The 55,423-nt window shown below is 71.8% G+C and carries 54 protein-coding genes and 1 pseudogene (1 of these 55 cut by a window edge); 23 read left to right on the top strand and 32 right to left on the bottom strand.

What is annotated here, in order from left to right:
* Window positions 1-714: the 3' portion of an MFS transporter gene (locus AC0699_RS12975; protein ID WP_478659217.1), read on the top strand. It extends 450 nt beyond the left edge of the window; 714 of the gene's 1,164 nt are visible here — the last part of the coding sequence; its start codon lies beyond the left edge, outside the window; it ends in the stop codon at window positions 712-714.
* A gap of 45 nt (window positions 715-759) precedes the next feature.
* Here AC0699_RS12975 and AC0699_RS12970 read toward each other — a convergent pair whose 3' ends face one another.
* Together AC0699_RS12970 and AC0699_RS12965 are read right to left on the bottom strand one after the other, a co-directional pair.
* Window positions 760-1,452 carry an HAD family hydrolase gene (locus AC0699_RS12970; protein WP_478659215.1) on the bottom strand — a complete coding sequence of 231 codons (693 nt, stop codon included), beginning with the start codon at window positions 1,450-1,452 and terminating at the stop codon, window positions 760-762.
* 36 nt (window positions 1,453-1,488) lie between these two features.
* Complete coding sequence (locus tag AC0699_RS12965; RefSeq protein ID WP_478659213.1) at window positions 1,489-1,971, bottom strand: Lrp/AsnC family transcriptional regulator; 483 nt, start codon at window positions 1,969-1,971, stop codon at window positions 1,489-1,491.
* Between the two features lie 235 nt (window positions 1,972-2,206).
* Between AC0699_RS12965 and AC0699_RS12960 the strand changes: the two genes are divergently transcribed.
* The 3 genes from AC0699_RS12960 to AC0699_RS12950 all read left to right on the top strand — a co-directional run bounded on the left by AC0699_RS12960 (window position 2,207) and on the right by AC0699_RS12950 (window position 6,380).
* Entirely contained in the window at window positions 2,207-3,712 is a 1,506-nt protein-coding gene (locus tag AC0699_RS12960) for an FUSC family protein (protein WP_478659551.1), read from the top strand.
* A gap of 273 nt (window positions 3,713-3,985) precedes the next feature.
* Entirely contained in the window at window positions 3,986-5,269 is a 1,284-nt protein-coding gene (locus AC0699_RS12955; protein WP_478659211.1) for a nitric oxide synthase oxygenase, read from the top strand.
* Between the two features lie 58 nt (window positions 5,270-5,327).
* On the top strand, window positions 5,328-6,380 hold the full coding sequence (locus tag AC0699_RS12950) for a lactonase family protein (RefSeq protein WP_478659209.1): 1,053 nt from the start codon (window positions 5,328-5,330) through the stop codon (window positions 6,378-6,380).
* Window positions 6,381-6,572: 192 nt separating this feature from the next.
* On the opposite strand, the gene AC0699_RS12945 is transcribed toward AC0699_RS12950, so the two are convergent.
* The 14 genes and pseudogenes from AC0699_RS12945 to AC0699_RS12880 all read right to left on the bottom strand — a co-directional run bounded on the left by AC0699_RS12945 (window position 6,573) and on the right by AC0699_RS12880 (window position 18,382).
* Window positions 6,573-7,493: a sirohydrochlorin chelatase gene (locus tag AC0699_RS12945; RefSeq protein ID WP_478659207.1), complete on the bottom strand. Its 921-nt coding sequence runs from the start codon at window positions 7,491-7,493 to the stop codon at window positions 6,573-6,575.
* A gap of 88 nt (window positions 7,494-7,581) precedes the next feature.
* Window positions 7,582-8,703, bottom strand: a complete 1,122-nt coding sequence (locus tag AC0699_RS12940) for an N-acetylglucosamine kinase (RefSeq protein ID WP_478659205.1) — start codon at window positions 8,701-8,703, stop codon at window positions 7,582-7,584.
* Window positions 8,700-9,377, bottom strand: a complete 678-nt coding sequence (locus AC0699_RS12935) for a uracil-DNA glycosylase (RefSeq protein ID WP_478659203.1) — start codon at window positions 9,375-9,377, stop codon at window positions 8,700-8,702. The genes AC0699_RS12940 and AC0699_RS12935 overlap by 4 nt, the downstream gene beginning before the upstream one ends.
* Before the next feature lie 57 nt (window positions 9,378-9,434).
* Window positions 9,435-10,520 carry a WD40/YVTN/BNR-like repeat-containing protein gene (locus AC0699_RS12930; protein WP_478659201.1) on the bottom strand — a complete coding sequence of 362 codons (1,086 nt, stop codon included), beginning with the start codon at window positions 10,518-10,520 and terminating at the stop codon, window positions 9,435-9,437.
* Window positions 10,521-10,758: 238 nt separating this feature from the next.
* A pseudogene (locus AC0699_RS12925) lies at window positions 10,759-10,977 on the bottom strand (NADH:flavin oxidoreductase/NADH oxidase); the annotation flags it as partial.
* Between the two features lie 3 nt (window positions 10,978-10,980).
* Complete coding sequence (locus tag AC0699_RS12920; RefSeq protein ID WP_478659199.1) at window positions 10,981-12,564, bottom strand: AMP-binding protein; 1,584 nt, start codon at window positions 12,562-12,564, stop codon at window positions 10,981-10,983.
* Window positions 12,561-12,986: an acyl-CoA thioesterase gene (locus AC0699_RS12915; RefSeq protein WP_478659197.1), complete on the bottom strand. Its 426-nt coding sequence runs from the start codon at window positions 12,984-12,986 to the stop codon at window positions 12,561-12,563. The genes AC0699_RS12920 and AC0699_RS12915 overlap by 4 nt, the downstream gene beginning before the upstream one ends.
* On the bottom strand, window positions 12,983-13,375 hold the full coding sequence (locus AC0699_RS12910; protein WP_478659195.1) for a holo-ACP synthase: 393 nt from the start codon (window positions 13,373-13,375) through the stop codon (window positions 12,983-12,985). The genes AC0699_RS12915 and AC0699_RS12910 overlap by 4 nt, the downstream gene beginning before the upstream one ends.
* Complete coding sequence (locus AC0699_RS12905) at window positions 13,311-14,285, bottom strand: ferritin family protein (protein ID WP_478659193.1); 975 nt, start codon at window positions 14,283-14,285, stop codon at window positions 13,311-13,313. The genes AC0699_RS12910 and AC0699_RS12905 overlap by 65 nt, the downstream gene beginning before the upstream one ends.
* A gap of 16 nt (window positions 14,286-14,301) precedes the next feature.
* Window positions 14,302-14,562, bottom strand: a complete 261-nt coding sequence (locus tag AC0699_RS12900) for a hypothetical protein (RefSeq protein WP_478659191.1) — start codon at window positions 14,560-14,562, stop codon at window positions 14,302-14,304.
* A gap of 32 nt (window positions 14,563-14,594) precedes the next feature.
* Window positions 14,595-15,197, bottom strand: coding sequence for a TIGR03086 family metal-binding protein (locus AC0699_RS12895; protein WP_478659189.1), 603 nt, complete (start codon window positions 15,195-15,197; stop codon window positions 14,595-14,597).
* Between the two features lie 207 nt (window positions 15,198-15,404).
* The gene (locus AC0699_RS12890) at window positions 15,405-16,739 is read right to left on the bottom strand and encodes an aminotransferase-like domain-containing protein (RefSeq protein ID WP_478659187.1); all 1,335 of its coding nucleotides are present in this window, start codon (window positions 16,737-16,739) and stop codon (window positions 15,405-15,407) included.
* A gap of 2 nt (window positions 16,740-16,741) precedes the next feature.
* Window positions 16,742-17,692: an alpha/beta hydrolase gene (locus AC0699_RS12885; protein WP_478659185.1), complete on the bottom strand. Its 951-nt coding sequence runs from the start codon at window positions 17,690-17,692 to the stop codon at window positions 16,742-16,744.
* A gap of 45 nt (window positions 17,693-17,737) precedes the next feature.
* Window positions 17,738-18,382 carry a TetR/AcrR family transcriptional regulator gene (locus tag AC0699_RS12880; protein WP_478659183.1) on the bottom strand — a complete coding sequence of 215 codons (645 nt, stop codon included), beginning with the start codon at window positions 18,380-18,382 and terminating at the stop codon, window positions 17,738-17,740.
* A 158-nt stretch (window positions 18,383-18,540) separates the two neighbouring features.
* On the opposite strand from AC0699_RS12880, the gene AC0699_RS12875 reads away from it, so the two are divergent.
* Together AC0699_RS12875 and AC0699_RS12870 are read left to right on the top strand one after the other, a co-directional pair.
* Window positions 18,541-19,641 (top strand): alpha-hydroxy acid oxidase, encoded by a 1,101-nt coding sequence (locus AC0699_RS12875; RefSeq protein ID WP_478659181.1) that lies wholly within the window; start codon window positions 18,541-18,543, stop codon window positions 19,639-19,641.
* A 213-nt stretch (window positions 19,642-19,854) separates the two neighbouring features.
* Window positions 19,855-21,342, top strand: a complete 1,488-nt coding sequence (locus tag AC0699_RS12870) for a class I adenylate-forming enzyme family protein (protein WP_478659179.1) — start codon at window positions 19,855-19,857, stop codon at window positions 21,340-21,342.
* On the opposite strand, the gene AC0699_RS12865 is transcribed toward AC0699_RS12870, so the two are convergent.
* Window positions 21,283-21,951, bottom strand: a complete 669-nt coding sequence (locus AC0699_RS12865; protein ID WP_478659177.1) for a 4'-phosphopantetheinyl transferase family protein — start codon at window positions 21,949-21,951, stop codon at window positions 21,283-21,285. The genes AC0699_RS12870 and AC0699_RS12865 overlap by 60 nt on opposite strands.
* Before the next feature lie 18 nt (window positions 21,952-21,969).
* Here AC0699_RS12865 and AC0699_RS12860 point away from each other — a divergent pair, with 18 nt between their 5' ends.
* From AC0699_RS12860 to AC0699_RS12810, 11 genes are all read left to right on the top strand, one after another.
* The gene (locus AC0699_RS12860; protein ID WP_478659175.1) at window positions 21,970-22,236 is read left to right on the top strand and encodes an acyl carrier protein; all 267 of its coding nucleotides are present in this window, start codon (window positions 21,970-21,972) and stop codon (window positions 22,234-22,236) included.
* 130 nt (window positions 22,237-22,366) lie between these two features.
* Entirely contained in the window at window positions 22,367-24,016 is a 1,650-nt protein-coding gene (locus AC0699_RS12855; protein ID WP_478659173.1) for a class I adenylate-forming enzyme family protein, read from the top strand.
* On the top strand, window positions 24,013-25,296 hold the full coding sequence (locus AC0699_RS12850) for a beta-ketoacyl-[acyl-carrier-protein] synthase family protein (RefSeq protein WP_478659171.1): 1,284 nt from the start codon (window positions 24,013-24,015) through the stop codon (window positions 25,294-25,296). The genes AC0699_RS12855 and AC0699_RS12850 overlap by 4 nt, the downstream gene beginning before the upstream one ends.
* Window positions 25,293-26,357 carry a 4-hydroxyphenylpyruvate dioxygenase gene (hppD, locus tag AC0699_RS12845; protein ID WP_478659169.1) on the top strand — a complete coding sequence of 355 codons (1,065 nt, stop codon included), beginning with the start codon at window positions 25,293-25,295 and terminating at the stop codon, window positions 26,355-26,357. The genes AC0699_RS12850 and hppD overlap by 4 nt, the downstream gene beginning before the upstream one ends.
* 75 nt (window positions 26,358-26,432) lie before the next feature.
* Window positions 26,433-27,350 carry a phytanoyl-CoA dioxygenase family protein gene (locus tag AC0699_RS12840; protein WP_478659167.1) on the top strand — a complete coding sequence of 306 codons (918 nt, stop codon included), beginning with the start codon at window positions 26,433-26,435 and terminating at the stop codon, window positions 27,348-27,350.
* On the top strand, window positions 27,335-28,231 hold the full coding sequence (locus AC0699_RS12835) for a prephenate dehydrogenase (protein WP_478659165.1): 897 nt from the start codon (window positions 27,335-27,337) through the stop codon (window positions 28,229-28,231). The genes AC0699_RS12840 and AC0699_RS12835 overlap by 16 nt, the downstream gene beginning before the upstream one ends.
* Window positions 28,232-28,298: 67 nt before the next feature.
* Window positions 28,299-30,254 (top strand): FAD/NAD(P)-binding protein, encoded by a 1,956-nt coding sequence (locus tag AC0699_RS12830; RefSeq protein ID WP_478659163.1) that lies wholly within the window; start codon window positions 28,299-28,301, stop codon window positions 30,252-30,254.
* Complete coding sequence (locus AC0699_RS12825; protein ID WP_478659161.1) at window positions 30,251-31,654, top strand: nitrosuccinate lyase; 1,404 nt, start codon at window positions 30,251-30,253, stop codon at window positions 31,652-31,654. The genes AC0699_RS12830 and AC0699_RS12825 overlap by 4 nt, the downstream gene beginning before the upstream one ends.
* Window positions 31,655-31,763: 109 nt before the next feature.
* Entirely contained in the window at window positions 31,764-32,630 is an 867-nt protein-coding gene (locus AC0699_RS12820; protein ID WP_478659159.1) for an alpha/beta hydrolase, read from the top strand.
* A gap of 89 nt (window positions 32,631-32,719) precedes the next feature.
* Window positions 32,720-34,174 (top strand): DHA2 family efflux MFS transporter permease subunit, encoded by a 1,455-nt coding sequence (locus AC0699_RS12815; protein WP_478659157.1) that lies wholly within the window; start codon window positions 32,720-32,722, stop codon window positions 34,172-34,174.
* Window positions 34,175-34,265: 91 nt separating this feature from the next.
* Window positions 34,266-35,204, top strand: coding sequence for an acyl-ACP desaturase (locus AC0699_RS12810; protein ID WP_478659155.1), 939 nt, complete (start codon window positions 34,266-34,268; stop codon window positions 35,202-35,204).
* Window positions 35,205-35,521: 317 nt separating this feature from the next.
* Here AC0699_RS12810 and AC0699_RS12805 read toward each other — a convergent pair whose 3' ends face one another.
* From AC0699_RS12805 to AC0699_RS12765, 9 genes are read right to left on the bottom strand one after another with little or no spacing between them, the layout of a single operon-like run.
* Complete coding sequence (locus AC0699_RS12805; RefSeq protein WP_478659153.1) at window positions 35,522-37,828, bottom strand: acyl-CoA dehydrogenase family protein; 2,307 nt, start codon at window positions 37,826-37,828, stop codon at window positions 35,522-35,524.
* Window positions 37,825-38,322 carry an acyl carrier protein gene (locus AC0699_RS12800; RefSeq protein ID WP_478659151.1) on the bottom strand — a complete coding sequence of 166 codons (498 nt, stop codon included), beginning with the start codon at window positions 38,320-38,322 and terminating at the stop codon, window positions 37,825-37,827. Before AC0699_RS12800 ends, AC0699_RS12805 begins: the two co-directional genes overlap by 4 nt.
* Window positions 38,273-40,000 carry an acyl-CoA dehydrogenase family protein gene (locus AC0699_RS12795; RefSeq protein ID WP_478659149.1) on the bottom strand — a complete coding sequence of 576 codons (1,728 nt, stop codon included), beginning with the start codon at window positions 39,998-40,000 and terminating at the stop codon, window positions 38,273-38,275. The genes AC0699_RS12800 and AC0699_RS12795 overlap by 50 nt, the downstream gene beginning before the upstream one ends.
* Window positions 39,997-40,839: an acyl-CoA thioesterase family protein gene (locus tag AC0699_RS12790; protein ID WP_478659147.1), complete on the bottom strand. Its 843-nt coding sequence runs from the start codon at window positions 40,837-40,839 to the stop codon at window positions 39,997-39,999. Before AC0699_RS12790 ends, AC0699_RS12795 begins: the two co-directional genes overlap by 4 nt.
* A gap of 6 nt (window positions 40,840-40,845) precedes the next feature.
* The gene (locus AC0699_RS12785) at window positions 40,846-41,112 is read right to left on the bottom strand and encodes a MoaD/ThiS family protein (RefSeq protein ID WP_478659145.1); all 267 of its coding nucleotides are present in this window, start codon (window positions 41,110-41,112) and stop codon (window positions 40,846-40,848) included.
* Complete coding sequence (locus AC0699_RS12780; RefSeq protein ID WP_478659143.1) at window positions 41,109-42,911, bottom strand: fatty acyl-AMP ligase; 1,803 nt, start codon at window positions 42,909-42,911, stop codon at window positions 41,109-41,111. The genes AC0699_RS12785 and AC0699_RS12780 overlap by 4 nt, the downstream gene beginning before the upstream one ends.
* The gene (locus tag AC0699_RS12775) at window positions 42,895-43,245 is read right to left on the bottom strand and encodes a 4Fe-4S binding protein (protein WP_478659141.1); all 351 of its coding nucleotides are present in this window, start codon (window positions 43,243-43,245) and stop codon (window positions 42,895-42,897) included. Before AC0699_RS12775 ends, AC0699_RS12780 begins: the two co-directional genes overlap by 17 nt.
* Window positions 43,242-44,210 (bottom strand): patatin-like phospholipase family protein, encoded by a 969-nt coding sequence (locus AC0699_RS12770; RefSeq protein WP_478659139.1) that lies wholly within the window; start codon window positions 44,208-44,210, stop codon window positions 43,242-43,244. Before AC0699_RS12770 ends, AC0699_RS12775 begins: the two co-directional genes overlap by 4 nt.
* On the bottom strand, window positions 44,207-44,380 hold the full coding sequence (locus AC0699_RS12765) for a hypothetical protein (RefSeq protein ID WP_478659137.1): 174 nt from the start codon (window positions 44,378-44,380) through the stop codon (window positions 44,207-44,209). Before AC0699_RS12765 ends, AC0699_RS12770 begins: the two co-directional genes overlap by 4 nt.
* A gap of 149 nt (window positions 44,381-44,529) precedes the next feature.
* On the opposite strand from AC0699_RS12765, the gene AC0699_RS12760 reads away from it, so the two are divergent.
* Together AC0699_RS12760 and fabI are read left to right on the top strand one after the other, a co-directional pair.
* Complete coding sequence (locus tag AC0699_RS12760) at window positions 44,530-45,393, top strand: alpha/beta hydrolase family protein (RefSeq protein ID WP_478659135.1); 864 nt, start codon at window positions 44,530-44,532, stop codon at window positions 45,391-45,393.
* Window positions 45,390-46,169, top strand: coding sequence for an enoyl-ACP reductase FabI (gene fabI / locus AC0699_RS12755; RefSeq protein WP_478659133.1), 780 nt, complete (start codon window positions 45,390-45,392; stop codon window positions 46,167-46,169). Before AC0699_RS12760 ends, fabI begins: the two co-directional genes overlap by 4 nt.
* Before the next feature lie 81 nt (window positions 46,170-46,250).
* Here fabI and AC0699_RS12750 read toward each other — a convergent pair whose 3' ends face one another.
* Window positions 46,251-46,895: a TetR/AcrR family transcriptional regulator gene (locus AC0699_RS12750; RefSeq protein WP_478659132.1), complete on the bottom strand. Its 645-nt coding sequence runs from the start codon at window positions 46,893-46,895 to the stop codon at window positions 46,251-46,253.
* A gap of 108 nt (window positions 46,896-47,003) precedes the next feature.
* Complete coding sequence (locus AC0699_RS12745) at window positions 47,004-47,900, bottom strand: alpha/beta fold hydrolase (RefSeq protein ID WP_478659131.1); 897 nt, start codon at window positions 47,898-47,900, stop codon at window positions 47,004-47,006.
* A gap of 89 nt (window positions 47,901-47,989) precedes the next feature.
* On the opposite strand from AC0699_RS12745, the gene AC0699_RS12740 reads away from it, so the two are divergent.
* Window positions 47,990-48,460 (top strand): hypothetical protein, encoded by a 471-nt coding sequence (locus AC0699_RS12740; RefSeq protein ID WP_478659129.1) that lies wholly within the window; start codon window positions 47,990-47,992, stop codon window positions 48,458-48,460.
* Window positions 48,461-48,633: 173 nt separating this feature from the next.
* Here AC0699_RS12740 and AC0699_RS12735 read toward each other — a convergent pair whose 3' ends face one another.
* Window positions 48,634-49,713, bottom strand: coding sequence for an NADH:flavin oxidoreductase/NADH oxidase (locus tag AC0699_RS12735; protein WP_478659127.1), 1,080 nt, complete (start codon window positions 49,711-49,713; stop codon window positions 48,634-48,636).
* A 124-nt stretch (window positions 49,714-49,837) separates the two neighbouring features.
* Entirely contained in the window at window positions 49,838-50,338 is a 501-nt protein-coding gene (locus AC0699_RS12730) for a MarR family winged helix-turn-helix transcriptional regulator (protein ID WP_478659125.1), read from the bottom strand.
* A 100-nt stretch (window positions 50,339-50,438) separates the two neighbouring features.
* Here AC0699_RS12730 and AC0699_RS12725 point away from each other — a divergent pair, with 100 nt between their 5' ends.
* Both AC0699_RS12725 and AC0699_RS12720 read left to right on the top strand, forming a co-directional pair.
* The gene (locus tag AC0699_RS12725) at window positions 50,439-50,852 is read left to right on the top strand and encodes an organic hydroperoxide resistance protein (protein ID WP_453667787.1); all 414 of its coding nucleotides are present in this window, start codon (window positions 50,439-50,441) and stop codon (window positions 50,850-50,852) included.
* A 191-nt stretch (window positions 50,853-51,043) separates the two neighbouring features.
* The gene (locus AC0699_RS12720) at window positions 51,044-51,394 is read left to right on the top strand and encodes an ArsR/SmtB family transcription factor (RefSeq protein ID WP_478659122.1); all 351 of its coding nucleotides are present in this window, start codon (window positions 51,044-51,046) and stop codon (window positions 51,392-51,394) included.
* 234 nt (window positions 51,395-51,628) lie between these two features.
* Here the strand turns inward: AC0699_RS12720 and AC0699_RS12715 are convergent, their stop codons facing one another.
* Window positions 51,629-53,005 (bottom strand): FAD-dependent oxidoreductase, encoded by a 1,377-nt coding sequence (locus AC0699_RS12715; protein WP_478659120.1) that lies wholly within the window; start codon window positions 53,003-53,005, stop codon window positions 51,629-51,631.
* Between the two features lie 61 nt (window positions 53,006-53,066).
* The gene (locus AC0699_RS12710) at window positions 53,067-53,732 is read right to left on the bottom strand and encodes a DUF305 domain-containing protein (RefSeq protein WP_478659118.1); all 666 of its coding nucleotides are present in this window, start codon (window positions 53,730-53,732) and stop codon (window positions 53,067-53,069) included.
* A gap of 65 nt (window positions 53,733-53,797) precedes the next feature.
* On the opposite strand from AC0699_RS12710, the gene AC0699_RS12705 reads away from it, so the two are divergent.
* Entirely contained in the window at window positions 53,798-55,297 is a 1,500-nt protein-coding gene (locus AC0699_RS12705) for an LVIVD repeat-containing protein (RefSeq protein ID WP_478659116.1), read from the top strand.
* The last annotated feature ends 126 nt before the right edge of the window (window positions 55,298-55,423 follow it).

Below are 55,423 nucleotides of genomic sequence, written 5' to 3'. Positions count from 1 at the left end.
GCGGCGCTGCTCGCCTCCGGTGTGACCGCGGTGGCGTCCTCCGTCGCGGCACATTTCGGCGTGGCTGCCGTGGTCCTCGTCCTGCTGGTCGCTCTGGCGCGCCCCGGTCTCCTCGAAGGCGAGGCTCCCGCGGAGGAGAGGCAGAGCAAGAGCCGCACCGGATGGAGCCTTCCGTCCCGGATGACGCTCTGGATGTGCTGTGCCATGGTGTTCGGCACGGTGACCGAGGGCGCCATGAACGACTGGTCCGCCCTCTACATGAGGGAAGTCGCCAATGCCTCCGCGGAGTTGGCGCCCATGGGCATCGCCGTGGTGTCCGGCATGATGGTGGTGGCCCGGCTCTTCGCCGACGGCTGGCGCAGCCGCTGGGGCGACGGGCGCGTCGTCCTGCTGGGCAGTGCACTGGCCGCCGCCGGGTTGGCCTTCGCCCTGGTGAGCGGGGGAGCGGCGGCGGCCCTCATCGGGTTCGCCTGCGTCGGACTGGGCTGCGCGGCCGTGACCCCTTGCGTCTATGTGGCCGCGGCGAAACAGGGCTCGCAGGCGCTGGCACTGGTCGCCGCGATGGGCACGACGGGTCTGCTGGCCGGGCCACCCCTCATCGGTTTCGTGGCGAGTTCGAGCAGCCTGGTGTGGGGCCTGGCAGTGGTCGCGGCAGCGGCGGTCGTGGTCTCCCTGTGCAGTACACAGATCCGCTGGACGCCGGTGAGCGGCTGAGCCATGCCTTGCCGCGCAGCGGGTCGAGGTCCGGCGAGCGCGGACTCAGAAGGACGGAGCCGACCGCTCGATCCAGTCGTACGCGGCCTGCGCCGTGAACTCCGGCTGCCCGCCGGGGAAGATCAGCCCTGCCGTGCGGAACGCCTCGTCGGTCGCGCTCTCGGGCACATAGGGGATGGCGATGCAGCGCATCCCGGCGGCGTGCGCTGCCGCCGCCCCGGGCGGTGCGTCCTCCATCACGACACAGTCGGCGGGGTCCGCGAGGAGCCGGCGCGCCGCCTCCAGGAAGACATCGGGCCTCGGTTTGCCGTGGGCGACCTCCTCGGCGGAGACGAGGGTGTCGATGAACGCATCGAGACCGGTACCCGCCAGCACCGCCTCGATGGCCGCGCGCGAGGAGCCGGAGGCCACCGCCATCGGTACGCCCACGGCGTGCAACAGTTCCACGAACGAACGCATCTGCGGGTACACCTCGGTCTTGGCGCGGGCCAGCTCCAGATAGTTCCGGTTCTTGCCGGCCAGCAGATCCTCGATCGGCGCGTCGAGCCCGTACTCCTCGCGCAGGCGCTCCAGCGTCTCGCGAGTGCCGATCCCGATGAAACGCGTGTGGTGCTCCCAGCTGAAGTCGGTGACGCCGTACCCGGCCAGGACCCGGCGCCCCGCCTCGTAGTAGTTGGGCTCGCTGTCGACGAGCGTCCCGTCGAGATCGAAGATGACGGCAGTCCGCGCAGTGCTCATGCACCCCAGCATGCCAACCGGCCGCGGGGAAGGCCGTCAGCGCGCCGTGCGTGTGGCTCTGCCGACCGACTCCACGAGCGGCAGCAGCCGGTGCGGCACACGCTCGCGCAGCGCCATCTCCGTGCGCGTACGGACCACACCCGGCAGGTTGATCAGGCGCTGGATCACGTCCTCCAGATGACCGTTGTCACGGGCCACCACCCGGGTCAGCAGATCCCCGCCGCCGGTGATCGAGAACGCCTCGATGATCTCCGGCACCGCCGCCAGGGCGTCGCCCACCTCGTCCAGACGACCCTGCGTGACCTCGATGTGGACGAACGCCAGCACCGGGTGGCCGAGGGCGGCCGGGGAGAGCACCGGTCCGGTACCGGTGATCACGCCGTCCCGCTCCAGCCGGTCGATCCTGGCCTGCAGCGTGCCGCGCGCGATCCCGAGGATGCGCGCGTACTCCCGCACGCTCGTGCGCGGCTGCTCGATCAGCAGCCGCAGGATTCGGGTGTCGAGCTCGTCCACGGCCATGGTCCGTTGGCCTCCTCCCGGCCCATGAAACGCACTCTCCACGATACCAATGGCCCACTCACCGGCCGGCCGGTTGAGCCACTGTCCGCCCGGATGCTTTCCTGTGCTCAGAGAGGGCGCTGCGCAGCGCCGGACGGCAACGGAGCCGGACCGGACCCGCGGCGCCTTTGCCATGTCTGCAGAGGTGTGTGAGCGAGGGGGCGGGACGACCGTCGTGAAGAAGTGCGTGATGAGGATGTTCGTGGCTCCCGACCCCGGGCGGGTGCGGCTGCGGATCTCCGCGCGGGCCGTGCTCGGCGTCGCTGCGGCGGTCGCCGCGGCCGAGCTGGCCGGACTCTCCCTCACCGCCTCCATCACGGGAGGCCTCGCCGCACTCCTGGCGCTCTTCACCGTCGCCGACCCGACCGTCCGGCGGCAGACCGTCACCACGGCCCTGCTGCCGGCCGTCGGCTTCCCCACCCTCGCGCTCGCGACGACCCTGCACGGCGTACCGCTGCTGCGGGACGCGTCCTGGCTCGCCGTGGTCTTCCTCGGGGTGTACGCGCGGCGCTGGGGCCCGCGCGGACACGCGCTGGGGATCTTCGCGTTCATGATGTTCTTCACCACCCAGTTCCTGCACGCGGTCCCCGCGCAGTTGCCGGAGCTGTACGGCGCGGTGGCGCTCGCCCTCGCCACGTGCTCGGGAGTCCGCTTCGGGGCGTGGTGCATCGAGCGCCGTACGCCGCCGCCCGCCGCGCCCACCCCACTGCCCGGCAGGGGGCTGGCCCGCCTCACCACACGACAGGCCTTCCAGACCACCCTGGCCTGCGGTGTCGCGCTCGCCGTTGGCCAGCTGCTGTCCCAGGAACGCTGGTACTGGGCCGTCGGCACCGCCTGGTGGATCTTTGTGAACACCGCCTCGCGCGGCGAGACCCTCGTCCGCGGCTTCCGGCGGGTGGTCGGCACCGTCACGGGCATCGCGGCAGGACTGCTCGTCGCGATCCCGCTCGGCGGCGCGCCCGGGCCCACCGCAGCGCTCGTCGCCGTCTGCGTCTTCGGCATCTTCTACACCGCCGCACTCTCCTACAGCTGGATGATGTTCTTCGTCACCGTCATGGCAGGACTGCTGTACGGACTGCTCGGCGTGCTCCACCCCGGGTTGCTGCTGCTCCGCTTCGAGGAGACGGCGGTGGGGGCCCTGGGCGCCGTGCTCGGCGTCGCCCTCGTCCTCCCCGTCACCACGCACACCGCGACCAATGCCTGGATCCGCCGCGCCGTGCGCTGCGTGCACGAGTGCACCACGGTCGCGATGCGACGGCTGGCCGGGGACGCCGGCGCCGACCCGGCGCCGCACGCCGCCGAGCTGGAACTGCTCCTTGCCCGGGTACGGATGTCGCTCGCGCCGCTCGTCCACCCGCTGAGCCCGCTGCGCGCCCGCAAGGCACGTGCCCGGCAGGTGCTCGCGCTGCTCGACGACTGCGCCCGAGAGGTGCGCGGACTGGCCGCTGTCGCCGCCGACCCGTACGCCTCCCACGACGCGCGCCTGGCCGCCGCCTGCTGGCGCGTCGAGGCCGCCGTGCACGCGCTGGAGTCGCCGGACGCCGAGCCGGCCCAGGCGCATTCGGACACCGCCGTGCCGGATCCGAAGCACCATCCGGGCGCCGAGGCCGCGCTCACTCATCTGCACGGGCTCGAGAGGGCGCTCTCGGGCCTCGCCACACCGCTGCGGACGTCCCCGCGCGCCCCGCTGGTCTCCGCCTGAGCACGCTTGCGGCACGTACGAGCGCGCTTGTACGGCAATCGGGGCCGGCTTGTACGGCAATCCGGGTCGGCTCGTACAGCAACCCGTGTCCGCCCGTACAGCAACCCGGCGAGGCCCCTGCATGCGGCTTACCGCAGCGTGACGGATATGGCACGGTGGGTCGTATCACGGTCAACCAGGCACGTGCACTTGGCACTTACCGGGTGGACCAGTCCCCGTTCGGGGTAGTCCGCTCGGCATCCACCGTCCCCTTCACCACCCGGGGTGCGCATCATGCGGAAGTACCGTCGAAGAGCCGCCGCACACAAGAACCGTCCGTCACGTGCCGAGCCTTCCGGCGATCAGAAGGCCCGGGCGGAGCAGCCTGATCCGCCCGCGCAATGCCCGGTGGGCCACCACGGGCCGCCGGGTCACCCCCCGCTCCGCCCCGCGCCGGGCGACACGGCCCGACTGCGGCTGGAGGCCGAGGAGTTCCTGCGGCTGTACCACCAGGAGGGGGCCGGGGCGGGCGATCCGGGCCCCCGGATAGCCGCGGTGCACGCCGAGATCGACGCGACGGGTACGTACCGGCACACCGCCGCCGAACTCGCCCACGGGGCACGCGTCGCCTGGCGCAACAGCAACCGCTGCATCGGCAGGCTCTACTGGCGTTCGCTGCGCGTGCGGGACCGCCGTGACATCCGCGATGCCGACACCATCGCCGTCGAGGCCGCCGCCCATCTGCGCGAAGCGACCAACGGCGGCCGGATCAGACCCGTCATCACGGTCTTCGCACCCGACGCACCGGACCACCCCGGCCCCCGCATCTGGAACGAACAGCTGGTGCGGTACGCGGGTTACGCCGACGGGCGCGGCGGATGCACCGGCGATCCGCGCAACACCGGACTCACGTCGTACGCCGCGCGCCTGGGCTGGCCCGGGGGCCCGGGCACGCACTTCGACCTGTTGCCGCTGGTGATCCAGGGCAGCGACGACAAACCTCGCTGGTTCACGCTGCCCGACGACGCCGTGCTGGAAGTCGCCGTGCGCCACCCCGACGACGACTGGCACGCCGCCCTCGGCCTGCGCTGGCACGCCGTACCCGCCATCGCCAACATGTGCCTGGAGATAGGCGGGATCTGCTATCCGGCGGCCCCCTTCAACGGCTGGTACATGGGCACCGAGATCGGCGCCCGCAATCTCGCCGACACCGACCGCTACGACCTGCTGCCGGTCGTCGCCGACCGGCTCGGTCTGGACACCTCCACCGACCGCACCCTCTGGAAGGACCGGGCACTGGTCGAACTCAACCGGGCCGTCCTGCACTCCTTCGACCGCGCCGGAGTGACCGTCACCGACCACCACACCGAGTCGTGCCGCTTCCTCGCCCATCTCGACCAGGAGGAGAGCAAGGGACGCCGGGTGGGCGCCGACTGGTCCTGGATCGTTCCGCCGATCTCCGGCTCCGCCACACCGGTCTTCCACCGTACGTACGACACCGCGGAGTTGAAGCCGGCCTTCGTGCACCATCCGGAGGCGCTGGCGCGGGCCCGTGGCGAGGACACGGGGTTGGTCTAGACCGCGCCTGCTACCGTCGGCCGGGCAGCGAACAGGCCGACGGCAGAGGAGGAGCGCAGTGGGCGGTACGAGCGCCGGACGGGCATTCATCGGATCGTTCACGTCGGCGGGCGGGCGCGGGATCATCACGACCGCCGTGGACGGTGACACCGGGGCCCTGACGGGGACCGCCGTGACGGACGCCGTCGCCGATCCGTCGTACCTGGCGCTCGGCGTCGCGGAGAGCGGTCCGGTCCTCTACGCGGTCTCCGAGACCGCGGAGGGAGCCGTCGCGGCATTCGACATCGCGGGTGAGGGGCCGCCCCGGCTCATCGGCGCGCCCGTGCCGGTGTGCGGGGCGGGCCCCACCCATCTCGCCCTCGCCGCAGGCCATCTGCTCACCGCCAACTACACCTCGGGCAGCGTCAGCGCGCTCCCCGTCGGCCCCGGCGGAGAGCCGGGGGCCGCCACCCGTGTCCTGCGGCACGAGGGCCGGGGCCCGCACCCGGAGCGGCAGCGCGGCCCCCACGCCCACCAGGTGCTCCCCGATCCCACCGGGCGCTGGATCCTCAGCGTCGACCTCGGCACCGACTCGGTGCGCGTCTGTGAACTCGACGCCGGCACAAGGGAGCTGACCCTGCGTGGTGAGACCGCGCTGCGGCCCGGCACGGGACCGCGCCAGCTCGCCTTCCACCCCGCCGGAGGCCATGCGTACGTCCTCGGAGAACTGGAGCCGACGCTGACCGTCTGCCGCTGGGACCCGGACACGGGCACGCTCGAGCCGCTCGGCGAGACCGCGGTGCTGCCCGGCGGGTTCGAGGACCCGAGCTTCGCCTCGGCGGTGGCCGTGGCCCACGACGGCCGGTTCCTGTGGGTCGCCAACCGAGGTCATGACTCCCTCGCGGTGCTCGCGCTCGAGGCGAGCGGTGCGAGCGCCGGGCTGGTCACCACCGTGCCCTGCGGCGGCCACTGGCCACGCGACCTCGCCCTCGATCCCACGGGAACGCGTCTGTACGCCGCGAACGAGCGCTCCGGGGACGTCACCTGGTTCGACATCGACGAGAAGACCGGGGTGCCGCGCAGGGCGGGCTCGATCGAGGCCCCGGCGGCATCCTGCGTGGTCTTCGCCTGATGGTGTGCGCCTCGTCGCGCACGAGCTCAGAACGCACGAGCTCAGCACGCACGAGCTCAGCACGAACAAGCGCAGCACGAACAAGCTCAGCAGGTACGCGCTCAGCGCGCGTACGAGCTCAGCACGCACGAAAGGGCCCGCGCCTCTCGGCGCAGGCCCTTTCCGTCTGTGCGGACGCGGAGGCGGAGCCGGTCAGTGGGACTGAGCTCCCTGCGGCTGCGGCGTGATGCCGAGCGCGGTCGTGTACTTGGCGAGCACCAGCTTCCCGATCGCCGGGTACGCGCCCAGCGGCTCGGCCGCGGCGCAGCCCGCCTCCGCCGCGGCGGCCTCCAGCAGGCCCTCCGGCAGCTCGGGGCCGACCAGGTACGGAGCCAGCGCGAGCTGTCCGGAACCGGATGCGCGCAGCTCCTCGGCGGTCGCGGCGATCGCACCCTCCTGGTCCAGCGCGGCGGCCATCACCGGCACGGCGAGCCGCGCGGCCAGCAGCATCCCGGTGATCCCCGCGGCCTGGACGGCCTCGTCGCCACCGACCGTGGCCAGCACGATGCCGTCGGCGGCCGTGGCGACGGTGAACAGCCGGGCGCGGTCGGCGCGCGCCAGACCGGCCTCCGACAGCCGTACGTGCAGGGCCTCGGCGAGCAGGGGGTGCGGGCCGAGGACATCGGTCAGCTCAGCGGTCGTGCGGCTGTCCATGACGGCCTGACGGATCCGCCGGGTCAGGGCGGCGTCCGGGCCGGCCAGCAGCGGAACCACGACGGAGGCGGGGCCCACGGGCTCCGCGACCTCACGGCCCGCGGACTTGGCCAGCTCGTACCGTTCGGTGCGCAGCGCGGCAGCCTGGGCGAGCACGCTCCCCAGCGTGGGGTACTCGGCGTCGTCACCGTCGACGTAGCCGATCGCGGCCTCGAGGCCGGGCAGCTCGGAACGGGCGATGCTGACGACTTCCTCGGCAAGGCCGCGTATCGCAGAGGTCGGGGTGCCGGGCACAGCGAGAACGAGCGCGGGCGCGCCCTCGGGGGCCGCCACGGGCTCCGGGCGGCGGTGCCGCCCGGGCTGGCGGGGTCGCGGCATTCGTACAGGCAGGCCGGATGCGGGCCCAGTGGGGGAGCTCATGGCGCCGCATGCTACTGGTTTTGTCGTCGTCGCTGTTCGGGGAGGGGGCGGTCGAGCGCTGTCTGTCCGTATTTATCCGATGAGTTCGTTAATTGCTGCCTGTCCCGGTCTGATCCGAGGGTGGAGTCGCCAGACGGAGCATGCGCGGATCCGTCGGCAGCGTCAGCGATCCGGTCGCGAGCGCGGCGGCGAGTGTCAGCGAGCCGGCCAGCGGATCGCCGGCCGGGGACACCGGCCGGGCATGCGGAAGTTGCCGTGCGAGGGCGTCCCGCAGTGGTACGACAAGGGGGTCGCCCATCGCGAACAGGCCACCGGTCAGGGCGACTTCGCACTCTCCGGCCGACGCCGGCGGGCAGACGGCTGCGGCCGCCGCCGCGATGTGGTCCGCGGCGTCGGCGAGGATGCTTCCGGCGACCGGATCGTCCGCCGCGCAGCGTGAGACCTCCGGGGCGAACGAGGCCAGCAGTGCCGGCCGGTCGGAGCGGGGGTAGAGCAGTCCCGGCAGCTCCTCCGCCGGGCCGAACACCGCCTCGAGCCGGGCCAGCAGCGCGGCCGAACCGCCCGTGCGCCCGTCATGGGCGCGCATCGCCGCTTCCAGGCCCGCGCGGCCGATCCAGGCTCCGCCGCCGCAGTCGCCGAGCAGATGACCCCAGCCGTCCGCACGGCGCCAGCTCGTCAGATCCGTACCCAGCGCGATCATGCCCGTGCCGGCCGCGACGACCACGCCGGGACGCTGGCCGAGCGCGCCCGCGTACGCGGTCACGGCATCGGCGGCGAGCGCCACGCTGCGCACCCCGAAGGCCGCCTCCAGCGCGCCGGGCAGCACGGCACGCAGCTCGTCCCCGAGCGTCACCATGCCGGCGGCCCCGACCGCGACGGCGACGAGCCCGGACGGACCCGGTTCCCCGCCCGTGCCGCCGGCGCCCGAGGCAGGGGCAGAACCGCCGTCGAGAGGCGGCGCCGAGGCGGCGACGGCCGACGGAGGGGTGCCGGTCACGCCGGCCCGCTCGAGCAGCCCTCGTGCCATCGGCAGCAGCTGCTCCAGCAGATGCGCGGCGTCGATGCCGCCGGGCCCGGTGCGAACCGGCTCCCGCGACGCGGTCGCCGTGGCGGCGGCCGGCGCTCCGGCCGGCGCCACGGCGACCCGCAGGCCGGAGCCACCGGAGTCGACGCCGAGCACCCACCCGCCCGGCGTCCCGCCGACGGTCACGCGAGCCGCCAGTCGACCGGCTGCGCCCCCTGGCGGGCCAGCAGGTCGTTCGCCCTGCTGAACGGGCGCGAGCCGAAGAAGCCACGGTCCGCCGACATGGGCGAGGGATGGGCGGACTCGATCGCGGGCAGCTCGCCGAGCAGCGGCCGCAGATTGCGCGCGTCACGCCCCCACAGCACCGACACCATCGGCTTGCCACGGGCGACCAGGGCCCGGATGGCCTGCTCGGTCACTTCCTCCCAGCCCTTGCCACGGTGCGCGGCCGGCTTACGGGGAGCCGTCGTCAGCGCCCTGTTGAGCAGCAGCACCCCCTGCCGGGTCCACGGTGTGAGATCACCGTTGGAGGGCCTGGGCAGTCCGAGGTCCGTGTGCATCTCCCGGAAGATGTTCTCCAGGCTGCCCGGCAGCGGCCGCACCTCGGGCGCCACCGAGAAGCTCAGCCCCACGGCGTGCCCTGGGGTCGGATACGGATCCTGGCCGACGATCAGGACGCGCACCTCGTCGAACGGTTGCTGGAAGGCGCGCAGTACATGCGCTCCCGCCGGCAGATACGTGCGCCCTGCAGCGATCTCCGCGCGGAGGAAGTCGCCCATCGCGGTGATGCGTTCGGCCACCGGCGCGAGGGCATCCGCCCAGCCCGGCTCTACGATCTCTTTCAAAGGTCGTGCTGCCACGGGGCGTCACTCTACTGGTGCAGCGAGTGGTGCGATCAATCCACTGTCAACCGGCCCTCAGCCGAGGGTCGTCGCCCGGACGCACAGGACATCCGGCAGATGGGAGGCGAGCTGCTGCCAGCTGTCCCCGTCGTCCGCGCTCGCGTACACCTCACCGTTCCTGTTGCCGAAGTACACCCCTGCCGGGTCGGCGTCGTCGGTGCACATCGCGTCGCGCAGCACCGTGCCGTAGTGGTCGCCCTCGGGAAGTCCGGCCGCGAGAGGCTCCCAGCTCGCGCCCGCGTCGCTCGTACGGTAGACGCGGCATCGGCGTCCGGCCGGGACGCGGTCCGCGTCGGCGTTGATGGGGAAGACGTAGGCCACATCCGCGCGGTGCGGATGCGCGGCGACGGCGAAGCCGAAGTCGGACGGCAGGCCCTTGCCGATGTCGGTCCACTCGGCGCCCGCGTCGTCGCTCCGGTACACCCCCCAGTGGTTCTGGAGGTACAGCCGGTCCAGATCGCCCGCGTCCTGCGCGATCTTGTGGACGCACTGGCCGAACTCGGGGTGCGGATCGGGCAGGAACACCGCCGACACGCCCTGGTTGGAGGGATTCCAGCTGGCGCCGCCGTCGCGGCTGCGGAACACCCCGGCGGTGGACACGGCGACCGTCACGGAGTCCGCGTCCCGGCGGTCGGTGACCACGGTGTGCACGGCCTCACCGCCGCCGCCCGGCACCCACTTCGACCGGGTGGGGTGCTCCCACAGCGGTCGCACCAGCTCGAAGGTCTCCCCGGCGTCCTCGGAGCGGAAGAGCGCGGCCGGCTCGGTCCCCGCGTACACCACGTCCGGGGCGGCGGGACCCGCAGGGTGCAGCTGCCAGACCCGCTCCAGGGACGCTCCGGTGTCCTTCGGGAACTTGACCGCGGGCTTCGCCGGCTCGGTCCAGGTCGCCCCCAGGTCGTCGGAGTGGAACACGGACGGACCCCAGTGGGAGCTGTCGCCGCCGACGAGCAGCCGTGGCGTGTCGCGGCGTTTGTCGATCCCCATCGAGTACACCGCCTGCGCGTTGAAGTGCGGGCCGTCGAAGTCCCACCGGCCGCCGCGCCTGCGGCCGATGAAGAGCCCTTTACGAGTGCCTACTGCGAGAAGTACGTCGGTCATCGCCGACACCTCCAGGACGCCGTTGTCACGGATACGGGCCAGTCTGCACCCGACCACTGACAGTGGCCCATGGATCGGGACCGACGCGCTGTCGCCGCGCCGGCGTGGGTGCGTAGCACGCACCTGCCCGGGCCGGCGCCGTTGCCGGGCCGACAGCCGTCCACGGCGGCCTGCCCGTGTCCGTACCTGTGCCCGTACGTGTGCCCGTAGCTGTGCCCGGACCGTCATGCGCCCGTCCGACCGAGCGGTGGTACTTCTCCGGGATCCGGACGCGGCCGCCGAGCTCGTGCGCCGCCTGCGGCGCCCACGACGGGCTGTGCAGGCACTCGCGGCCCAGCAGTGGTGCGTCGTCCTCACCGTCGGAGACGGTCTTCTCGGCCTGCCCCGCCTCGGTGATCAGCCCGACCGCCGCCGCCGGCAGACCCGTCTCGGCCCTGACCCGGGCGGCGAAGGGCACGTCTCAGGGCCGGGTGGCGGTCGCCCCCTGCTGTAGCAGTCCGCCTTCTTCCAGTCGGGTCGCCATGTACGTGCGCGCGGGCTTGCCGCTCGCCGTGCGGACGACGGCGCTGCGCGGGACCTCGAGCACGGTCTCCGGGGCAACGGCGAAGTCCGCGGTGACACGGGCCGCGATGCGGTCGGTGTCGACATGCCGGCCCCGTTCCGGTACGACCACGACGGCGAACGAGGCGCCGTACGGGAGGGCGACACACTCCGCGACGCCCGGTTCCGCCCCCGCTACCTCTTCCACGTCCGCGGCGAAGACGTTCGTGCCGTTGACGGAGACGCGGTCGCCGCGGCGACCGCTGAGGTAGAGCCGGCCCGCGTCGAGGTAGCCCAGGTCGCCGGTGTCAAACCACGTGGTGCGGTGGTCGGTGGCGCCGTCGTACCCGTTGAACAGCGTGTCACCGCGCAGCTGTACCCGGCCGGTCTCCGCCTCCGGGCAGTCGCGTCCGGACTCGTCCACGACGCGCAAGTCGAGGCCGGGCACAGCGGTGCCGAGGCAGGCGGTGGTGACCGGGCCCCGGGTGCGGAAGCCGGTCGCGAGGTCCGTGAAGCGGTGTGTGGTGGCCATCAGGACCGCTTCGGCGAGGCCGTAGCAGAACACCAGCGCCGACGGACCGAAGCCCCACGGGGCGGTCGCCTCGAGGAAGGTGTCGACCGATGCGCGCCGGATGGGTTCCGCGCCGCAGTAGACGGTGCTCCAGGCCCGGAACAGTCCCGGGTCCGGCTTCTCCCTCTCGGCGGCTTCCGAGATCCGGGCCGCCAGGTAGCGCAGCATGAAGTCGGGGAAGGCGCTGTGGACTCGCTCGGCGTCCCGTACGAGGCGCAGGGCCGCCAAGGGCCTGCGCAGGAAGGTGCCCGGCTCCTCGACGACGAGATCGGCGCCCTGCGTCAGCGCGGTCAGCGCTCCGATCAGGCCCATGTCGTGGTGGAGCGGCAGGGCGATGATGCCGGCGTGGCCGGGCTGCATGCCGGAGACGGCACGGATGGCCTCGATGTTGCCGAGGACCGCGCGGTGACTGAGCGGGATGGGGCGGGGCATGCCGGTGGAGCCGCTCGTGTACTGGACGAACGCGATGTCCTCCGCATCCCCGGGTGCGGGCCCGGGCGCCCGCGTCGGGCGCAGTTCCAGCCCGAGTTCGTTCAGGCCGTGCCCGGAGATCCGGTAAGCGTGGCGTGCGCGCTGCTGCCGCGCCACCGCGGCCAGGTACTGCTCGACGACCGCCCCGGGCACGCGCGGTTTCACGGACACGGGGACGGCGCCCAGGTGCATCAGCCCCAGCAGGGCCAGCACGCTTTCGCGGGAGCTGCCGATACGGAGCATCACGCGGTCTCCGGGGCGCACGCCTTGTCCGGCGAAGCCGCCGGCCGCCGCCGCGACCTGCTCGGCGAACTCGGGGTACGTCAGGGTCTCCCGCCGGGCGGAGGTGCCGAAGGTGACGGTCGCGTCGGTGCGGTGGGTCTGTGCGGCGAGGGCCCCGGGCAGGGTGGTTCCGGTCGCGGCCGGAGCGTTCCCGGTCGTTCCCTGTGTGCGTTCGGTCACGCTGTTCTCCCGGGCCCGTCGAGCATCGTGTCCAGATTGACCCGGTGGACGCGCTTGGTGTGCCGGTCGAGGAGCCCCAGACGGACCCGGCCCCTGGCCACCTTGGTGCCGTCGGGCCGCTCGACGTCCTGGGCCAGGGTGAAGCTGTAGGCCGACCGTTCCGCGAGGGACGTGCGGACGACGAGGCGGCCGACCGGATCCCAGTCGACCGCCTGGAGGTAGTCCAGGTGGAGCTGGAGCACGACGGCGACCAGGGTGCCCTCGCGCGCGTCGACGCCGTGGGCGAGCCCCCACTCCCAGCGGCCGGTCTCGAGGAGCTGGACGTAGACGCTGTTGTTCAGGTGCCCGGCCCAGTCGAAGTCGTTGGGGCGCAGGGCGACTTCACAGGCGTGCTCCAGGTCGGGCGGTGTGACGGTTGTCATGAAGGGAGCCCTTCGCTCGTCGTCGGCTCGGCCAGGAGGACGACCACGGCGCCGGCCATGCCGCTGGTGTGGCTGATCGACACCTCGGCGGCGATGTTCCGCTCCTGGCACCAGCGGGCGATGTCTCCGTGCAGCCGCAGCCGGGGCTGCCCGGCGGGGCCGTGGCCGACCTCGATCTCGGGGAAGGTGCACGCGGGTGCCCCTCCCATCGAGCTGAGCGCCTTGATGAAGGCCTCCTTGGCCGACAGCAACCCCGCCAGGGACGCGTCCGGGTCGGGGCGGGAGCGGCAGTGCGACCGCTCCCCGGTGGTGAACACCGCTGCGCTATCCCGCAAGTGCAGTCTCTGCCGGAGCTCCGCGACGGACTGCAGATCGAATCCGGTCGACATCGTTCGTGCGGAGGCTGGCGAAGTAGGCACGCTTGACGTCCTCGTAGGATCGGGTCTCGATGCCGGTGACTTCACGCACCAGGGCGAACACACTGCTCAACTTCCGGGCGTGCACCGACCCCTCGTGCAGCGCGTCGTCGTCGAGGGCGAACTCGGCCTCGTCGGTCCGGACCCGCTCCCACCAGTTGACGAAGCCCTGACGCTCGGTCTGGGCCTCGCGCGTCGAGCCGAAGGTCTCGCCGCCGTCGGGCCGGATCCAGGTGTACGCCATCGACAGCACGTCCTTGACGGGGTAGACCCCGGACTCCAGCAGGGCCTTGGCGAAGGCGGCGAAGTACTGCCGGTGCTGCACCTCGTCCTTCATGATCGTGTGGAAGACGTCGTGCACGAGTTCGTCCTTGCTCGTGCGGGCCGCGTGCTGGTACGAGACACAAGCCTCGATCTCCACGCAGGCCTGCAGGATGCACACCCGGGCGTAGTTGTCGGTGGGGAACGCCCCCCGGTGCTCGACGACCTCCTCCACGTCGATCGGGTCGATGCCGGACATCTCCATCAGGCGTCCGAAGGAGACCTCGTGGTGGGCCTCCTCCTCCAGCCAGTAGCGGGCCGACCAGGCTGCGGCGATGTGCAGGACGTCGCTGCCCAGCGGGTTGGACTCGCGGATCTCGTTGGCGAGCTTGACGCCGTCCACGGCGAGCCGGATGCCGGCCGGCTGGGTGGTGAGCTCGGCGCGGGCTGCGTGCCACAGGGCGGCCTTGTCGCCCTCGCTCGGCTGCGAGAGGCGGCGGCCGTCGAAGAGTTCGTCGGACGACCAGCGGCGCTGCTCGTGGTAGCTCTGCTGGGCGCGCAGCACATCGGTGATGGTGGCTCCGGAGCGGAGTTCCCCGACGATGTCGGTCATGATCAGCATGTGTCTCGCCTTCCGTTCAGGAGGAGGTGGACGCGAGTTGTTTGCCGAGGGCCTGGACGACATCCTCCGCGGTGTGGTCGAGGGTCATCGTCGGGAGTTCGACGTCCTGGTCGAAGCCGGTGTCGGCGAGCGCGCCCGCGAACGCGTCCAGGAGGTCGATGGAGTTGATCGCGCTCGGTGAGGCGATGAGGACCGCCGACAGCGGCTGCCCGGCGAACACCTCCTCCTCCGTCAGACCGAGGCGCCGTGCGACGTGCTGCTTGAGTTCACTGAGCAAGGTGTCTCCCTGTGGCGTGTACGGGCCGGTGACTACAGGGCCGCCTCGGCGGACCAGTCGGGGGACCTGCCGAGCTGGGTCAGCGCGAGGTCCAGGGAGCCCGCGCCGGGCGCCGCGGGCAGGGCGGGGCGGAACAGCCGGTCGGGTCCGAGCCTGCGTTCGTCGTCCGGTACCCGCAGTGCGATCATGAGGGCGGCCTCGGCGGCCTCCTCGTCGAGATTCAGGGGCACGCCGAGTGTGCGGGCCACGTCCCAGCCGTGGACGACGTGGTCCAGGAAGTGGAAACCGATCGCGACCGAGGCCGGGAAGCGCCTGGTGGTGCTGATCTCGGGGAGGGTGAACTCCCGGGTGAGTATGTCCGGCCGGTCGAAGGCGTCGACGGCGGCCCGGGCAGCGGCCCGGTAAGTCGCCGACGGATCGTCACCGAGAACACCCGGCTGCCATACGGCGAGGTCGTCACCGGCTCCCGAGGCGGCCGCCGCGAAGCCGTGGTGCTGGCCCACCATGTGGGCCACGAGATCACGAAGCGTCCAGCCGGCGCACGGTGTCGGCAGGTCCCAGTCCGTCGGCGTGGCCTGCTGCACGAGGCGTACGGTCTCCAGCACAGCCGTCCGGTCGAGATTCCGGATATCCATGCGGGCCCCTTCGGTGAGTGGTTGTCCGAGAAGACAATAGCACGACCGTGCGTTCATTTTTAAGATCATGGACGAGCCGGGGCCCGTCCGGCGTTCGACGCTGTCGGTCAATCCGGGCCCTCGCGTGGCGTCGGCCTCCGAGACCTGGTGGTGGTCTTGAAGGCCGACGTTGTGCCTGCCCCGCCGGGGACCCCTGGTGCCGCTGCGTCAGGACCGCTCGGCCGCTTCGGCGGCCTGGGACTCGATGAACCGGGCCAGTCTGCGCGCCCCCTCGACGATCTGATGGGGCGTCAAGGCGCTGCAGGAGAGCCTGACCCGGCGCTCTCCGCCGGCCTCCGCGTAGAAGTCGCTCATCGGCGTCCACAGCACGCCGAAGTTCCGCGCCGAGTGTTCGAGGGCCTTGGTGTCGGCGACGAACGGGACGTCGACGACGAGGAAGAAGCCGCCCGTCGGCTCGTTCCAGCGGATGCCCAGCTCCCGCCGGCGCTCTGCGGGGAAGTGCCGCTCCAGCTCGCCGAGCAGCGTGGCCAGGTTGGTGCCGTAGTAGGCGATGGCCTCGGCGTTGGCCTCGCGCAGTCGGCAGTCGCACTCGACGAGCAGTCCGCCGATGACGGCCTGGCCGATGGCCGAGGTGTTGACCGTCGTCATGCTCTTGATCTTCGACAGCTCGTCGGCGAGCAGTGACCGTCGGCCGGAGGGGCCGACGACCTCCTGGTCGGCGACGACGTATCCGACGCGGGCGCCGGGCAGCGCGGTCTTGGCGAACGACCCCAGGTGGAGCACCCGGCGTTCGCGGTCCATCGACTTCAGGGTCGGGCGGGCGGATCCGGCGCGGACGAAGAACCCGTAGGGATCGTCCTCCAGGATCAGCAGGTCCTCCTCCGCCGCGACCTCCAGGAGCCGTTCGCGGGCGGCCACGGTCATGCTCGTGCCCGACGGGTTGGCGAAGTCCGGCACCACGTACAGGGCGCGCGGCCGTCCGCCCGCCCGACGCACCCGGCGTGCAGCGGCCCGGAACGCCTCCGGGTCCGGCCCGTCCGCACCCTCCGGCACCGGATGCGTCGTGACGTCGAGCAGGCGGGCCGCGCCGGTGATGCCGACGTAGCAGGGCGAGCTGACCAGGAGTGTGTCCTCAGGCCTGGCGAACAGCGCCCGCAGGGCGAGCAGCATCGCCTCCTGGCAGCCGGTCGTCACGACGATCGCCTCGGGGGCGACGTGGATCCCCTCGTCGTTGGCCAGAGTGCGGGCGATGAGCTCGTGGATGATGCCGTTGGTGCGTCCGTACTGGAAGAGGTGCGTGCGCACCCGCTCCTTCGACCAGCCGCGTGCGTGCTCCAGGTGGTCGGTGTACGACCGCAGGTGGCGCGCGAGGTCCGCCGTCTCGAAGGCGCCCTCGGACGGCCTGCCGGGAGCGAAGGAGAGCGCCTCGGGGAAGCGGGCGACGACCTCGTTGAGGAAGTTCATCGCGTCGAGCACCGGATCGGTCAGCGAGGCGTGCAGGTCCTCAAGGGCAAGCGCCGGGGAGGCGATGGTGTCCGTCATCGTCAGCCCCTGCTCGCGGCATCGGCGAAGGCGGTGCGCAGATGCGCGGCGGCCTGTTCGACGGCCCGACGGGCCGCGTCGAGCGTGCCGGACATGGTGAAGAAGCCGTGCGCCATCCCCGGGTAGCGGGTCGACTCGGCGGGTACCCCGCTCTCCCTGAGCCGCTGGGCGTAGATCTCGCCCTCGTCGCGCAGCGGGTCGTACTCGGCGGTGATCACCAGCGCGGGCGGCAGGCCGGAGTGGTCGGGGGCGCGCAGCGGGGAGGCGAGCGGGTGCGTCCCGTCCTGCGGGCCGGCGAGGTAGTTGTCCCAGTACCAGTGCACCGACTTGTCGTTGAAGAGCAGCGGATCGGTGTTCTCCCGGCGGGACGGGGTGTCCGCCAGGTAGTCCGTGTTCGGGTAGACGAGCAGTTGGGTCAGGATGTCCGGGCCGCCCGCGTCACGGGCCATGAGCGTCACGGCCGCGGCGAGGTTGCCGCCGGCGCTGTCACCGCCGGCGGCCAGACGGCTCGCGTCCGCGCCGAACCGGCCGGCGTTCTCCGCGGCCCACCGCACGCCCGCGAAGCAGTCCTCGGGGGCGGCGGGGAACTTGTGCTCGGGGGCCAGGCGGTAGCCGACGGCGACGGTGAGGCAGCCGACGGAGTTGGCTAGGTTCCGGCAGAGCGCGTCACTGGTGTCCAGCGAACCCAGCGTCCAGCCGCCGCCGAAGAAGTAGACGAGCACGGGCAGCGGGCCCTCGCCCGCCGGCCGGTAGACGCGCACCGGCAGGGGTCCGCCGGGGCCGGGGATCGTGAGGTCGTGCACCTGGTCCACCGGCTCGGGGGTGCCGGCCTCGGCCCGGATGGCCGCGAGGTCGGCGGCGCGCGCCTCCTCGAGCGTCATGGTGTACAGGGGGCGGACGCCCTCCGCTGCGCGCCGGTCGTACAGGGTCTGCAACTGCGGATCAAATGGCATGGTGCCTCCGGTCCAGGGCCCGCGGGCCGTGCGGTCGCGGGCGGTTCAAAGGGTGTCGGGAATGAGCGACGGGTCGGTCGCGATGCCGCGCAGCCGGCTGACGATGCCGTCGGCCGCCCGGCTGTAACAGGTGAAGTTGCCGTGGAGTACCGATTCGGCGTTGGCCATCTCCAGCAGCGCGACGAGTTCGAAGGCGAGCTGGGCGGCGTCGGTGTCCGCGCGGATCTCGCCCGCCTCCCCGGCCTCGTCGATCATCTGCTCGACGAGGATGAACCAGTTGCCGTGCGCGCTCGCCACGGCGTCGTGCACCTTGCCCTGGCGTGCGTCGTACTCCGCCGAGACCGAGTAGAAGAAGCATCCGCCCGGGAAGACGCGCTGTGCCGAGTAGGAGAGCCAGTTGCCGCACAGGCACCTCAGCCGGCCGAGACCGGCGGGCAGGTCGCGGGCCGGCTGCACCACGTGCTCGATGAAGACCTTGATGGCGGCGCGCACGGTGGCGAGCTGTAACTCCTCCTTCGATCCGAACAGGGCGAACACACCGCTCTTGCTGAGGTCCAGCTCGCCCGCGAGGCGGCCGAGCGACAGGCCGTCGAGGCCCTCCACCGACGCGATCCTGACGGCTCGTTGGAGGATCGCCCGCCGGGTCTGGTTGCCGCGTTCGATCCGTCCGTCCGTTGCTGTCCTTGCCAAGGAACACCTCCCGTTACCTCCCACCGGGGGGTGTCCGCTCGGTGACCAGGCACTTACTCCATTATGTGGACGACCGTGCGGACATGTGGGAGAGTTCGTTTAGTGTACGCCCGTGCGGTTAGTTGAGGCGCGGTCGAACGCGCACAGGGCTGGAAACCATGACCTCGGGGGTGTTCGCAGAGGTGCCATCGGCGCTTGACGAGTACGAGGCGGCCGCCAGAGAGCGGCTGCCGGGGCCGGTATGGGACTTCCTGGCGGGAGGGAGCGGGACCGAGTCGATGCTGTCGGCCGGCCGCGAGGCTCTTGACCGGATCCGGCTGAGGCCGCGGTGTCTGGTCGACGTCTCGGACTGCGACCCCCGCACCTCGCTGCTGGGGACGGATCTCGCGGCACCGCTGGGCATCGCGCCCATGGCGTACCACCGACTCGCCGATCCCGAGGGGGAGGTGGCGACGGCGCGCGCGGCCGGAGAGGCCGGCGTGCTCTTCACGGTCAGCATGTTCGCGAGCCGCACCCTGGAGGACATCGCAGCGGCGGCCACGGGGCCGCTGTGGCTGCAGCTGTACTGGCTCAAACGGCGTGAACCGATGATCGACCTCGTACGACGGGCGGAGGCCGCCGGGTACCGCGCGCTGGTCCTGACGGTCGACGCGCCACGGGTCGCCCACCGGCCGCGGGACGCGCGCAACGGTTTCGCCGTTCCGGAGGGCATTCGCGCGGTGAACGTCGATCCTTCCGTCATGTCGGCCTCTCATGTCGACGAACCGGGTGAGTCCGCCATCGCGCGGCATTCCCGGGAACAGTTCGACGCCTCCATCACCTGGGGTGACCTTGCCTGGCTGCGCGAACGCACCGAACTGCCGCTCGTGTTGAAGGGCCTGCTTACCGGAGAGGACGCCGAGCTGGCCCTGAAACACGGAGCCGACGGGATTGTCGTGTCAAATCACGGAGGGCGTCAGCTCGATTTCGCACAAACTGCTGTGGAGGCGCTTACGGAGATTGCCGAGACCGTCTCGGGGCGCTGTCCGGTGATCCTCGACGGCTCGGTTCGGCACGGCGCCGATATCGCGAAGGCGCTCTGTCTGGGGGCGGATTCCGTTTTAGTCGGACGTCCCATTCTCTGGGGACTCACGCATTCCGGAACCGCTGGTGCCGCCGCGGTCCTCCGCGCGCTCATGACGGAGTTCGAAGAGGTCATGGCCCTGATGGGCCTTCCGCGGGTTCAGCTCTTCGGCCCCTCGGGGGTTACTCGTAAGTGAATTTTCTTTGACTCGCCGGGTCGCCTCCCATTCACTTGCTCCTCCTTGAGTGGATGGGTGCCTCGACGCGCTCGAAAATAGCTGTTCAGGGGCATTCTTCGAGGAGCAACAGTTCACCCAGCTTTGCTTGATTACTGGCAGGTACTAGGCAATGATGAATTTGCCGCCACGGGGGAAGCGGAGGGTGGCAGGTCGTTTCGAACGCTTTGATTGGTGGGGATTCCAGTGGGGGAAACGGTGCCGAAAAGGGCCGATTGCAGCGGGGGCGCCTGGATCGACGACTTATTACTCGAGGGGGACTCCCGTAGAACCGCCCTCCATCTGGGCCGGCCCGTCAGTCGTGCGGAACTGCGCCGACTCGTCACAGCAGAGCAGGAGCGCCTCCAGGCCGCCGGCCTGGTGACAGGGGGGACGCTCGCCGTACGGATGCCCCCCTCCCTCGCCTGTGTCGTCGCCATGCTCGCCGGGTGGCGCACCGGAGCGCAGGTCGCGCTGCTCGACCACCGGCTGACCACCTACGAGGTGGGCAAAGCGATGGCGCGGCTCGCGCCGCAGCTGGTCGTCGAGCCGGTCGAGGAGGTCACCGGCCGACTGCGCGGGCACTTCGACGTCACCACCCGCATCACCCCGGTGCACGGCGGCCGCCCGGCCGCCTCGCCACACGCACTGCTCCAGCTGAGCTCCGGCTCGACCGGCCCCTCCAAGGTCATCGGCCGCACGGTCGGCAGCCTCCTGGAGGAACTCGACCGGTACGCGCGCCTCGACGGCTTTCCGCGCCGAGGCGAACGCACCGTCGTGCTGGCCTCGATCATCCACGTCCTCGGCCTCGTCGGCGGACTGCTGTACGGACTCGCCTCCGGCGTGGAGGTCGTCCTGCCCGGCACCCAGACGGTCGACGGCATTCTCAAGGCCGTCGCCGCGGGCGACGAGCCGACCACCATCCTCGGGGTGCCCTCGCAGGCGGCGCTCCTCACCGCGCCCCAGACGCCGCCGAGCCTTCCCCAGCTGCGCCGGATGATCGTGGGCGGCGAACTGGTCAGAACGGACGTCTGGGAACGGTTCACCCGCAACTACGGTGCCGATCTGGGCGTCATGTACGGCATGACCGAAGCCGGCGTCATCGCCACCGACCTCTCCGGTTCCACCCGCCCCGGCCTCACGCCGGCACCCGGCATGAAGGTGCGGGTCGAGGACGGACAGATCCTGCTGGGTCTGCCGGCCACCCCGTACGTGGGGCCGGCGGACCCGACCCGCTTCATCGACGGCTGGCTGCGTACCAAGGACGCGGGCAGCTTCGACGAGGCCACCGGTCTGCTGACGGTCCACGGAAGACTGGACTCGCAGGTCTCCATCGGCGGGCTGAAGGTCGACCTCGCCGAGGTCGAGGAGGCCCTCACCACCCTGCCGGGGGTCACCGATGCGGTGGTCGTGCAGGGCACCGGCATCGAGGCCTTCGTGAGCGTGCGGGAGCAGGAGGTCCTCGACGGCCTCGCCGCCTCGCTCGCGGCCCGGCTCGCGCCGTACAAGCGGCCCCGCACCCTGCACGCCCTGCCGGAGATCCCCCGTACCGTCACCGGCAAGCCGGTGCGCAACGCCGAGATCCTGCGGGCCGCCGTGCGGTCCGCGGCCTCGGCGAACGGCTCAGCTCCGGGCGCCGGAGCGGATCCGGCGCACCTGGACGCGGACATCGCAATCGCCTGAACCACTCCCGGCGTCACCGTGCACCGCGACGCCGAGGACAACACGACCGTCACCCACCAGGACGGCCGAGGACGCGACATCGTCGAGGCCGGGCAGGGGGCACGGCGACGCCGGGGCGTCCCGGCCGGGAGGCCAGCGGTCCGGAAGCGGCATACAACGGCTCATGCCCCCGCCGCGCAGTCCCCGGCCGAGTGCCTTGCCGACCGCTTCCTTCTGCGTCCACAACCACAGGAAAGCCACTGACCGTTCCTGCTCGGGCAGCCCACGGATCCAGGCCGCCTCTGCGGGATGAAGCCACGCGCGGGCCATCGACTCGGCGCGCAGCCGGCGTACCCCTTCCACATCGACACCCACCGGAGCCCTGCCTGTCAGGGCGATCGCCAGGGCTCCGCGCGTGTGGGCCACGCTCACGCGCATCGCCTCACCGGCCCCGCCGAGATACGGGCGGCCGCCGGGTTCGTGTTCCACCCAGACCTCGGACTCCGGGACGCCGAGCATGTCGGCCGCATTCCGCAGCAGCAGAGTGCGTGCCTCTCGGCGCTCGTCCCCGTCCGTGGTGCACCACAGCACCGTCACCATGTCCGGGTCCAGCCCCGGGCGCCCTTCCATGAACAGGGAGTCAATCAAATGTCCGCTGAGGTTGAGAAGTTCATCATCGAGGCGCTGAAGAACATGAACTACGACGTGGCCGATGTCACCGGCGACACCCCGCTCGGCCCGGCCGGCCTGGACCTGGAGTCGCTCTCCGTCGCCGAGATAGCCATCCAGGTCGAGGACACGTACGGCGTGAAGTTCGAGGAGGACGAGATGGAGTCCGTCGCGCTCCTCACCGTCGCCGGTCTCGTCAAGGAGATCGTCGACCGGGCCTCCGCCACCGCTGCCGCGGTCAAGTGATACCGCGGCCGACGACCTCCTGACCTGCGCGCACCTCCCGGCCCCGGCGCCTCGGCGCCGGGCGGGAGGGGCGCAAGCCGTACGCGAAGAGTCCGAGACAACAAGGCCCGAAAAGTAGGGACATCCGGGAATGAACCCGAAGAACGAGCGCGCGGAACTCGCGGCCGATCAACGGCTGGGCGTGGGCAACGTGCTCACCACACTGATCGAGCGGGGCACCGGCCTCGACACTCCGACCCTGACCTTCGACACCGAGGTGGACGGCCATCCGGCCTGGCAGGCCCTCACCCTCGCGCAGCTCGGCGAGCGCGTCGCCGCTCGGGCATCCGCGCTGCACGCCCGCGGGGTCCAGCCCCGCGACCCGGTCGCCGTCTGGGTGACGGACGGCGCCGACCAGGTCCTCAGCTACCTGGCTTGCGCCCGCCTGGGCGCGATTCCCGCGCTCATCAACGGCAGACTCCCCGCCGAGCAGGCCGCCGAGTACATCAAGCGGCTGCGTGCCGTCGGTGTCATCGCCGATGTCCCGCACTGGGACGCGCTGTCCTCGGCCGGCAACACCACGCCGCTGCTCGCCGACCCGGTCGACCTCGGCAAGGGCGACCCCGCGTCGGCTCCCAGGCCCTACCGGCACCACGGCAACGAGCCCGTGGTCATCACCCACTCGTCAGGGACCACCGGCCTGCCCAAGGCGGTCACCCACTCCCACCACAGCCTGTTCGCGGCCGTCCGCCACCGGCTGTCGCTGCCCAAGGGCCAGGGTCTGGACCGGATGCTGGGCGCGCTGCCCTCCGCGCACGCGGCCACCGTCATCGCCGTCAACCTCGCTCTGACCAACCGCGCCCAGCTCGCCGTGGTCTCCCGGCAGACCGGCACCCTGGTCCTCGACGCCATCGAGTCCTGGCAGCCGCAGAGCGTCCTCGGCTTCGCCGCAACCTGGTCGGAGCTCGCGGGCGAGGACCTGTCGAAGCGAGACCTGGCCTCCGTGCGCACCTGGTGGAACACCGGGGACTGCGCGCACGAGGCGCACATCCGCAAGCTCATCGCCACCGGCTCGCGGGAGTCCGTGACCGCGCAGGGGCGGGTGCGGCAGCCCGGTTCGTTCTTCGTGGACGGCCTGGGCTCCTCGGAGATGGGGCACTCCCAGTTCCACATCACCCACACTCCCGACACCAAGCGCTACGGCCGTTGCATCGGCAAGCCGCACGCCTTCTCCGACGTGGCGGTCGTCGACGACGACGGCGAGAAGCTCGGCACCGGCGAGGTCGGCCAGCTCGCCATCAATGCGCCGACGCTCTCCCTGGGTTACTGGAACGACTCGGTGACCACCTACCGCACCCGCAGGGACGGCTACTTCCTCACCGGCGACCTCGTCTACCGCGACGAGGAGGGCTACTACTTCCACGTCGACCGTGCCGTCGACGCGGTGGACCTCGGCGACGGCCACCGCCTCTACACCATGCTGTGCGAGGAACGCGTCCTCGCGGACTGCGCCGACGTGCTGGAGTGCACGGTCGTCGCCGTGCCCACGGACGGCCGGGTGGTCACCTCGGTCCTGCTCATGCTGGACCCGGAGGCCGACCAGGAGGCCGACCGCACGGCGGAGGTGCTCGCCGCGCTGGACCCGCACGTCGCCCGCACCGTCGAGCGTGTGGTCGTGGTCAGCCCGGACCGCATCCCGCTCGGCGCGACCGGCAAGGTGCGCAAGTTCCTGCTGCGTCAGCGGTTCCTCGACGGCGAGCTGCTCGGCCGGGAGTCCTCCGCCAAGCAGGTGTCCGTATGACGGCCCCGCGCCCGGGCGCCGTGATCACGGGGCTCGGTACGTTCACCCCGCTCGGCCGTGGCGCCGTGGACACCTTCGACGCCCTGTGCCACGGCAAGTCCGGGCTGCGCAGGCCGCCGGAGGGGCACCTGCTCGACGGCACCGTGGGCACCGCCGGCATCGCCCCGGACATCGAGGCGCGGGAGGTGCTGCCGCCCAGCGAGGGACGGCTCGTGGACCGTTACGCCCTGATGGCCCTGGCCGCCGCCGACGACGCCCTGGCCGACGCCGGGCTCGTGGTCGGCCGTGACGCCGACCCGCAGCGGGTCGCGGTGGTCGTCTCCAGCGGCGCGGGCGGCCTGACCACGTACGAGGCGCAGACGCACGAGCGTGTCCAGCGTGGCCCGACGGCGGTCAGCCCCTACCTGCTGCCCGGCATGCTGCCGAACATGGCGGCCGCCCGGATCGCCATCAAGCACGGTATCCGAGGCTGGAGTTCGGCCTTGGCGACGGCCTGCGCCGCCGGCGCCCACGCCGTGGCGGAGGCCGCCCGGCTGATCCGGTACGGCGAGGCCGACGTCGTGGTCTGCGGCGGCGCCGAGGCGCCGCTCAACCCGACCTCCGCGCTGGCCTTCGCGCACGCCCGGGCGCTGGCGAGCGGCTGGGACGACGATCCCGAGGCGGCCAGCCGCCCCTTCGACCGCCGCCGCAACGGGTTCGTCCTGGCGGAGGGAGCGGGTGTGCTGGTCGTCGAGCGCGCCGAGCACGCGGACGCCCGCGGCGCGGCGGGTTACGCCGACCTCCTCGGCTGGGGCGTCACGACCGACGCCTTCAAGCCCACGGCACCGCGCCCAGGGGGTGAGGGAGCCGCCCAGGCCATGCGCGGAGCCCTCGCGACGGGCGGCCTGGTGCCGGACGACATCGGCTACATCAACGCGCACGGGACGGCCACCAAGCTGGGCGACGTCGCCGAGACCAAGGCCGTCCGGGCCGTCTTCGGGGACCGCTCGCCCGCCGTGAGCAGCACCAAGTCGATGACCGGCCATCTGCTCGGCGGCTCCGGCGCGGTGGAGGCGGCCATCTGTGCCCTCGCCCTCTCGCGCGGCATGCTGCCGCCCACCCACAACCTCGATGAGGTGGACCCGGCCTGCGACCTCGACCACGTGCGGGGTGAGGCGCGGCGCGTACCGGTCGAGGCCGCCGTCTCCAACTCGTTCGCCTTCGGCGGCCACAACGTCAGCCTGCTCTTCGGCACGGCCAGCACCCGCAACAAGCGACAGAAAGAGGGAGTACGCACGTGAACATCGGAGCCGTGGACCACGTCGAGTTCTATGTCGGCGATGCCCAGCAGTCGGCGTTCTACCTGTGCACCGCGTTCGGCTTCCGGGTGCGCGGCCAGGCGGGTCCCGAGACGGGCCAGACGGACAGCCGGTCGCTGCTGCTGCGGCAGGGCGGCGTCGACATCGTGCTGACCTCCGCGCTGACCGCGGACCACCCGGCGGCGCAGTACGTCTCCCGGCACGGCGACGGCGTGGCCAATATCGCCTTCGAGGTCACCGACGCCGCCAAGGCGTTCGAGACGGCTGTCGAGCGGGGGGCGACCGCCGTACAGGAGCCCGTCGTGCACAGCCGGTGCGGCAGCGAGGTCGTCACCGCCTCCGTGCTCGGATTCGGCGACGTCGCGCACCGGTTCGTGCAGCGCACCGGGGACCGGGACGACTTCCTGCCCGGCGTGATGGACATCTTCGCCGCCGACCCCGAGGAGAGCGAGCAACTGCTGCACACCGTCGACCACGCCGCGATCTGCCTGCCGGCGGGCGAGCTGCGGCCGACGGTCGCCTTCTACGAGAAGGTCCTCGGGTTCAGTCAGATCTTCGAGGAGTTCATCGAGGTCGGTGAGCAGGCCATGGACTCCAAGGTGGTGCAGAGCCCGTCCGGCAAGGTCACCTTCACGCTCATCGAGCCCGTGACGGACCGTCAGCCCGGCCAGATCGACGCCTTCCTTGCCCGGCACGGCGGCGCCGGCGTGCAGCACCTCGCGCTGCTCACCGACGACATCGTCGCCACCGTCCCGGCGATGGAGGCCCGTGGCGTCTCCTTCCTGGACACGCCCGGCACCTACTACGACGAGCTGACGGAGCGCCTCGCCCGGCCCGACGTGCGGATCGAGGACCTGCGCCGCACCAACGTCCTGGTCGACCAGGACCACTGGGGCCAGGTCTTCCAGATCTTCACCCAGTCCATGCACGTCCGGAAGACCTTCTTCTGGGAGGTCATCGACCGGCACGGTGCCCGCACCTTCGGCAGCGGCAACATCAAGGCCCTCTACGAGGCCGTGGCCCGCGAGAAGGCGATGGCCTGACGCGCCGGTACCGGCACCCGACGCCCTCGCACCCCCGACCTTCTCTGCCCGCAACCGCAGTACTCGAGGAAAACCGTGACTGTTCAGGACACCACACCGTTCACCCTGACCGACGAGGAGCGCGCACTCCTCCCGACGGACGAAGAAGTCGACTTCTACGCCGAGCACGGCTGGTACCTGTCCAAAAAGCTCTTCACCGACGAGGAGACCGATCTCCTCGAGTCGGCGAGCGAGCGCTTCTACGCGGGTCACCGCGACCGGACGCTGCCGGTGCGCCCGCCCAAGCTCGCCTACTGGGAGCCCGGGCACGGCCCCGTGCAGCGGCACAACGACTACATCCACTACGAGGACGACACCATCGGCCGCATCCTGCGCAAGCCGCTGCTCGGCGCGGTCGCCGCGCGGCTCGCCGAGTCCGAGGAGATACGGGTGTTCCAGTCCACCCTGATCTACAAGCCGCCGGTGGCCGGGGAGCAGTCGAACATCGTGCCCTGGCACTTCGACCGGCACTACTGGGCCACCTCCACCTCCGAGCGGATGCTGACCGCGTTCATCCCCTTCCACGACTGCGGGGAGGAGATGGGCACGATCACGATGATCGACGGCAGCCACCGGTGGAAGGAGACGGCCGCCAACGACGCCACCTCCCTGCACTTCGCCGAGCGCGACCGCAGCGAGCTCGAGCAGATGCTGGAGGAGAACGCCGCGTACAACGGCGTCGAGGTGCGCAAGATCCCCATGGAGATACCGAAGGGCCACGTCAGCTTCCACCACTGCCGCACCTACCACGGCAGCGGAGCGAACGTGAGCGGCCGGCCGCGCCGGGCCATCTCCTTCCACCTCCAGGACGGCGAGAACCGCTACCGCGCCTTCCGCCGCTCCGACGGCACCGAGGTCTCGTACAACCACGACGTCCTGGTGCGCGGGATCGCCGAGGGGACGCCGGACTACGCGGACCCCGAGTTTCTCCCCGTGCTGTGGCGCAGCCGCTGATGCGCGGTGTCGCGGTGGTCGGAACGGGTCTGATCGGTACGTCGATCGCCCTGGCCCTGCGGGGCCGGGGCATCACCCCCTACCTCCTCGACGAGAACCCCGAGGCGGCGCACATCGCGGCCGATCTCGGCGCGGGGGTGGTGGGGGCGCCCCGCACGCCCGTGGACCTGGCCGTCCTCGCCGTACCCCCGCAGCATGTCGCCACGTCCCTGCGCGAGCACCAGCTGCGGGTGCTGGCCCAGGACTTCACCGACGTGTCCAGCGTCAAGGTACGACCGCAGCTGGAGGCGGCGGAGCTGGGCTGCGACCTGTCCCGCTTCGTGGGCGGTCACCCGATGGCGGGCCGGGAGCAGTCCGGTCCGCTCGCGGCGCAGGCCGGCCTCTTCCAGGGCAGGCCCTGGGTGCTGACCCCGGCCGGGAGCGCCGGCGAGCGGGCGGTCGGCCGGGCGACGGCCCTCGCCGAACTGTGCGGTGCGCGGCCGCTGGTGATGGACCCCGCCCAGCACGACCGGGCGGTGGCCCTCGTCTCGCACACCCCGCACCTGGTCGCGAGCCTCCTCGCGGCGCGGCTGCTGCACGGCGACGAGTCCCATCTCCAGCTCGCCGGGCAGGGGCTGCGCGACGCGACCCGGATCGCCGCGGGCGACGCCGATCTGTGGACCGACATCCTCAGCTCGAACGCGGCCGCGGTCGCGGAGGTGCTGACGGAGCTGGCCCTGGAGCTGGACGCGGCCGTGGACGCCCTGCGGGAGCTGGCGCAGGGCCCGTCGGCGCACGGCCCCGTCGGCCGGGCCCACCTCAACGACGCCTTGGTCCGCGGTGTGCGAGGGCGCGGCCTGATCCAGGGGCGGGCGCTGAGCGGTGCGGCCGCGGGGAAATGAGGCACCGCCGCCCGTCGGTCGGGCGAACGGGCCCACGACGACTTCCGAACCAGTGGAGAGAGCGACTATGACCAGCCGACGGCTCGACGTCTGCGTGATCGGTGCCGGGCCCCGCGGCCTCTCGGTCCTCGAACGGCTGTGTGCGAACGCCGCGTCGGTCCCGGACGACGTACCGATCACCGTGCACGTGATCGACCCGTATCCACCCGGCGCCGGGCAGGTGTGGCGCACCGACCAGTCCGAGCACCTGCTGATGAACACGGTGGCCTCCCAGGTCACGATGTTCACCGACGACAGCGTGCGGATCGAGGGGGCGCTCGTCCCCGGCCCGAGCCTGTACGAGTGGGCGCGCTTCCTCACCTTCATCGGCCCCATGGACGGTCGCCGGCACGACGAACGGGTGCTGGGCGAGGCGCGCGCGCTCGGCCCCGACTCGTATCCCACCCGTTCGTTCTACGGCCACTATCTGGAGTGGGTCTTCCAGCGGGTCACCAAGACGGCGCCGGTCAGCGTGACCACCGTCGTACACCGCGCCCGCGCGGTGGCGCTCGACGACGAGCCGGACGGCACCCAGCGCGTGCGGCTCGACGACGGCACACTCGTCCAGGGACTCGACATCGTCATCCTCGCCCAGGGCCATCTGCCGGTACGGCACTCCGGTCGCCAGCGCGACCTGGGCGAGTTTGCCGCGGTCCACGGGCTCGGCTACGTCACGCCCGCCAACCCCGCGGACGTCGACCTGACGGCCGTGCGGCCTGGCGAGACGGTGGCGCTGATCGGGCTCGGGCTCAACTTCTTCGACTACATGGCCCTCCTGACGCTCGGCCGCGGCGGGCGGTTCGAGCGGCAGGGCGGTCGGCTCGTCTACCTGCCGTCCGGCCGCGAACCCCGGATGGTGGCGGGCTCCCGCCGGGGCCTGCCCTTCCACGCGCGGGGCGAGAACCAGAAGGGCGCGCACGGGCGGCACGAGCCGGCCGTGCTCACCGGCGAGGTGATCGAGGAACTGCGGGAGCGGTCCCGGCGGCGGGGCGGGATCGACTTCCGCGAGACCGTGTGGCCGCTGGTGTCCAAGGAGGTCGAGACCGTCTACTACACCGCGCTGCTCACGGCCGCCGGCCGGGCGGGCGACGCACGCCGGATGCGCGACGCCTACCTCGCCGCGCCACCGGGCAGCCGACGGGAGCAGGACTGCCTCGACGAGTTCGGCGTCGCCCCGGACGAGCGCTGGGACTGGAACCGGATCGCCCGGCCGTACACGGGACACGATTTCGTCTCGCCAAGGGACTTCCAGGACTGGCTGGTCTCCTATCTGCGCGCGGACCTGCTGGCAGCGCGCACCGGCAACGTGGACGGCCCGCTCAAGGCGGCGCTCGACGTCCTGCGCGACCTGCGCAACGAGCTGCGGCTCGTGATCGACCACGGCGGGCTCACGGGCCGCTCGCACCGGCAGGACCTGGACGGCTGGTACACGCCGCTGAACGCGTTCCTGTCCATCGGCCCGCCCGCCAGCCGGATCGAGGAGGCGATCGCCCTGATCGAGGCCGGGGCGCTGCGTGTGCTCGGCCCCGACGCGCGCGCCGTCACCGACGAGGCGGCGGGGGCGTTCGTGGTCGAGTCCCCGGCGGTGCCCGGCTCCCGGATCCCGGCCAGCACGCTGATCGAGGCCCGACTGCCGGAGATCGACCTACGCACCACCGCAGACCCACTGCTGCGCCAGTTGCTCGAGTCCGGCCAGTGCCGCCCGCACAAGATCGGCGACCCCGAGGGAGGGGCGTACGAGACGGGTGGACTGGCCGTCACCGACGCGCCGTTCCGGCTGATTGACGCCGAGGGCCGCGTCCACCCGCGCCGCTTCGCCTTCGGCGTGCCCACGGAGTCCGTGCACTGGGCGACGGCGGCCGGGATACGTCCCGGCGTGAACTCGGTGACGCTTCAGGACTCCGACGCCGTCGCCCGCGCCGTCCTCGCGAGCGCGGCGGACCGGCGACCGGACAACGAGATGATCGGAGAGCTGACCAGGTGACCACCCTGAACATCGACGCCGGGCTGCTCAGCCCCGTGCGCGCCGGTACCCCCGCGGAGGAGGCCACCTCCGACCAGGCCTGGTTGCAGGCGATGCTCGACGCGGAGGCGGCGCTGGTGCGCGCCCAGGCGGGCCTGGGCAACGTGCCCGAGCACGCGGCGCGGACCATCACCGGGCTGGCCCGCGCCGACCACCTCGACCTGCGCGCGCTCGCCGTACTCAGCCGGGGGGCGGCCAACCCGGTGGTGGCCGTGGTGCAGGCGTTCACCTCCGTGGTGGCGGCCAAGGATCCGGACGCCGCTGACTACGTGCACCGCGGGTCGACCAGCCAGGACATCTTCGACACCGGGCTGATGCTCGTGGCGGCCCGGACCCTGGACGTCCTGCTGGCCGACCTGGACCACGTGGCGGGGGCGCTGCGCGCGCTCGCGGGCGAGCACACCGGGACGCTGATGGCGGGACGCACGCTCGCGCTGCACGCCGTACCCACGACGTTCGGTCTCAAGGCCGCCGGGTGGCTGCTGGCGGTGACCGAGGCGGCGGACCGGCTGCGCCGGCTGCGGGCCGAGGGGCTCATGGTGCAACTCGGCGGCGCGGCGGGCACGTTGGCGGGCTACGTCGAGTACGAGCGGCTGCACCGGGAGGACCGGCAGGAGCCCCTGACCGAGGCGTACGCGCGACGGCTGACGGAGCGGTTCGCCGCGGAGACCGGCCTGCGTGCCCCGTTGCTGCCCTGGCACAGTCACCGTGCGCCGATCGCCGCGCTGGCCGCCGGACTCGCCCTGACCACCGGGGTGCTGGGCAAGATCGCGGTGGACGTTCAGTCGCTGGCCCGCACCGAGACCGCCGAGGTGGCGGAGCCCGCCGCGGCCGGGCGGGGTGTCTCCTCGGCGATGCCGCAGAAGCGCAACCCGGCGCTGGCAACGCTGATCCGCTCGGCCGCGTTCCAAGTGCCCGCCTACGCGAGTGTGCTGACGCAGACGATGCTCTCCGAGGACGAGCGCTCGGCCGGTGCCTGGCACGCCGAGTGGCAGCCGTTGCGCGAGTGCCTGCGGCTGGCGGGCGGGGCCGCACACACGGCCCGCGAGCTGGTGTCCGGGCTGGTGGTGGCGCCCGAGCGCATGCGCGCCAACCTGGGGCTGACCGGCGGCCTGATCGTCTCCGAGCGGCTCGCGGCCGTGCTCGCGTCCGCCCTCGGCAAGGCGGCGGCCAAGGAGGTGGTGAGCAGGGCTTCGGCGCAGAGCGCCACCACCGGCCGCTCCCTCGCCGATGTCCTCGCGGCGCAGCCCGAACTGGCCGGCCGCTTCGACGCCCGCGACATCGAAGCACTCCTCGACCCGGCCGCGTACACGGGGGCCGCGCAGGAACTGACGCGGCGGGCGCTGGGAGAGGAACGATGAGCGGGCGTGAACCGACCCGGCGGGCCATCGAAGGGGCGTCCGGTGAGCGCGGGGCCGGTGAGCGTGCGGTGGCGGTGGAGCTGATCCGGCCGGCCCTTGGGACGGCGCTATGAGCCGGGGTGCGCCGCTGGTCGGGGCGTTGCTGAACGGGTTGGCCCGTCCGGCTCCGGGGCTTGCGGGGCAGGCGGTGTTCGCGCTGTTCCGCCACCCGGTGCGGCGGGGCGAGGTACTGCCCGGTGAACGCGCCGTGCACGAGCGGGCCGTGACCGAAGAGCTGACCGTGGCCGGCAAGCGGGTGCGGGTCTATCGCTGGGGCGACGGCGGACGGCCGGTGCTGATGCTGCACGGCTGGCAGTCCCGGGCCTCGCGGTACGCCGGCTTCGTGCCGCGTCTGGAGGCACTGGGGCTGACCGGGCTCGCGTTCGACGCGCCAGGACACGGGGAGTCGGAGGGGAACAGCACCACCATCCTCGAGTACCGCGAGATCATCAGCCTGCTCCAGGACCGGTACGGGGCCTTCCACACGGTGGTCGCCCACTCCCTCGGGGCCACCAGCGCGTTCCTGGCGCTGCGCGGGGGCCTGCTGACCGAGCGTCTCGTCACGGTGGCCGCGGTGAAGGATTTCGGCCATTTTCCCGACGAGTTCGCCCGGATCCTGGGGCTGCGCCCCGGCCTGTGGCACGACCTCCGGTTCCGGATCGAGCACCTGCTCTTCGCGGAGGTCCAGGACCCCTGGGAGCTGTTCGACGCCACACGCCGGACCGAGGAGATCGGCGTACCGATGCGGATCATTCATGACACCGACGACGAAATGGTCCCCGTCGCCCACGCGCACGCGCTCAAGGCCGCCTACGGAGAGCAGGCCGAAGTCGTCCTCACTCATGGCCTGGGGCATCGCAAGGTGCTGGCCGAGCCGGCGGTCATCGACAGCGCGATGGACTTCATCACGCCGGAATCCGGGAGATCCCTCTTTTGAATGTACGCACGATCGTTTAGTTTTATGCGGCGGGTGCGGCCGCTGCGGTCCGGGCGACGGCTGCGCATCAGACGAAGGGATCACCTCGCATGACGACCGCCTCACCCCACTCGTCGGACGCCGGTCCGGCCGGCACAGCGCTGCCGGAGGACGCCGAGCAGTCGCCGCAGATCTCCGCGGCGGCCGCGGCCACGGCCAAGCTCGCCCTGCTCGTCGCGTCGGGGGCGACGTTCCTCGCGGTGCTCGACACCACCGTCGTGAACATCGCCTTCTCCGACCTGCGCGCCGACTTCCCCGACGCCTCGCTGTCCCAGCTGACCTGGGTCGTGACGTCGTACACCGTCCTCTTCGCGGCGCTGCTCGCCGTCGCCGGCCGGGTCGCCGACGTCATCGGGCGCAAGAAGCTGTTCCTGTGGTCCACGACCGTCTTCATCGTGGCCTCGCTGCTGAGCGGATTCGCCGCCGGCGTGCCCATGCTCATTGCCGCCCGCGCCCTGCAGGGCGTGGGGGCCGCGGGGCTGATCCCCTCGGCGCTCGGACTGGTGCTGCAACACACGCCCCCGGCCCGCCGGCAGGTCGCCATCGGCGTCTGGGGCGCGGTCGGCAGCATGGCCGCCGCCGTGGGCCCGAGCCTCGGCGGACTCCTGGTGGACGTCTCTGGCTGGCGCAGCGTCTTCCTGATCAACCTGCCGATCGGGCTCGCCATCCTGATCGGCGCGGCCAGACTCACCGCTGACGCGCCGAGCGGACGCAAGCTGCCCGACCCCGTCGGCACCCTCGCCCTCGCCCTGGGTATCGGCGGTGTCGTCTTCGGCGTGACCCAGGGGACCGAGTGGGGCTGGGACAGCGGACGCGTCCTCGGTCTGCTCATCGGCGGTGTCGTGCTGCTCGCGGTGGCCCTGCTGCTGTCCCGGCGGCACGCCGCACCCGCCCTCGAATGGGATCTGTGGCGCAGCCGTGTCTTCGCGGCCACCAATGTCACCTCGCTGCTCTTCGGTGCGGCCATGTACTCCTATCTCCTCAGCTCCCTGCTGTTCCTCAACGCGGTGTGGGGCTATTCGGAGCTGAAGGCCGGTCTCGCGGTGACGCCGGGCGCCTTTGCCGCCGCCATCGGGGCGATGGTCGTGGGGCGCCGTGTCGGTCCGGCGAGCCAGTGGGCCGCGGTGGCCATCGGCTCCGCGCTCTTCGGCGCCTCGTGCGCCGCGATGTACCTGCTGCTGGGCACCGAGAAGCAGTACGTGGCGGTCTGGCTGCCCATCGGCATCCTGGCCGGCATCGGCATCGGCGCGGCGCTGACCGCGATCTCCAACGCGGCCACGGCCTCGCTGCCGCCGCAGCGCTTCGCCTCCGGCACCGGACTGCTGATGACGACCCGTCAGATCGGTGGCGCCCTCGGTATCGCCGCCCTCGCAGCCATCCTCGAGCGCTACAACGTCCTCGACGACGAGGGCTACCTCCAGGTGTTCCTCGCCTGCGCCGTCGGCGCTGTGGCGGCCGCGGTGGCGGCGCCGGCGATCCGGTCCCGGTCCGCACGGAACACGTAACCGTCAGGTATGCGGCGGGAGTCACCGACTCCCACGACGATGTGAAGAAGAGAGCACGATGCCACCCATCGACCGATCTGACCGCTTTGCCATGAGAGCCGAGCACTCCTTGCTGGCGGAACTGCAACCGGTGGTGGAGAGCAACCTCCACCGTCATCTCGGCGTCGCCAGGGAGTGGTTCCCGCACGAGTACATCCCGTGGAGCCAGGGCCGTACGTTCGACGGTCCGCTCGGTGGGGAGCCGTGGACGCAGGACGAGGCCACGCTGCCGGAGGTGGCCCGCACCTCCCTGGTGGTCAACCTGCTGACGGAGGACAACCTGCCCGGCTACCACTTCGCGGTGGCCGAGTTCGGCAAGGACGGGGCCTGGGGCACCTGGGTCGACCGCTGGACCGCCGAGGAGGCGAGGCACGGCACCGCGCTGCGCGACTACCTCCTGGTCACCCGGGCCGTCGACCCCAAGGCCCTGGAACGCGCCCGGATGGTGCACATGGCGGGCGGCTACGACCGTCCCGACGGCTACAGCGCGCTGCACGCGATCGCGTACGCCGCGTTCCAGGAGCTCGCCACGCGTATCTCGCACCGCAACACCGGCCAGGTGAGCACGGATCCGCTGTGTGACGCGCTGCTCGCGCGAATCGCCGCGGACGAGAACCTGCACATGGTCTTCTACCGCAACCTGGTCGAGGCCGCGTTCGAACTGGCGCCGGACACCGCCATGCAGGTCGTCCGGGACGTCGTCGTCGGCTTCGAGATGCCGGGCTCCACGATCAAGGACTTCGGCCGCAAATCCGCGGAGATCGCCATCGCCGGCATCTACGACCTGCGCCTCCACCACGACAGCGTCGTCATGCCGATCCTGCGCAAGCTGCGCGTCTTCGAACGGGACGGTTTCGGCGCGGCCGGTGAGGCGGCACGGGAGGAACTCGCCGCGTTCGTCGCCCGACTGGACAACAAGGCGACCTCCTTCACCGACCGCCGCGAGGGAATCAGGGCGGCACGAGCCAAGAGGGAGACCGCGGCAGCCTGATCCGAAACGCCGCAATGCGTCGGGGGCGACCGGAACTCGGTCGCCCCCGACGCGGTTGGGGCACGGGCGGGAAAGGTGGGGGCGCGGCGCTCTGCTTCGGGCGGGGGAGTGGAGGCGGGCCGCTCGCAAGCCTTGCTGCGTCGGCAAGGCCGGCGGTGGGAGAAAGGCCTGGCGGCCGCAGGCCGGATGCCGAGCCTCGGTGGGAGTGAGCGGAGGCCGGTCCGGAAGGCCGGCCGCTCCACCCCCCCCGGTGGGCCGGACGCAGCTGGGGCGTTGGGGCGCTGGGTGTGTGGGTCGGCCGCTACGGGCGTCGTGCCCTAAGGGCGTCGTGCCGCGGTCAGACGGAGGCCCAGGGTGTGGTCCTCCCAGGCAGCGCGTATGTGGGTCAGGCCTGCCTCTTGCAGTGCGTCCGTCGTCTCGTCGTGCCTCGGGGCGGTTCCGGACGTGACGGTGAGGGCGAGGTGCAGCGCTGCGGCGCCCAGGGGGCGCCTGGGGGCGAGCGAGGAAGGCAGGACGAGCCAGCCGCCCGGTGCGAGTGCCTGCGTCGCCGCGGCGACGGACTTGCGCAGCGCGTCGGCGCTGAGGCCGCCGACGGGCAGCCAGGCGAGGGCGAGACCGTCGGCCCGCGCGAAGTCCGTGTCGTCGAGCACCGGCACGAACGGGATCTGCCGCGTCAGCTCCGCGGCTGACTTCCCCTTGTCGTCCGCCGCGCAGCCGACCCGCGCGCCAGGACGGTCGAGGGCGACGGCCAGCCCCTCCAACTGCCCGAGCAGGGAACTCACCAGCACGTCCGCGAGCACGGCCGCCTCACCACCGCACCCCGGCACCGACTCCCGCCCCTCCGCCGGCACCCCGGCACGCAGCAGGGCTCCCCCGACGAGGCCCCGCCGCAGTCGCGCGGCGAACGCCAGGCTCCGCCCACCGCCCACGACGACCCGCTCCAGACCCGGGGTGAGGGCGTAGCGCCCGCCGTCGTCCCGCCGCACCACTCCGGCATCCGCCAGGAGCACCAGCAGTCCCTCGGTGAACGCCTCGGGCATGTCCGCGGCGGCCTCCCGCGCGGTGCGCGCCCGCAGCAGCCGGCCCAGCAGCCCCGACTCGTACGCCACCGCACACGCGACGAACCCCCACGCCCCGGCGGCCGCTTCACCGAGCCGCCCGTCGAACAGTTCCTCCGATCCGAGCCGTAGCGCTTCGGGAGCCCGCCCGGCCCGGACGTCGGCGACCAGGGCGTGCAGCCGGTCGAGCAGCGCCGCCACTCGCCGGCGTACGTCGGGGTCGACGTCCTCCAGCCCGGCTGATCTCCGCACCTCTCGTACGGGCTCTGCCGCGGCCGGATCCTGTACCTCCACGGCGTGCAATGCCCACCAGTGGTCCGCCAGCACGGTGACGGAACGTTCCGCGGCCCCCTCGCGGACGCGGTCGCCCTCCAGACCCGTGATCGCCCGCTGCCCCAGCTGGATCAGCAGGGTCTCCTGGGATCCCTGGCCGGACACCAGTCCGAGGACGTCGCGCATGAAGCGCTCCCACGGGAAGGCGGACATGTAGGCCTCGCCGCCCTGGAGGCCCATGACGAGGTGGCCGATGCGGAGGGCACAGTCGGCGGCCTGGTGCTTGGCGACGGTGGCGAACTCGTCGAAGTGGGGGTCGCGGTCGGATGACCGGGTGTCGTCGAGGGCCCGGTAGACGCTCGCCCGGGCGCTCTGCAGCAGCATCTGCATCTCGCCGACCGACCGCTCGACGTTCGTGTACTCGAGCACCGGGCGTCCGCCCCGCCGCCGCGCCGACAGGGCCTCGACACACGTGTCGACCACCCCGGCCAGCGCCCCGAGCACCCCGCAGGCGCTCATCGTGCGGCGGATCCGGGCGTACGTGTTGAGCTCGCTGAGCGCGTCCGCCCGCCACACCAGCCGCCACTGCGGCAGCCGTACGTCGTGCAGCAGCACTTGGCCCAGGCCCATGGTGTGCAGGCCCATGGTGTCCATGTGGACCGGAGTGACCCCCGGGTCGTCCTTCTCCACCGCGAAGGCCAGCATGTCGTTCGAGGCCTCGTCGCGAAGGAAGAGCAGGAACAGGTCGGCGAACCGGGCCCCCGCGAGGAACCGCTTCGCGCCGTTGAGTACCCATTCGCCGCCCTCCAGCCGGGCGGTGGACCGGTAGTCGTACGGGTCCCGGTTCTCGTAGGCGCCCTGCACCCCGAAGCGGCGCCCGGCCATGAGATCCGGCACGTAGCGGTCGATGAGCTGTCGCTTGCCGCTCGACAGGATCAACTCGGTGATCTCGACCGTGATGTCCAGCAGCACGGCGAAGCCGGGGTCGCGCGAGAGGCGGGCGATCTCCTCGACCACCACACCCCAGGCCAGCTTGTCCCGCCCGTCGCCACCGGCCTCCACGGGCAGCGAGAAGCGCAGCAGACCGAGCTCGCCCGCCTGCTCGAACAGCCGCTTGTCGAGCGGTCGCCGGGTGTGGTTGCGGAAGTGCGTGCCGGGATTGGCGTCCTCCAGGACGAAGCGCGCGAACCGCTCCCGGGCCTCGCGCCGGACCTCGCTCACCTCCGCGTCCAGGGTGCGGTGCCCCCGTACGCCCCGGTTCATGATGTCGACCGCATGGGCCCGCGTGGTCACGCCGACGCCTCCCGGACAGCGCGCGCGAGGTCGGCGAGGGTCTCGTCGCCCAGGAAGCGCTCCAGCGGTATGTGGGTGCCGGTGCGTTCCTCCACCTCCACGGAGAGCTGGGCGGCCGTGAGCGAGTCGATGCCGAGTTCGCCGAGCGTCCGGTCCGGCGGAAGTTCCTCGTCCCCCCGGCCGAGCAGCTCCCCGAGGAGCGTGACCAGCCAGGCGTCGACGAGCGCGACGGAGGGGTCGGGAGCGTCGGCGGATGTCATGGTGATGACGGCGCCGGTGGGTGTCGTGGTGATGGTGGTGCCGGCGGGTGTCGTGGTGGTGTCGGCGGGTGTCGTGGTGGTGTCGGCGGGTGTCGTGGTGGTGCCGGCGTCAGCGGGTGTCATCGGGACGGCGGCGTCGGCGGATGTCGTGGTGATGGCTTGCTCCTCCAGGTCGGTGCGCCGCTCAGCCCCGGAACTGCGGCGCGAGCCGCAGCGGTACGAGCGAGAACGCATGGTCGGTGTCGTCGAGGTCTTCGAGCCGCCGCACCAGCAGCTCCTCGGCCGCCGGGTCGGGCTCGACCGGCTGCCCGAGCCGCTCCAGGACCCGGCGCAGCGCGACCAGGAGCCAGGTTGGCTCGGCCGCCAGGCCGCCGAGCGCCGCACGGCGGTGCAACCAGGTGTGCAGGCAGCAGGCGGCCGCATGCACCAGGCAGTGCCTGCGCGCCGCCTCGTACGCCTCGTCCGTCCGGTGTGCGCCGCGCGCGTGCAGCACGGCCCGTGCCTCGTCGCGGACCGGCAGCAGACGGCGGGCCAGCTCGGCCGACTCGGCGTCCCCGAGGGCGTCGACCGTCTCGTCAAGGAGGTCGACCACCTCGTCCGCGCCGCCGAAGGTGAGCGAGGGGCGCTGCTCCCGCGGCGCGGGGGAGGCGACCGGCTGCCCGAATCCGTACAGCAGCGGCAGGGGCAACTCGGCCGACGTCCCACGGCGTCGCGCCGCGCTGCTCAACTGCGAGCGCACCGTGTCCAGTTGGACCAGCTCGGTGCCCTCGAACACCGGCGTCACCGCCAGGTCCCGCCGCAGTTTCTGGAAGGCGCCGCCCGCGACGCCCTCGCGCAGGTGGGCGCGGGCGCTGAGCACCTCGGCACACGCGGCCACGGTGTCCACGCACAGCCCCGGTACCACGTACTTCGCCACCGCGGACCACAGGGCCGTGCGCTGCCGGGCCACGTCGAGGGCGCGCGCCGCGGCCAGCTCGGTGCACTCCGCCACCAGCAGGTCGGCGAAGCCGCGCGCGAGGAGCGAGCGCACCGGGGGCAACGCCAGCGCGGGGCGCCCGTAGAGCATGCGGGCGCGGGCGTGGCGCAGCGCGATGCGCAGGGCGGTGTCGGCCACGCCGAGACTCGCCGCGCCGACCAGGGTGCGGGTGAACTGCAGCATCCCGGAGACCATCTCGATGCCGCGGCCCGGCCGGCCGAGCGCCGCGTCGGCGGTGACCCGGCAACCGTCGAGGACGAAGCCGCTCAGGTCGTGGCCGCGCAGACCGTGTGTGCGCACCTTGGGCAGCCTGCGCACCCCCGTCTCGCCGAGGGCCTCGAAGTCGAGCAGGAACAGCCCGTACGAGGGTTCGGAGGCGGCCAGGACGGTGGCGAACGCCGACCTCCGGCCGTTGCCCACCAGCCACTTGCGCCCGGTCAGCACATGTCCGCCGGGGCGCGGGACGGCACGCGTGGCGGTGGCCAGCAGATCGCTGCCCGCGGCCTCCTCGCTGATCGCGGCGGTGCCCCAGGCGCGGTCCAGGACCAGCTCCGCGACCCGGCGCCGCTGCCTCTCGTCGCCCCAGATCCACACCGGCGTGGCCGCGAGGAACGTCGAGCCGAGGCCGATGGACACCGCCAGGTCGCGCCGGGACACCGCGCGGACCGCGACGGTCAGCGACTCGAACGAGTGGAGTCGGCCGCCGTCGGAGACCGGGACCAGGTCCCGGTGCAGTCCGGCGGCCCAGGCCGCCTCGTAGGCTTCGGTGGGCTCGCTCTCCGACTCGTCGGCGCGTGCGCCGCCGGCCAGCGACATGCCGGTGTCCGGGTCGAAGGGGCAGCCGAGCGCCTGCTCCAGCGCCTCCGCGCGATCGAACGTGCCGCCGGAAGCGGGTTCGGAAGCGGGTTCGGAAGTGGGGTCGGCGGTGGAGGTCATGCGCGCTCCACCACGATCGCGTACGGCTCCCCGCCGTCGTGCCCGCCGTCCTCCCCGCCCGGCGCGAGCTCATGGACGAAGGCCAGTTCGTCGCCGTGCCGGTAGGCGGTGGTGCGGACCTGGAGCAGGTCCCAGAGCTGACCGGCGCGCAGCCAGGTGACGTCGACGCGCCGGATGCCGTCGGTCAGCGCACGGCGCAGCGGCGCGGTCCTGCCCCCGTGCCGGCGCACGAGTTCCTCCCGTGCCCCGCCGGCGAATCCGAGGGTCTCGGCCCAGTACCACTGGTCGGCCACCTCGCACTGGTGGCGGTGGACCCGGACGGACACGGTGCCCTCGGCGAGCGGTTCGCCCTCCCGCCGGAGCGTGGCACGCAGGGAGCGGACGGGCGAGAGGTGCGGGGTGCGCTCGACCTCGTCGTCGCGGAAGGCGGCGACCAGGCTGTCCGGCAGCGGGGACGGCGCCCCGGAGAGCGCCTCGTCGCCGCTGAGCCGCAACGGTACGGAGGCGGCCCGGCTGCGCACCGCGACCCCTGCCGGACCGGTGAGCGCCATCTCCACCTCCAGCTGCGAGCTGCGCGGTCCGCGCACGCGCGCCCGCACGTCGACGAGCGCCTCGTCGGCGTCCAGGAACCGCAGCGGCCGGTCGTACTCCAACTGCCAGGACCACAGCACGAACCCGACCCGGTGCTCCCGCACCAGGACGCGGTGGCTGCACACGTGGTCGCGCAGCCAGCGGGTGCCCGCCTGGAACGCCAGGCGCGCGACCGAGACGGTCTGCAACTGCGTCGGGGTGAACAGGCTCGCGTCGAGCACGGCCTCGAAAGTGGAGCTGCGGGGCATCGGGTCCTAGCCTCCGGAGATGGCCGTGACGATGTCCACGCGGTCGTCCTCCGTGGCCCGCCGGTCGAGTTCGCCCGGGATCAGCTGCTCGCCGTTGAGGGCGATCAGGTGGGTCGGGCGCACGGCACCCTCACGGTCGAGCAGCACCTCGGCGAGGTTCGGGTAGCGCTCGGTCAGTTGGTCGAGCCCGGCGCGCACGGTGTCGCCGCCGACCTCGATCTCGGTCTGGTAGTCGGTGAAGCGGAGCAGGATGCCCCTGACCTTGACGATCATCGTCCGGCCCCTTCGTAGATGTGGTTGCCCCGTCTGCTCGTCGGCAGGGGCTGCTGCCATCGCGCGAGCTCCTCCAGCTCCCCGGCGAGGTACTGCCGGCGGGCCAGCCACCGCTGCACCTTGCCGCTGGAGGTCTTCGGCGTCGTGCGCGGCCGCAACAGCACGACGGCGTACGGCGCCACGCCGGCCTCAGCCGAAACCGCCCGCCGGACACCGTCGAGCACCGCCCGGTACTCCTCCTCGTCGGCGGGGTCGGCCTCGTAGACCACCACCAGGCGCTCGGGCTCGCCCGCCGCGCCCTCGACGGCGAAGGCGGCGCCGCAGTTGCGCCGGATCCCGGGGACCGCGGCCTCGCAGGCCCGCTCGATGTCGACCGGGTGGTGGTTGCGCCCGTTGACGACGAGCAGGTCCTTCAGTCGTCCCGTCACGAACAACTCCCCGTCCAGCAGGAACCCCAGGTCACCGGTGCGCAGATATGGTCCGGCACCGCCCGCGGTCCTCGCGCCGAACGTCTCGGCGGTCTCCTCGGGCCGCCGCCAGTAGCCGTCGGCGACACCGGGCCCGGCGAGCCAGATCTCGCCGGCCTTGCTGTTTGCCAGCGGCTCCCGCGTGACCGGATCGACGATCAGCAGCCGGGTGTCGGGGCCGGGCCTGCCGCAGCTCACCAGCGTCCGCGCGTCCGTCTCCCCGGAACCGGCGGGGCGGGCTTCGCCACGTGTCTCCAGTGCGTCGCGTCCGATGCGCGCCTCGCGCCAGCCCCGGCCCGGCGTACCGCCGGTCACGAAGAGGGTTGCCTCGGCCAGCCCGTAGCACGGGTAGAACGACTCGGCCCGGAACCCGTGGGGGCCGAAGCGTTCCACGAAGCGCGCCATCGTCTCCGCCCGCACCGGCTCCGCACCGGTGAAGGTGAGTTCGACCCGGGACAGGTCCAGTTCCTCGGCGTCGGCGTCCGTCACGCGGCGCAGGCAGAGGTCGTACGCGAAGTTGGGGGCGCCGGTGATGGTCGCGCCGTACCGGGAGACCGTCCGCAGCCAGGCCGCCGGCCGGCGCAGGAACGTCACCGGGGACATCAGCGTCGTGGGCACACCCATGAACAGGGGGGTCAGGATGCCGCCGATCAGCCCCATGTCGTGGTACGGCGGCAGCCACAGCGCGCCTGCGCTGTCCGGGCGCATCCCGAACCCCCGTGCGATCTCACGGCAGTTGTCCAGCAGCCGGTCGTGCCCGAGCATCACACCGCGCGGGAGCGAGGTGGACCCCGAGGTGTACTGGAGCAGCGCGACCCGGCCCGGCGCGGGGCCGGTGGCCGTCCCGGGATCGTCGAGCGTGTCGGTGGTCAGCAGCCGGCGTGCCCGTCCCTCGACCGCCGTCGCCGGCCAGTCCGTGATGAGCGGGGCGATGTCCGACGTGGTCAGTACGGTGCCGGCGCCGGCGTCCTCGATGATCGCTGTGAGCCGGGGCAGCGTGCGCGCCAGCCGGAAGGGGTCCGGCGGGAAGGCGGGGACCGCGGGGACCCCCGCGTAGAAACAGCCGAACAGCCCGGCGAGGTAGTCCAGGCCGGGCGCGTAGAGCAGCAGCGCGGGCTCGGGCCGGCCCTTCGTGCCCGAGCCCGTGCCCGCCAGGAGACCGGCGGCGACGGCCCGGGCCCGTTCGTCGAGGGCCGCGTAGGTGATCTCCTCGGCGCTCTCGTCGTCGGCGACGAACCGGTAGGCGAGGGCGTCCGGTGTACGCAGCGCCCGTTCGTGCAGCAGGTGCGCGAAGCTGCGGTCGGCGAAGCTGCGGTCAGGCACAGGAGGCATGGGGAGCCTGTTCCTCCGCGAGGGTGCGCCACTTGTCCGGCCGTCCGGCCCACTGCTCGGCCTCGGCGAGCGGCGCGACGTCCGTGGTGGCCACGGGGAGTCGCGGGGCGAGCCGGGCGTTCCACTCGAGGGCCGGCAGGAGCTCGGGCGGCAGCTCGTCCTCCGGGTAGATCGCGTCGGCCGGGCACGCCTCCACGCAGTTGCCGCAGTCGATGCACTCCTCGGGGTCGATCACCAGGAAGCTGTCGGCCTCGCGGAAGCAGGCGACGGGGCAGTAGGTGATGCACTCGGCGAACTTGCAGTGCACGCACTGCTCGGTGACGACGTGGGTCACGCGACGCCCTCCTGGTGTCCGCTCGGTGCGACGAGCAGCTCGGGGTGCCCGTCCATGAAGCGGTGCCCCGCGGCGCGTCCGGTCTCGTACGCCTTGGCGAGCCCTTCGGCGCTCGCGGCGGCGTAGTCGACGCCGAAGCTCTTCAGGTCCTCGTCCGGCTTGACGACCAGGACCCGGGCCCCCTCCAGCACCGAGCCGTCGGCGATCTCCTCGGACGCGTAAAGGTCGCGGAAGAGCGGGAACGGGTCGCAGCCGATCGCGATCAGCACGCCCACGCCCCGGGCGGCGACCTCGCGCGCCGGGCAGGAGCAGGTGTACGAGGCGTCGACGTACGCCTCCCCGTCGATCTCGGCGGGGATCGCCCAGGCGTGCAGCATGCGCGTCGAGGCGTAGGCGACCGCGTCGTAGTTCTCCGCCGTCAGGCGCGGCCGGTCGTCGCCGGGTGCGGCGTTCGAGGAGAAGACGACGGGAGCCAGGTTCTCCTGGACCCAGCTGCGGTCACCGGTGAAGACGTTGCGCAGCAGCTGCTTGCCGAGGGCCTTCGCGCCGGGGCCCTGGGTGGTCTCGGCGGCGGCCGCGTCGGTGACCTTGCTGGTGGCCAGCAGGAACTCCGGGGTACCGGGCCGGAAGAGACCCTCGCGCAGCATGGGGCCGTACTCCGCGATGCTGTCGAGGACTACGTTGCTCATGCCCTTGTCCACGGCGGCAGCGGCGGCGCCCAGCCAGTAGCCCACGCCGACTTGTCGCGCGCGGCCGATCGCGGCGAGGCCTCCGGACAGCCCCGAGGACGAGGCCGTGCCGTACACGTCGGCGCGCAGTCCGCGCTCCTCGAAGGCGGAGAGCACGCCGTGGCCGTAGACCCCCTTGAGCATGCCGGACGCGACCGCGATGCCGAGGCGTCCCCGTGATCCGGCGTCGCGTCCCGGGGCTTCCGCGTGAAGTTCCGGGGTTCCCGCGTCGGTCATGGCCGCGGCTCCTTCTCCGGGTCCGTCGTCCCGGCGGTCTCGTGAGGACAGTCCTTCAGGAGCTGGGCGTCGATCACCGAGTCCAGGTGGTCCTTGAACCACTGGTTCGGGCCGGGCTGCCGGTCCACCACGGTCTCCGTTGGGCGGGGGGCGAGGTACGAGAGCGTCATGTCGTCCTCCAAGCGAGGAGTGCTGGCGCCAGTACATTAGCACGGCCGTGCGTTCACTTTTCTAGTGGCGGACGGCGCTGTTTTGCATAAATATGTGCGAGCGATCGTGCTAATATCTCGCTCCCATTGATCGATCTGAAGGGCTTGCCATGGATCTCGCGACGGCAGCCGTCGACACGGTCCTGAGCGCCGAGGGGGCGGAGATGTTCGATCTCTTCCGGCGGCCGCAAGGGCGCAGCAGGCCCCGGCCCGCCGAGCGTGCGGCCATCGAGAGCGCCCGGACCGGCGAGCTGAGCATCGACGGCAGGGCGGTCGTCACGTACGCCTGGGGCAGCGGTGAACGTCCGGTGCTGCTGGTGCACGGCTGGGAATCGCGCGCGTCGCGCTACGCGAAGCTCGTCACCCGGCTCGTCGAGCTCGGATACAGCCCGGTGTCCTTCGACGCGCCGGGGCACGGTGAGTCCGAGGGGGACAGCGCGAACCTCCTCGAATACCGCGCCATCATCGGCCAACTTCATCGTGCCCACGGGGACTTCGAGGCCGTCGTGGGCCACTCCTTCGGCGTCCTGGCCATCTTCCTGTCGCTGCCGGAGGGACTGCGCGCCGACCGGATCGTGGCGATCAGCTCCGTGCCCGACTTCGCGTACCTGGTCGACTCGTTCTGCGCCCACATGGCGCTGGGGCCGCGCATGGAGGACGAGATCCGCCACCGCCTGGAACGGGACCTCTACCCGGGCGCGGACATGTGGACCCGTTTCTCGGTCCTCCACCACGCCCAGGACGTGCGTGTGCCGCTGCTCGTGGTCCACGACGAGAACGACGAGTCGGTCGGCGCGGAGCAGGCGGAGCGCATCGTCGGCGCCTTCGAGGGCCGGGCGTGCCTGGTCGTCACCCACAGGCTCGGGCACCAGCGGATTCTCGGCGCCCCCCAGGTCGTCGACACGATCTCCCGGTTCGTCACCGGCGAGGAACCCACTCCCACCGACCGGAAGGCGGAGGTGGCGTCGCGATGAGCGGTCTGCTCGCGGGCAAGCGTGTCCTGGTGACGGGCGTGCTGATGGAGTCCTCGATCGCCTTCCACACCGCCCGCCTGGCCCAGGAGCAGGGCGCCGAGGTGGTCCTCACCGGGTACGGCCGGCTCGGCCTGATCGAGCGGATCGCCAGAAGACTGCCCGCACCGGCCCCGCTCGTCGAGCTCGACGTCCAGGACAAGGGGCACCTCGAGAGCCTCGCCGCCCGGATCCAGGAGCAGGCGGGCGGTGACGCGCGCCTCGACGGCGTGGTGCACTCCATCGCCTTCGCGCCGCAGGACGCGCTGGGCGGCAACTTCCTTGCCACCGGCTGGGACTCGGTGGCGACCGCCGTCGAGGTGTCCGCCTACTCCCTCAAGGCGCTGGCCATGGCGTGCCTGCCGCTCATGGAGGAACGCGGTGGTTCGATCGTGGGCCTCGACTTCGACGCGAGCACGGCCTGGCCCGCGTACGACTGGATGGGCGTGGCGAAGGCGGCGCTGGAGGCCACCTCGCGCTATGTCGCCCGCGACCTCGGGCCGCGCGGCATCCGCTGCAACCTGGTGGCGGCCGGGCCCATCAAGACGATGGCGGCCAGGCACATCCCCGGATTCGAGACGTTCCGCGAGGTATGGGACACCCGCGCCCCCCTGGCCTGGGACCTCTCCGACCCGGAACCGGCGGCCCGCGCCGTCATCGCCCTGCTGTCCGACTGGTTTCCCCGGACGACGGGCGAGATCGTGCATGTGGATGGTGGGGTGCACGCCGTGGGGGCATGAGGGCGTTCAACTGCACGAGGACGGCGGCCCGCTCGGGTGAGTGGGCCGCCGTCCTCTGCTGTCGGCGCGGGTGCCGGGGCGTTACGGAGTGCTGGGCAGGAGCGCGGGGTCGGTTGCCACGGTCTGCAGGCGGGTCAGTACGGCCCTGGCCGCCTTCTCGTAGCACGTGAAGTCGTCGTGCAGAACAGACTCCGCATTCGCCATCTCCAGGAACGCCACCAGCTCGAAGACGAGCTGCGGGACATCGGCGTCCACCGCGAGCTCGCCCGCCAGCTGGGCCTCCCGCGCGGTCTGCTCCAGGTAGGACAACCAGTTGGAGCGGGCCGCCGCGAGCGTGTCGTGGACCTTGCCCTCGCGGGCGTCGTACTCGGCGGAGACCGAATAGAAGAAGCAGCCGCCGGGGAAGACCCGCTCCCGGGAGTATGTGAGCCAGCCGGTGCACAGGCGCCATACGCGGCCGATGCCCGCCGGCAGGTCGCGGGCGGGCTGGACCACATGCTCCAGATACATGGTGATGGCCGTACGGATGGTCGCGAGCTGGAGGTCCTCCTTGGAGCCGAACAGGGCGAACACACCGCTCTTGCTCAGATTCAGCTCACTCGCGAGTTGCCCCATGGACAGCGCCGCGAGGCCCTCCACGGACGCGATCTCCACCGCGCGTCTGAGGATCAGTTGACGGGTCTGGTTTCCGCGCGCGATCCGGCCGTCAGCCTGCGTTCCTGCCACGCCCATGGTGCACCTACTCTCCTGGGGCCGGTCTTTCTCGGCACCGTTGAGCAAGTCTAGCGAATGAGTGGACGTTCGTGCAGTTAGCGGCCGAAGAACCGGAATCGCTCAGTCCACCGAGACCGTCTGCGGGTCCGTCTCGCCGGCCCGGCTCGGCCCGTGGGCGACGAAGTCGAGGACGGTGCGTACGACATCGGGGTCACCGAGGATCCGCCGGTGCCCGAGCCCGCTCGTGACGATGAGCCGTGCCTGGTCACCGAAGGCCGCGGCGAGCCGGCGGCCCTGCGTCACCCGGATCCGGGTGTCGTCCTCGTCGTGGATCACCAGAAGCGGTGAGCGTACGATCCCGGTCATGTTCGTGAGGGAGAAGGGCACCTCGTCGAGCGGCATGTCGGGGAAGAGGTTCTCCCGGATCTCGTCGTGCAGCCGTGCCTTGAGGCGGGCGCGCACCCTGAGCTCGGCGCAGAACTCCTCGACCAGGTAGTCGAAGTCGCAGACACCGCTGATGGTGACGATCTTCTGCGCCTTGGCCCCGTGCTTCAGCCCGAAGAACGACCCCAGCGCCCCCATGGAGTGGGCGATCAGGCACTCGAACGTGCCGTACTGGTCATGCAGCCTGGTGACGATGTCGCGGTACTCGAGGATCGTCGTGCTGCGGCCGCCCGCGCCGCCGTGGCCCGGGGCGTCGAAGGTGACGACACTGTGCCCGCGGTCGAGCAGTCCCGGGACGAAGTCGGCCAGCCGGGAGGCACGTGACTGCCAGCCGTGTACCAGCAGCACGGGCCGGCTGCCGTCGCCCCAGCGATAGGTCACTGCTTGCTTGCCGCCGCCCACGTCCACGTGGTCGACGTGCGCCTTCTCGAACAGCTCGCGCTCGGAGGACCGCAGCCCGCTCCGCACGAGCGGCATGTGGAACAAGGTGAACGCGCCCCTGCTCGCCAGCCGTCCCGAGACAAGGGAGGCGGTGTTGAGGACGGTGCTCGCAACTGCCTCGGTGGGTTTCATGCTCGCTGCTCCTGGGTCAGGCATCAGGGACCTGATATATTAGCACGACCGACCGTTCAGTTTCAGGTCCCGCTTCGCGAGGAGATGCCGTGCCGGCCACCATCTGGTTCGCCCCGTGGATGCCCGGCCCGGCCGAGCGCACGGGACCGTCGGGACGCTCCGCGTCCTCCGGCCCCACCACCCCCTCCGGGCCAGACTTCGACCCGGGCGGAGCGGCCGTCGTGAGCGTCACCGACTTCGCCCCGTACCGCCCGTGGACCTCGTTCGGCGTCAACGTCGCCGGCATCGCCCTGCGCCGGACCTGGGGCGACGTCCAGGGAGGGATCGGCCTCTGGCTCTGGACCGTGCCCGACCTCCTTCACCCGAGGTCCGGCTCGGTCTCCGTGTGGCGCGACGAAGAGCACCTGCGCGGCTTCGTCGCCCGCCACGACCACGTGCGCATCATGCGCGCTTACCGGGACCGCGGCGACCTGCGCTCGACGACCTGGCGGACGGACCACTTCGACAAGGACGCCACCCAGGAGGCCGCCCGGTCCCTCATCGCGCAGTGGTGCGCTTAGCCCATCGCCTAGCACTCCAGCTGGACCTGTATTTCCACTGGTCAGCCGTCTGGTGGTGGGGATGTGGCGGGGGTGCGGCATGCTCGGGACGGTCTTGGACAGACCGTCCCATCGAACACTCATCGGCCGCCGGGCAGCTCTTCGCGGTCCGGCGGCAGGTGGGCCGGCCGTCCTCAGACGGAACGGTGGTACTGGTCCGGGATCCGGATCGCGCCGCCGAGCTCGCCTGCCGCCTGACGTGCCCACGACGGGTTGCGCAGCAGTTCGCGGCCGAGGAGCACCGCGTCGGCCTCGCCGTTGGAGAGGATCTTCTCGGCCTGCCCGGGCTCGGTGATCAGGCCGACGGCCGCCACCGGCAGACCCGTCTCGGCCTTGACGCGGGCGGCGAAGGGCACCTGGTAGCCGGGGCCGACGGGGATCCGTGCCCGCGCGGCGTTGCCGCCGGAGGAGACGTCGAGGAGATCGACGCCGTGTTCCTTGAGCAGGGCGGCGAAACGCACCGTGTCGTCGGCCGTCCAGCCGTTCTCCTCGAGCCAGTCGGTCGCCGAGATGCGGAAGAAGAGCGGCAGCTCCGCGGGCCACACCGCCCGAACGGCGTCGACGACTTCCAGCGCGAAGCGGGTGCGGTTCTCGAACGAGCCGCCGTACTCGTCGGTGCGGTGGTTGCTGTGCGGGGAGAGGAACTCGCCGATCAGATAGCCGTGTGCGCCGTGCACCTCGACGATCTCGAATCCCGCCTCCCGTGCGCGCCGCGCGGCGTCCGCGAACTTTCCCACGATCTCGGCGATCTGAGTGGTGGTCAGCTCGTCGGGCACCGGGTGCCCTTCGTCGAAGGCGACCGGGCTCGGCGCGAGCGTCTGCCAGCCGTGGGCGTCGGGGCCCACCGGCGCGCCACCCTTCCACGGCTGGTCGGTGGAGGCCTTGCGGCCGGCGTGGGCGATCTGGATGCCCGGGACGGTGCCCTGGTCCTTGAGGAAACGGGTGATCCGGCGGAAGGCCGCGACCTGGGTGTCGTTCCAGATGCCCAGGTCGTGGGTGCTGATGCGGCCCTCGGGGGAGACCGCGCTGGCCTCGACGAGGATCAGGCCGGTGCCGCCGGCCGCGCGGGCGGCGTAGTGAGCGAAGTGCCAGTCGTTCGCGACACCGGCGTTCGGTCCGAACACCTCCGCGCTGTACTGGCACATCGGCGCCATCCATACGCGGTTGGGGACGGTCAGTGACCGGAGGGTGTACGGCTCGAACAGTGCGCTCACGGCGGTCTCCATTCACGGCGGGGCTGAAGTGGGTACTCGTACGATACTCATCGTAGTACGGCATCTGTCAAACTACGATGCCTGTCGTACGAAGCCGCGAGTGCGCGTGTCGGTCCCAGGGGCGTCAGTCCGTGTCGGCGCAGCTCCTCATCGGGTCGATGTCCAGATCGGCGCCGTCCAGCTTGGCCGTGAGTGAGGCCACCCGGGTCTGAAGATCGCTGATCTCCTCCAGCGTGAGCCCGGTGGCTGCGGCGATCCTGCGCGGGACGAGCACGGCCTGCTCCCGGAGGGCGATGCCCTTGTCCGTCGGATGCACGGTGACGGAGCGCTCGTCCTCGGCGCTGCGCCGGCGCTCCACGCAGCCGAGCGCCTCCAGTCGCTTGAGCAGGGGGGAGAGGGTTCCGGAGTCGAGGCGGAGCTGTGTGCCGATCGTCTTGACGGGCAGGGCGCCGTGCTCCCAGAGCACCAGCATCACCAGGTACTGGGGGTAGGTGAGCCCCAGGTCCTTGAGGACCGTCCGGTAGAGCCCGTTGAAGGCGCGTGAGGCCGCGTGCAGCGAGAAGCAGATCTGGTGGTCGAGGCGGAGGAATTCCTCGCTCGTCGGGGCGTCCGGTGGGGTCTTCATGGTGTCCAGGGTACCCATCCGTTGGGCAATCGAGTTGTGCACAACTGAATTGTGTGCTGTAGTTGCACCTGTCCGACCCAACGACACAGGGATGGTTCTGATGAACGCGCTGTACACCGCTGTAGCCACCGCGAACGGCCGAGAGGGTCGTGCCGTCAGCTCCGACGGTCGCCTGGACCTTCCGCTGGCAGCCCCTGCCGCCCTCGGTGGCAGCGGCGACGGCACCAACCCGGAGCAGCTCTTCGCGGCCGGATACGCCGCGTGCTTCTCGAGCGCCCTCGGTCTGGTCGGGCGCCAGGCGAAGGTCGACACCGGTGAGATCTCGGTGACCGCCGAGGTCGGCATCGGCAAGGACGAGGACGGTGGCTTCGGCCTCGCGGTGACGCTCCGCGTCGAGCTGCCCGCGGCGCTCGAGGGCGAGACCGGCGAGCTGCTGGTCAAGCAGGCCCACCAGGTCTGCCCCTACTCCAAGGCGACCCGTGGCAACATCCCGGTCGAGCTGATCGTCGAGTAGTCGGCCGACGGCGGGGCGCAGGCCTCCCGTACGACGGCGTCGCGGTGTCCGGCCGACCTGGCACCGCGGCGCCGTCGTACGCGCGCTGCATCGAACGGCGGCCGAGCCGAACAGCGGCTGAGCCGAACGGCGACTGAGTCGAACTACGACGCCTCTCGTACCATGGAGGCCCCGGATGAAGTGGAGCCTCCGTGACCACCGCGACCAGCCCCCGCGCGCTCGCTCACCCCACGCCGGACGAGATCCGTCTGGAGGGTGTGCTCCATGCGCTGTCCGACCCCGTGCGGCTTCGGGTGGTGCGCGAGCTCGCCACCGCGTCGAGCGAACTGTCCTGTTCGTACTTCGATCTGCCCGTCACGAAGTCGACGACCACGCACCACTTCCGCGTGCTGCGCGAGAGCGGTGTGATCCGGCAGAACTACCAGGGCACGGCGAAGATGAACGGTCTGCGCCGCGACGACCTGGACGCCCTGTTCCCCGGCCTCCTCGACAGCGTCCTCGCCGCCGCCGGTGCCGAGGCGGCCCGCCTCGGCACCGGCTGACGCCCGGCCGGCCCCGGGGCCCGTCTTCCAGGTCCTGCCGGGCGCGTGCCCCGGGACCGCATCCTGCCGCGTTGCCGTCGGTCGCCGACTCTCCCGCAGCCCCTTGGGGACGGGCACCACCGCAGCGGCTCCTTCGTCCACCTCGCGATGCGTCCGCCGGGCCCCGGGGCCTGCCTTCCCGCCCCAGGCGCCCCCTCGCCGCGGCCCTGGTCCTCGGACAAGGCCCGACAGGTCCTACGCCGCAGGCAGCTGCGGCGCGTCGGCGCCGAGAGCCGCGTGCAACAGTCCCGGCCAGTCGGGGATCTTCACCGAGCGGCGCCCCAGCGAATGGCCCAGCTCCGCCTCGGCCGCCTCGATCGCCAGCCAGCCCGGCCACTCGACCGGATGGTGGCCCGACTCCCGCAGCGCGGCGAGCGGTTCGCCCGTGAGCGGGCGCGCCGACAGCTCGGCGGCGTCCGCGAGCAGCGAGTTCACCGTCTCCTTGGCGCAGGGCCTGTTCGTACCGATCACCCCGGTGGGTCCGCGCTTGATCCAGCCGGCCACGTACTCACCGGGCGACGGCGCCCCGTCCCGCAGTATCCGCCCCGCCGCGTGCGGCACCGTCCCGCGGTTCGCGTCGAACGGCAGCCCGTCGAGGGGCACTCCGCGATAGCCGACGGCCCGCAGCACCAGCTGTGCCTCGATCTCCTCGTACGTCCCCGTGCCGCGCACGCCGCCCGCGCCGTCCGGCACGGTGTGCTCGAAGCGCACCCCGGCCACCCGACCGTCGGCCTCGAGCAGCTCCACCGGACGCAGGAAGAACCGCAGCCTGATCCGGCGTGTCCGCTCCCGCGCCGCGTCCGGACCGGCGGCCGCCCAGCCCCGTACGACTTCGACGTTGCGCCGGTTCACCGCGGGCAGGCCCGACGGGTCGGCGAATCCGGGGTCCGGCGCGAGGTCGGACGGCTCCACCTCCACCCCGGCGTCCGGCAGTCCGCCCAGTTCGCGCAGCTCCTTCGTGGTGAACTTCGCCTGGGAGGGCCCGCGCCGTCCGACCATGTGCACCTCGCGCACCCGGCTGCCGGCCAGCGCGCCGAGCGCGTCGTGCGGCACGTCGGTCGGACGCAGCTCCGCCGCGCCGCGCGCCAGGATCCGTGTGACGTCGACGGCCACATTGCCGACCCCGATGACCACCGCGGACCGCGCGCCCAGGGCGAAGCCGCTTCCGGCCGCGTCCGGGTGCGCGCTGTACCAGGACACGAATTCGGTGGCCGAGTAGCTCCCGGGGAGGTCTTCGCCCGGCACGCCGAGCCTGCGGTCCCTCGCGGCCCCGACGCAGTACACGACCGCGTGGTACAGCTCCAGCAGCCGCGCGGGCGCCAGCCCCCGGGAGCCCACCTCGACATTGCCGATGAAGCCGATCCGCTCGTCCTCCAGGACCGACCGGAGGTTGTTCTGCAGGGACTTGATCTTCTCGTGGTCGGGCGCGACTCCGTACCGCACGAGCCCATAGGGGCACGGGAGCCGGTCCAGCACGTCCACATGGACATCGGGTACCAGGGACTGCTGGACAAGGGCCTGGGCGGTGTACACCCCGCTCGGGCCAGAACCGACGACGGCGACTCGAAGCACGGTTGCGCTCCTTCCCGCAGGGTGCCTCCAGCATTGCACTCGACGCGGCGCCCGGGGAGTCTCACATCGCGCGCATACGGCTGATCTCAGCCGTCTGCTGTGCGATCACGTCGTTCGCCATCTCCTCCACCGCGACGTCGTTCCCCTCGGAGAGCGCATTCGACGCCATCGTCACCGCCCCTTGGTGGTGGGTGATCATCAGCTTCAGAAACAGCTCGTCGAAGGCCTTGCCCTTCGCCGCCCGCAGCTGTGCCAGCTGTTCCGTGGTCGCCATCCCGGGCATCGACGCGTGCTCGTGCGCGCCGTGAGGTGCGCTCGCCGTGGCGGCGGCGTTGGCCTTCAGCCACCCCTGCATGGCGCCGATCTCCGGCTGCTGCGCGGCGGCGATCCGTTCCGCGAGCCGCTTCACCGGGTCGCTGCCGGCCCGGTCCGGCGCCAGACCGGTCATCTCCAGCGCCTGGCCGTGATGGGCGATCATCATCCGGACGTACTCGACGTCCGCCGAATTGGGGCTGTCGTCCGGCGCCGCCCTCGCGGCCTCTTCGGGTGACAGCGTCCTCGCGGGCTCGCCCGGCCTGCCGGGGGCCACGACGGAAGGACCGTCGGCACTCTTGCCCCGCACGGGGCCGTCGGACCCCGACTCGCAGGCGCCCAGGGCCAGTACGGCGGCCACGACCGTCGCGGTGATTCCGATGACGTTCCTGTTGCCATCTATTGAAATGGGCATGCTAAGGACGATACTGCCCCGGGCGGTACACCGTTCAACTACGAGCGGAAACAAGGGAGGACGCAATGACCCCGTTGCACACCACCCGCGTGCGGCGCAGACGTCTGGGCGTGGCGGCAGCCGCGGCCGGGCTGCTGGCCACACTCCTGGCGGCCGGACCCGCGGCCGCCACACCGGACCCGGGAGACGCCCCGAACCAGGGAACCGTCTCCTCGGCACAGACGACCGAGGCCACGTCCGCGATCGCGAGCGGCGAGATACCCGGCGTGGACGAGGAAGTCCACAGCGACAACATCCGACGTGTCGTCAACATCCCCAAGGACGCCCTCCAGGGCCTCAACTCCGATCTGGCCTTCCAGGGCACGTACGCCTTCACAGGCAATTTCGACGGCTTCCGTATCTTCGACATCAGTAATCCGAAGGCTCCGAAGACCGTCGCCCAGGTCCTGTGCCCCGGATCGCAGAACGACGTCTCCGTGTCGGGGAATCTGCTCTTCCTCTCCACCGACTCCTCCCGCAGCGACAACTCCTGCGCCAGTACGACACAGCCGGCGACGGAGAAGTCGTCCTGGGAGGGCATGAAGATCTTCGACATCAGCGACAAGAGCAACCCGAAGTACGTCGCCGCTGTCGAGACCGCGTGCGGCTCGCACACGCACACCCTGGTGCCCGAGCGGCGCAACGTCTACATCTACGTGTCCTCGTACTCGCCCAACGCCGCCTTCCCGGACTGCCGGCCGCCGCACGACGGAATCTCCGTCATCAAGGTGCCGCGCAACGCCCCCGAGAAGTCCGCGATCGTGAACTTCCCCGTACTGTTCCCGGGCGAGGGCCCGGACGGCGGCGGCAACCCCGGCGGTCCCACCAACCCGGGCGTCTCCAAGACCACCGGCTGCCACGACATCACTGTGCTGCCCTCCAAGGACCTCGCCGCGGGTGCCTGCATGGGTGACGGAATCCTCTTCGACATCAAGGACCCCGAGCACCCGAAGGTCATCGACCAGGTCCAGGACAACGTCAACTTCGCGTTCTGGCACTCGGCGACGTTCAGCCAGAACGCCGAGAAGGTGGTCTTCACCGACGAGCTGGGCGGCGGCAGCGGCGCCACCTGCAACGCGGTGATCGGACCCAACCGCGGAGCCGACGGCATCTACGACATCGTCGGCAGGGGCGACCAGCGCAAACTGGTCTTCCGCAGTTACTTCAAGATCGACCGTCACCAGGCCGACACCGAGAACTGCGTGGCCCACAACGGCTCGCTGATCCCGGTCAAGGGCCGCGACATCATGGTCCAGGCCTGGTATCAGGGCGGGGTCTCGGTGTGGGAGTTCACCGACTCGGCCAAGCCCAGGGAGATCGCGTACTTCGAGCGTGGTCCGCTCACCACCGACCGCATCGTCACCGGCGGCTCCTGGTCGGCGTACTACTACAACGGCTACATCTTCTCGAACGACATCGCCAAGGGTCTCGACGTCCTGAAGCTCGACGACCGCCGTACCGACCCGGCGAAGCGGGTCCGGATGCACGAGCTGAACGTGCAGACGCAGCCCGACTACTTCGACTAGCACGACCCAGCACAACCGGTCGGACTAGGGCGTGTTGCGAAAGTAGCGCCGTCCGCCCGGAGGGCGGGGCCCGCGGCGTCTGGTGCGTGCGATCGCAAGGCGGAGGATCGTCCTCGTACTGGACGT

The sequence above is a fragment of the Streptomyces sp. NPDC043870 genome, from assembly GCF_056435785.1.
Note: the sequence above shows the minus strand (reverse complement) of the source record. Positions and strands in the feature narration are given on the sequence as shown.

What these genes read in the sequence shown, in the direction of transcription:
- AC0699_RS12970 (WP_478659215.1), bottom strand. Translation starts at nt 1,452, where the DNA reads ATGAGCACTGCGCGGACTGCCGTCATCTTCGATCTCGACGGGACGCTC.
- AC0699_RS12965 (WP_478659213.1), bottom strand. Translation starts at nt 1,971, where the DNA reads ATGGCCGTGGACGAGCTCGACACCCGAATCCTGCGGCTGCTGATCGAG.
- AC0699_RS12960 (WP_478659551.1), top strand. Translation starts at nt 2,207, where the DNA reads ATGTTCGTGGCTCCCGACCCCGGGCGGGTGCGGCTGCGGATCTCCGCG.
- AC0699_RS12955 (WP_478659211.1), top strand. Translation starts at nt 3,986, where the DNA reads ATGCGGAAGTACCGTCGAAGAGCCGCCGCACACAAGAACCGTCCGTCA.
- AC0699_RS12945 (WP_478659207.1), bottom strand. Translation starts at nt 7,493, where the DNA reads ATGAGCTCCCCCACTGGGCCCGCATCCGGCCTGCCTGTACGAATGCCG.
- AC0699_RS12930 (WP_478659201.1), bottom strand. Translation starts at nt 10,520, where the DNA reads ATGACCGACGTACTTCTCGCAGTAGGCACTCGTAAAGGGCTCTTCATC.
- AC0699_RS12915 (WP_478659197.1), bottom strand. Translation starts at nt 12,986, where the DNA reads ATGACAACCGTCACACCGCCCGACCTGGAGCACGCCTGTGAAGTCGCC.
- AC0699_RS12910 (WP_478659195.1), bottom strand. Translation starts at nt 13,375, where the DNA reads ATGTCGACCGGATTCGATCTGCAGTCCGTCGCGGAGCTCCGGCAGAGA.
- AC0699_RS12905 (WP_478659193.1), bottom strand. Translation starts at nt 14,285, where the DNA reads ATGCTGATCATGACCGACATCGTCGGGGAACTCCGCTCCGGAGCCACC.
- AC0699_RS12895 (WP_478659189.1), bottom strand. Translation starts at nt 15,197, where the DNA reads ATGGATATCCGGAATCTCGACCGGACGGCTGTGCTGGAGACCGTACGC.
- AC0699_RS12890 (WP_478659187.1), bottom strand. Translation starts at nt 16,739, where the DNA reads ATGACGGACACCATCGCCTCCCCGGCGCTTGCCCTTGAGGACCTGCAC.
- AC0699_RS12885 (WP_478659185.1), bottom strand. Translation starts at nt 17,692, where the DNA reads ATGCCATTTGATCCGCAGTTGCAGACCCTGTACGACCGGCGCGCAGCG.
- AC0699_RS12875 (WP_478659181.1), top strand. Translation starts at nt 18,541, where the DNA reads ATGACCTCGGGGGTGTTCGCAGAGGTGCCATCGGCGCTTGACGAGTAC.
- AC0699_RS12865 (WP_478659177.1), bottom strand. Translation starts at nt 21,951, where the DNA reads ATGGAAGGGCGCCCGGGGCTGGACCCGGACATGGTGACGGTGCTGTGG.
- AC0699_RS12860 (WP_478659175.1), top strand. Translation starts at nt 21,970, where the DNA reads ATGTCCGCTGAGGTTGAGAAGTTCATCATCGAGGCGCTGAAGAACATG.
- AC0699_RS12855 (WP_478659173.1), top strand. Translation starts at nt 22,367, where the DNA reads ATGAACCCGAAGAACGAGCGCGCGGAACTCGCGGCCGATCAACGGCTG.
- AC0699_RS12850 (WP_478659171.1), top strand. Translation starts at nt 24,013, where the DNA reads ATGACGGCCCCGCGCCCGGGCGCCGTGATCACGGGGCTCGGTACGTTC.
- AC0699_RS12830 (WP_478659163.1), top strand. Translation starts at nt 28,299, where the DNA reads ATGACCAGCCGACGGCTCGACGTCTGCGTGATCGGTGCCGGGCCCCGC.
- AC0699_RS12820 (WP_478659159.1), top strand. Translation starts at nt 31,764, where the DNA reads ATGAGCCGGGGTGCGCCGCTGGTCGGGGCGTTGCTGAACGGGTTGGCC.
- AC0699_RS12815 (WP_478659157.1), top strand. Translation starts at nt 32,720, where the DNA reads ATGACGACCGCCTCACCCCACTCGTCGGACGCCGGTCCGGCCGGCACA.
- AC0699_RS12810 (WP_478659155.1), top strand. Translation starts at nt 34,266, where the DNA reads ATGAGAGCCGAGCACTCCTTGCTGGCGGAACTGCAACCGGTGGTGGAG.
- AC0699_RS12800 (WP_478659151.1), bottom strand. Translation starts at nt 38,322, where the DNA reads ATGCGTTCTCGCTCGTACCGCTGCGGCTCGCGCCGCAGTTCCGGGGCT.
- AC0699_RS12795 (WP_478659149.1), bottom strand. Translation starts at nt 40,000, where the DNA reads ATGACCTCCACCGCCGACCCCACTTCCGAACCCGCTTCCGAACCCGCT.
- AC0699_RS12790 (WP_478659147.1), bottom strand. Translation starts at nt 40,839, where the DNA reads ATGCCCCGCAGCTCCACTTTCGAGGCCGTGCTCGACGCGAGCCTGTTC.
- AC0699_RS12785 (WP_478659145.1), bottom strand. Translation starts at nt 41,112, where the DNA reads ATGATCGTCAAGGTCAGGGGCATCCTGCTCCGCTTCACCGACTACCAG.
- AC0699_RS12780 (WP_478659143.1), bottom strand. Translation starts at nt 42,911, where the DNA reads ATGCCTCCTGTGCCTGACCGCAGCTTCGCCGACCGCAGCTTCGCGCAC.
- AC0699_RS12770 (WP_478659139.1), bottom strand. Translation starts at nt 44,210, where the DNA reads ATGACCGACGCGGGAACCCCGGAACTTCACGCGGAAGCCCCGGGACGC.
- AC0699_RS12765 (WP_478659137.1), bottom strand. Translation starts at nt 44,380, where the DNA reads ATGACGCTCTCGTACCTCGCCCCCCGCCCAACGGAGACCGTGGTGGAC.
- AC0699_RS12760 (WP_478659135.1), top strand. Translation starts at nt 44,530, where the DNA reads ATGGATCTCGCGACGGCAGCCGTCGACACGGTCCTGAGCGCCGAGGGG.
- fabI (WP_478659133.1), top strand. Translation starts at nt 45,390, where the DNA reads ATGAGCGGTCTGCTCGCGGGCAAGCGTGTCCTGGTGACGGGCGTGCTG.
- AC0699_RS12745 (WP_478659131.1), bottom strand. Translation starts at nt 47,900, where the DNA reads ATGAAACCCACCGAGGCAGTTGCGAGCACCGTCCTCAACACCGCCTCC.
- AC0699_RS12730 (WP_478659125.1), bottom strand. Translation starts at nt 50,338, where the DNA reads ATGAAGACCCCACCGGACGCCCCGACGAGCGAGGAATTCCTCCGCCTC.
- AC0699_RS12725 (WP_453667787.1), top strand. Translation starts at nt 50,439, where the DNA reads ATGAACGCGCTGTACACCGCTGTAGCCACCGCGAACGGCCGAGAGGGT.
- AC0699_RS12710 (WP_478659118.1), bottom strand. Translation starts at nt 53,732, where the DNA reads ATGCCCATTTCAATAGATGGCAACAGGAACGTCATCGGAATCACCGCG.
- AC0699_RS12705 (WP_478659116.1), top strand. Translation starts at nt 53,798, where the DNA reads ATGACCCCGTTGCACACCACCCGCGTGCGGCGCAGACGTCTGGGCGTG.